Origin of the sequence: Magnetospirillum sp. WYHS-4 (assembly GCA_039908345.1) — a bacterium.
Classification (GTDB): Bacteria; Pseudomonadota; Alphaproteobacteria; order Rhodospirillales; family GLO-3; genus JAMOBD01.
In genome coordinates this window covers 1-56,502 of sequence record JAMOBD010000002.1, presented here as the reverse complement: position 1 = coordinate 56,502, position 56,502 = coordinate 1, and the positions used below count along the sequence as shown (strand labels likewise).

The 56,502-nt window shown below is 64.4% G+C and carries 51 protein-coding genes, 2 tRNA genes and 1 riboswitch (1 of these 54 only partly in view); of the genes, 31 read left to right on the top strand and 22 right to left on the bottom strand.

The features are described 5' to 3' along the window. On the bottom strand, window positions 1-82 hold the start of the coding sequence (locus tag H7841_01510) for a hypothetical protein (GenBank protein MEO5335559.1). It extends 377 nt beyond the left edge of the window; the window shows 82 of its 459 coding nt (coding positions 1-82); its start codon is at window positions 80-82; its stop codon lies beyond the left edge, outside the window. Between the two features lie 86 nt (window positions 83-168). Between H7841_01510 and H7841_01505 the strand changes: the two genes are divergently transcribed. Further along, window positions 169-633: a CYTH domain-containing protein gene (locus H7841_01505; GenBank protein ID MEO5335558.1), complete on the top strand. Its 465-nt coding sequence runs from the start codon at window positions 169-171 to the stop codon at window positions 631-633. 104 nt (window positions 634-737) lie between these two features. Further along, complete coding sequence (locus tag H7841_01500) at window positions 738-4,349, top strand: N-6 DNA methylase (protein ID MEO5335557.1); 3,612 nt, start codon at window positions 738-740, stop codon at window positions 4,347-4,349. On the opposite strand, the gene H7841_01495 is transcribed toward H7841_01500, so the two are convergent. Then, window positions 4,346-4,732, bottom strand: coding sequence for a helix-turn-helix domain-containing protein (locus H7841_01495; protein ID MEO5335556.1), 387 nt, complete (start codon window positions 4,730-4,732; stop codon window positions 4,346-4,348). The genes H7841_01500 and H7841_01495 overlap by 4 nt on opposite strands. A gap of 348 nt (window positions 4,733-5,080) precedes the next feature. Here H7841_01495 and H7841_01490 point away from each other — a divergent pair, with 348 nt between their 5' ends. The 5 genes from H7841_01490 (at window position 5,081) to H7841_01470 (ending at window position 9,993) form a co-directional block, all read left to right on the top strand. Beyond that, window positions 5,081-6,613: an acyl-CoA carboxylase subunit beta gene (locus H7841_01490; protein ID MEO5335555.1), complete on the top strand. Its 1,533-nt coding sequence runs from the start codon at window positions 5,081-5,083 to the stop codon at window positions 6,611-6,613. Window positions 6,614-6,811: 198 nt separating this feature from the next. Further along, window positions 6,812-7,201: a hemerythrin domain-containing protein gene (locus H7841_01485; GenBank protein MEO5335554.1), complete on the top strand. Its 390-nt coding sequence runs from the start codon at window positions 6,812-6,814 to the stop codon at window positions 7,199-7,201. An 81-nt stretch (window positions 7,202-7,282) separates the two neighbouring features. Further along, window positions 7,283-9,268 (top strand): acetyl-CoA carboxylase biotin carboxylase subunit, encoded by a 1,986-nt coding sequence (accC, locus tag H7841_01480; protein ID MEO5335553.1) that lies wholly within the window; start codon window positions 7,283-7,285, stop codon window positions 9,266-9,268. Then, window positions 9,265-9,549 carry an acylphosphatase gene (locus H7841_01475; GenBank protein MEO5335552.1) on the top strand — a complete coding sequence of 95 codons (285 nt, stop codon included), beginning with the start codon at window positions 9,265-9,267 and terminating at the stop codon, window positions 9,547-9,549. Before accC ends, H7841_01475 begins: the two co-directional genes overlap by 4 nt. A 207-nt stretch (window positions 9,550-9,756) precedes the next feature. Beyond that, window positions 9,757-9,993 (top strand): hypothetical protein, encoded by a 237-nt coding sequence (locus H7841_01470; protein ID MEO5335551.1) that lies wholly within the window; start codon window positions 9,757-9,759, stop codon window positions 9,991-9,993. On the opposite strand, the gene H7841_01465 is transcribed toward H7841_01470, so the two are convergent. The 7 genes from H7841_01465 to H7841_01435 all read right to left on the bottom strand — a co-directional run bounded on the left by H7841_01465 (window position 9,962) and on the right by H7841_01435 (window position 15,654). Next, a complete protein-coding gene (locus H7841_01465; protein MEO5335550.1) occupies window positions 9,962-11,200 on the bottom strand; it encodes a hypothetical protein in 1,239 nt (412 codons plus the stop codon). The genes H7841_01470 and H7841_01465 overlap by 32 nt on opposite strands. A gap of 34 nt (window positions 11,201-11,234) precedes the next feature. Beyond that, window positions 11,235-12,338, bottom strand: a complete 1,104-nt coding sequence (locus H7841_01460; GenBank protein ID MEO5335549.1) for an NAD(P)/FAD-dependent oxidoreductase — start codon at window positions 12,336-12,338, stop codon at window positions 11,235-11,237. Further along, window positions 12,335-13,126 (bottom strand): twin-arginine translocase subunit TatC, encoded by a 792-nt coding sequence (gene tatC, locus H7841_01455; GenBank protein ID MEO5335548.1) that lies wholly within the window; start codon window positions 13,124-13,126, stop codon window positions 12,335-12,337. The genes H7841_01460 and tatC overlap by 4 nt, the downstream gene beginning before the upstream one ends. Window positions 13,127-13,180: 54 nt before the next feature. Further along, window positions 13,181-13,582, bottom strand: coding sequence for a Sec-independent protein translocase protein TatB (tatB, locus tag H7841_01450; GenBank protein MEO5335547.1), 402 nt, complete (start codon window positions 13,580-13,582; stop codon window positions 13,181-13,183). Window positions 13,583-13,626: 44 nt separating this feature from the next. After that, entirely contained in the window at window positions 13,627-13,914 is a 288-nt protein-coding gene (locus tag H7841_01445) for a twin-arginine translocase TatA/TatE family subunit (protein ID MEO5335546.1), read from the bottom strand. Window positions 13,915-13,990: 76 nt separating this feature from the next. Next, window positions 13,991-14,680, bottom strand: a complete 690-nt coding sequence (locus H7841_01440) for an RlmE family RNA methyltransferase (protein ID MEO5335545.1) — start codon at window positions 14,678-14,680, stop codon at window positions 13,991-13,993. Continuing rightward, window positions 14,677-15,654, bottom strand: a complete 978-nt coding sequence (locus H7841_01435; protein ID MEO5335544.1) for a Ppx/GppA family phosphatase — start codon at window positions 15,652-15,654, stop codon at window positions 14,677-14,679. The genes H7841_01440 and H7841_01435 overlap by 4 nt, the downstream gene beginning before the upstream one ends. Window positions 15,655-15,921: 267 nt before the next feature. Between H7841_01435 and H7841_01430 the strand changes: the two genes are divergently transcribed. After that, the gene (locus H7841_01430; protein MEO5335543.1) at window positions 15,922-16,449 is read left to right on the top strand and encodes a pentapeptide repeat-containing protein; all 528 of its coding nucleotides are present in this window, start codon (window positions 15,922-15,924) and stop codon (window positions 16,447-16,449) included. Window positions 16,450-16,455: 6 nt separating this feature from the next. Here the strand turns inward: H7841_01430 and H7841_01425 are convergent, their stop codons facing one another. Further along, window positions 16,456-17,079, bottom strand: coding sequence for a hypothetical protein (locus tag H7841_01425; protein ID MEO5335542.1), 624 nt, complete (start codon window positions 17,077-17,079; stop codon window positions 16,456-16,458). Window positions 17,080-17,114: 35 nt separating this feature from the next. Further along, window positions 17,115-17,732, bottom strand: coding sequence for a bifunctional phosphoserine phosphatase/homoserine phosphotransferase ThrH (thrH, locus tag H7841_01420; GenBank protein ID MEO5335541.1), 618 nt, complete (start codon window positions 17,730-17,732; stop codon window positions 17,115-17,117). A gap of 154 nt (window positions 17,733-17,886) precedes the next feature. Between thrH and H7841_01415 the strand changes: the two genes are divergently transcribed. The 6 genes from H7841_01415 to H7841_01390 all read left to right on the top strand — a co-directional run bounded on the left by H7841_01415 (window position 17,887) and on the right by H7841_01390 (window position 24,157). Beyond that, window positions 17,887-19,095, top strand: coding sequence for an iron-containing redox enzyme family protein (locus H7841_01415; GenBank protein MEO5335540.1), 1,209 nt, complete (start codon window positions 17,887-17,889; stop codon window positions 19,093-19,095). 99 nt (window positions 19,096-19,194) lie between these two features. Next, the gene (gene lepB / locus H7841_01410; GenBank protein ID MEO5335539.1) at window positions 19,195-19,929 is read left to right on the top strand and encodes a signal peptidase I; all 735 of its coding nucleotides are present in this window, start codon (window positions 19,195-19,197) and stop codon (window positions 19,927-19,929) included. 2 nt (window positions 19,930-19,931) lie between these two features. Then, complete coding sequence (rnc, locus tag H7841_01405; protein MEO5335538.1) at window positions 19,932-20,627, top strand: ribonuclease III; 696 nt, start codon at window positions 19,932-19,934, stop codon at window positions 20,625-20,627. Beyond that, a complete protein-coding gene (gene era / locus H7841_01400; protein ID MEO5335537.1) occupies window positions 20,624-21,523 on the top strand; it encodes a GTPase Era in 900 nt (299 codons plus the stop codon). Before rnc ends, era begins: the two co-directional genes overlap by 4 nt. Before the next feature lie 253 nt (window positions 21,524-21,776). Then, window positions 21,777-22,997 carry an MFS transporter gene (locus H7841_01395; GenBank protein ID MEO5335536.1) on the top strand — a complete coding sequence of 407 codons (1,221 nt, stop codon included), beginning with the start codon at window positions 21,777-21,779 and terminating at the stop codon, window positions 22,995-22,997. Next, on the top strand, window positions 22,994-24,157 hold the full coding sequence (locus H7841_01390; GenBank protein MEO5335535.1) for a diguanylate cyclase: 1,164 nt from the start codon (window positions 22,994-22,996) through the stop codon (window positions 24,155-24,157). The genes H7841_01395 and H7841_01390 overlap by 4 nt, the downstream gene beginning before the upstream one ends. Before the next feature lie 3 nt (window positions 24,158-24,160). Here the strand turns inward: H7841_01390 and bluB are convergent, their stop codons facing one another. After that, window positions 24,161-24,919 carry a 5,6-dimethylbenzimidazole synthase gene (bluB, locus tag H7841_01385; protein MEO5335534.1) on the bottom strand — a complete coding sequence of 253 codons (759 nt, stop codon included), beginning with the start codon at window positions 24,917-24,919 and terminating at the stop codon, window positions 24,161-24,163. Between the two features lie 44 nt (window positions 24,920-24,963). Next, window positions 24,964-25,146: riboswitch (cobalamin riboswitch) on the bottom strand. Window positions 25,147-25,278: 132 nt separating this feature from the next. Here bluB and H7841_01380 point away from each other — a divergent pair. Continuing rightward, window positions 25,279-26,436, top strand: coding sequence for a GGDEF domain-containing protein (locus tag H7841_01380; protein ID MEO5335533.1), 1,158 nt, complete (start codon window positions 25,279-25,281; stop codon window positions 26,434-26,436). 173 nt (window positions 26,437-26,609) lie between these two features. Here H7841_01380 and H7841_01375 read toward each other — a convergent pair whose 3' ends face one another. The 3 genes from H7841_01375 to H7841_01365 all read right to left on the bottom strand — a co-directional run bounded on the left by H7841_01375 (window position 26,610) and on the right by H7841_01365 (window position 29,636). Then, a complete protein-coding gene (locus H7841_01375) occupies window positions 26,610-27,302 on the bottom strand; it encodes a DUF2497 domain-containing protein (protein MEO5335532.1) in 693 nt (230 codons plus the stop codon). A 155-nt stretch (window positions 27,303-27,457) separates the two neighbouring features. Further along, window positions 27,458-28,852: a TolC family outer membrane protein gene (locus H7841_01370; protein MEO5335531.1), complete on the bottom strand. Its 1,395-nt coding sequence runs from the start codon at window positions 28,850-28,852 to the stop codon at window positions 27,458-27,460. A 136-nt stretch (window positions 28,853-28,988) separates the two neighbouring features. After that, window positions 28,989-29,636, bottom strand: a complete 648-nt coding sequence (locus H7841_01365) for a protein-L-isoaspartate O-methyltransferase (GenBank protein MEO5335530.1) — start codon at window positions 29,634-29,636, stop codon at window positions 28,989-28,991. Window positions 29,637-29,810: 174 nt separating this feature from the next. On the opposite strand from H7841_01365, the gene H7841_01360 reads away from it, so the two are divergent. Further along, a tRNA-Cys gene (locus tag H7841_01360) sits at window positions 29,811-29,884 on the top strand. A gap of 8 nt (window positions 29,885-29,892) precedes the next feature. After that, window positions 29,893-29,967, top strand: a tRNA-Asn gene (locus H7841_01355). A 62-nt stretch (window positions 29,968-30,029) separates the two neighbouring features. Here the strand turns inward: H7841_01355 and H7841_01350 are convergent. Beyond that, window positions 30,030-30,899: a Dam family site-specific DNA-(adenine-N6)-methyltransferase gene (locus H7841_01350; protein ID MEO5335529.1), complete on the bottom strand. Its 870-nt coding sequence runs from the start codon at window positions 30,897-30,899 to the stop codon at window positions 30,030-30,032. Continuing rightward, a complete protein-coding gene (locus H7841_01345; GenBank protein ID MEO5335528.1) occupies window positions 30,896-33,208 on the bottom strand; it encodes a DGQHR domain-containing protein in 2,313 nt (770 codons plus the stop codon). The genes H7841_01350 and H7841_01345 overlap by 4 nt, the downstream gene beginning before the upstream one ends. A gap of 197 nt (window positions 33,209-33,405) precedes the next feature. Between H7841_01345 and H7841_01340 the strand changes: the two genes are divergently transcribed. After that, window positions 33,406-34,155 (top strand): helix-turn-helix domain-containing protein, encoded by a 750-nt coding sequence (locus H7841_01340; protein ID MEO5335527.1) that lies wholly within the window; start codon window positions 33,406-33,408, stop codon window positions 34,153-34,155. Between the two features lie 24 nt (window positions 34,156-34,179). Here the strand turns inward: H7841_01340 and H7841_01335 are convergent, their stop codons facing one another. After that, window positions 34,180-34,383, bottom strand: coding sequence for a DUF2892 domain-containing protein (locus H7841_01335; protein ID MEO5335526.1), 204 nt, complete (start codon window positions 34,381-34,383; stop codon window positions 34,180-34,182). Between the two features lie 126 nt (window positions 34,384-34,509). Between H7841_01335 and H7841_01330 the strand changes: the two genes are divergently transcribed. Together H7841_01330 and H7841_01325 are read left to right on the top strand one after the other, a co-directional pair. Next, window positions 34,510-35,541 (top strand): efflux RND transporter periplasmic adaptor subunit, encoded by a 1,032-nt coding sequence (locus H7841_01330; protein MEO5335525.1) that lies wholly within the window; start codon window positions 34,510-34,512, stop codon window positions 35,539-35,541. 12 nt (window positions 35,542-35,553) lie between these two features. After that, the gene (locus H7841_01325) at window positions 35,554-38,781 is read left to right on the top strand and encodes an efflux RND transporter permease subunit (protein ID MEO5335524.1); all 3,228 of its coding nucleotides are present in this window, start codon (window positions 35,554-35,556) and stop codon (window positions 38,779-38,781) included. Between the two features lie 16 nt (window positions 38,782-38,797). Here H7841_01325 and H7841_01320 read toward each other — a convergent pair whose 3' ends face one another. Together H7841_01320 and H7841_01315 are read right to left on the bottom strand one after the other, a co-directional pair. Beyond that, a complete protein-coding gene (locus H7841_01320) occupies window positions 38,798-39,667 on the bottom strand; it encodes a J domain-containing protein (GenBank protein ID MEO5335523.1) in 870 nt (289 codons plus the stop codon). Window positions 39,668-39,706: 39 nt separating this feature from the next. Further along, window positions 39,707-40,183 (bottom strand): RT0821/Lpp0805 family surface protein, encoded by a 477-nt coding sequence (locus H7841_01315; GenBank protein MEO5335522.1) that lies wholly within the window; start codon window positions 40,181-40,183, stop codon window positions 39,707-39,709. Window positions 40,184-40,336: 153 nt separating this feature from the next. Between H7841_01315 and pdxH the strand changes: the two genes are divergently transcribed. The 3 genes from pdxH (at window position 40,337) to H7841_01300 (ending at window position 42,842) form a co-directional block, all read left to right on the top strand. Next, window positions 40,337-40,927, top strand: coding sequence for a pyridoxamine 5'-phosphate oxidase (gene pdxH / locus H7841_01310; GenBank protein MEO5335521.1), 591 nt, complete (start codon window positions 40,337-40,339; stop codon window positions 40,925-40,927). Beyond that, complete coding sequence (locus H7841_01305) at window positions 40,924-41,859, top strand: cation diffusion facilitator family transporter (GenBank protein ID MEO5335520.1); 936 nt, start codon at window positions 40,924-40,926, stop codon at window positions 41,857-41,859. The genes pdxH and H7841_01305 overlap by 4 nt, the downstream gene beginning before the upstream one ends. 68 nt (window positions 41,860-41,927) lie before the next feature. Next, window positions 41,928-42,842 carry a class I SAM-dependent methyltransferase gene (locus tag H7841_01300; GenBank protein MEO5335519.1) on the top strand — a complete coding sequence of 305 codons (915 nt, stop codon included), beginning with the start codon at window positions 41,928-41,930 and terminating at the stop codon, window positions 42,840-42,842. On the opposite strand, the gene H7841_01295 is transcribed toward H7841_01300, so the two are convergent. Then, entirely contained in the window at window positions 42,839-43,363 is a 525-nt protein-coding gene (locus H7841_01295) for an amino acid-binding protein (protein ID MEO5335518.1), read from the bottom strand. The two genes, H7841_01300 and H7841_01295, sit on opposite strands and share 4 nt — an antisense overlap. An 89-nt stretch (window positions 43,364-43,452) precedes the next feature. Here H7841_01295 and H7841_01290 point away from each other — a divergent pair, with 89 nt between their 5' ends. From H7841_01290 to H7841_01265, 6 genes are all read left to right on the top strand, one after another. After that, window positions 43,453-44,553 carry a hypothetical protein gene (locus tag H7841_01290; GenBank protein MEO5335517.1) on the top strand — a complete coding sequence of 367 codons (1,101 nt, stop codon included), beginning with the start codon at window positions 43,453-43,455 and terminating at the stop codon, window positions 44,551-44,553. Continuing rightward, entirely contained in the window at window positions 44,550-45,305 is a 756-nt protein-coding gene (locus H7841_01285) for a DUF2927 domain-containing protein (protein MEO5335516.1), read from the top strand. Before H7841_01290 ends, H7841_01285 begins: the two co-directional genes overlap by 4 nt. A 242-nt stretch (window positions 45,306-45,547) precedes the next feature. Continuing rightward, window positions 45,548-47,254: a peptidase domain-containing ABC transporter gene (locus H7841_01280; protein MEO5335515.1), complete on the top strand. Its 1,707-nt coding sequence runs from the start codon at window positions 45,548-45,550 to the stop codon at window positions 47,252-47,254. After that, window positions 47,251-47,442 carry a hypothetical protein gene (locus H7841_01275; GenBank protein ID MEO5335514.1) on the top strand — a complete coding sequence of 64 codons (192 nt, stop codon included), beginning with the start codon at window positions 47,251-47,253 and terminating at the stop codon, window positions 47,440-47,442. The genes H7841_01280 and H7841_01275 overlap by 4 nt, the downstream gene beginning before the upstream one ends. 5 nt (window positions 47,443-47,447) lie before the next feature. Beyond that, complete coding sequence (locus H7841_01270; protein ID MEO5335513.1) at window positions 47,448-49,727, top strand: ABC transporter transmembrane domain-containing protein; 2,280 nt, start codon at window positions 47,448-47,450, stop codon at window positions 49,725-49,727. Then, window positions 49,727-51,109 carry an HlyD family type I secretion periplasmic adaptor subunit gene (locus H7841_01265; protein MEO5335512.1) on the top strand — a complete coding sequence of 461 codons (1,383 nt, stop codon included), beginning with the start codon at window positions 49,727-49,729 and terminating at the stop codon, window positions 51,107-51,109. Before H7841_01270 ends, H7841_01265 begins: the two co-directional genes overlap by 1 nt. Before the next feature lie 296 nt (window positions 51,110-51,405). Here H7841_01265 and H7841_01260 read toward each other — a convergent pair whose 3' ends face one another. Beyond that, entirely contained in the window at window positions 51,406-53,481 is a 2,076-nt protein-coding gene (locus H7841_01260) for a molybdopterin oxidoreductase family protein (GenBank protein ID MEO5335511.1), read from the bottom strand. Between the two features lie 132 nt (window positions 53,482-53,613). Here H7841_01260 and H7841_01255 point away from each other — a divergent pair, with 132 nt between their 5' ends. Together H7841_01255 and H7841_01250 are read left to right on the top strand one after the other, a co-directional pair. After that, window positions 53,614-54,060, top strand: a complete 447-nt coding sequence (locus tag H7841_01255; GenBank protein ID MEO5335510.1) for a response regulator — start codon at window positions 53,614-53,616, stop codon at window positions 54,058-54,060. A gap of 9 nt (window positions 54,061-54,069) precedes the next feature. Beyond that, window positions 54,070-56,502: EAL domain-containing protein (locus H7841_01250; protein ID MEO5335509.1), on the top strand; the 2,433-nt coding region annotated here is incomplete at its 3' end.

Below are 56,502 nucleotides of genomic sequence, written 5' to 3'. Positions count from 1 at the left end.
GCCGGCCTTCGGCCGCCGCCCGCCAGTGCCCGAGGAGCCGGAGAACCAGCCTCCGTTCGACTCCACCTTCCGTCCCGCCCATGCCAGACCCCGATGATGTTCTCTCCCCCACTTTATCGGGGAATGGGGGTATGCTTCAATGGTGGGAAAACAATGGAATGCGGTGCTATGGGTGTCGAAATCGAACGCAAGTTCCTGGTCGCCAAGGAAAGCTGGCGCGGGCTGGACGGGGGTACGACCTACCGCCAGGGCTACCTGGCGGTCGACGCCGAACGCACGGTGCGGGTGCGCACGGCTGGCGAAAAGGGCTTCCTGACCATCAAGGGAACCGGAACCGGCTTGACCAGACCCGAATTCGAGTTCGCGATTCCGGTGGCGGAAGCCACGGCCCTTCTGGACGATCTTTGTCTGAAGCCTTTGATCGAAAAGGTACGCTACCGCATTCCCCACGCCGGCCTGATCTGGGAGGTGGACGAGTTCCAGGGAAACAACCGGGGCCTGATTCTGGCCGAAGTCGAACTCAGCCACGCGGAAGAGGCCATCGTCTTACCCGACTGGGTGGGCGAGGAAGTCACCGGCGATCCCCGTTATTACAATTCCTACTTGGTCGGTCGTCCCTTCACCGCCTGGTGAAGGCCGCACCCGGATAGATTTCTGAAACTTGTCCTGATACTCCAATGACAAAGACCTGTTTGACAGGCGCCCATCTCTACATGTAATGCGTATACGAGCGTTTCATGGAGGCCGCATCGGTGGGGGCGCTGGAGGCGTTTCTTCGGGAAGTTGGGGCGGTGCGGCGATCGGGTGCGGGGGTCGATGAGGCTTCCTACTATCCGGCGGTGCACCAGTTGCTGAGTACTGTGGGCCAACGCCTGGACCCGCCGGTCTTCTGCCTGTCGCAGCCGAAAAGCCGGGGGGCCGGACGGCCCGATTTCATGCTCTATTCCAGTCTGGCCGGGGCCAGCCTGGACGCCCCGCTGCCCGACCGGCCGCCCGATCGCGGCGTGGTCGAGGTGAAGGCCCCCCGCGAGTCGGTCGAACACCTGCGCCATTCCGAGCAGGCGCTCCGCTATTGGGAGGAATACGGGCTCACCCTGCTGACCAACCTCCGGCGCTGGCTGGTGATGGGCAAGGACGCCTTCGGGCGGCGCATCGCGCTGGAGGATTTCGAACTGTCGCCGTCCGGCGAGAACTTCTTCGATCTCTGCGCCGATCCCAAGGGGGCGCAGAAGCGCATCGGCGCGCGGTTCGAAGCCTTCCTGGCCCGGTTCATGCTGCTGGAGGCGCCGCTTTCCCGGCCGCGGGAGGTGGCCTGGCTGCTGGCTTCCTACGCCCGCGAGGCGCTCTGGCAGATGGAGGGGAACCCGGAGCCCCAGAACCTGGAACTGATCCGCCGCGCGCTGGAAGAAACCCTGGGCATGCGCTTCGAGGGCGAGAAGGGCCGGCATTTCTTCCATTCCACCTATGTGCAGACCCTGTTCTACGGGCTGTTCTCGTCGTGGGTGCTGTGGTGGCGGCGCTGGCGGCTGAAGGCGGAAGAGGGCGAGGCGGGCAAGATCGTGCCCGAACTGATCGCCGACGAATACCACTTCGTGCCGACCAGCTTCACCGCCGGTTCGGCCAGCTGGCAGATGGATCGCCTGCCCGCCCTGGGCGTGCTGTTCGAGCAGGCGAGAAGTCCGGGCAACCTGGGCCCCTTGCGGATGTTCGAGTTGCTGTCCTGCGCCGCCGGGGTGCTGCGCCGCATCGACCAGGACGCCTTCTTCAAGGTCTTCGACGAGGAACACGCGGTCCCCTATTTCTACGAACCGTTCCTGGAAGCCTTCGATCCCGGCCTGCGCAAGGACCTGGGGGTTTGGTACACGCCGCCCGAGGTCGTGGACTACATGGTGGCCCGCGTGGACAGGGCGTTGCGCGAAGACCTGGGGATCGCCGACGGGCTGGCGGACGAACGGGTCTACGTGCTGGACCCTTGCGCCGGGACGGGATCGTTCCTGATGGGGGTGCTCAGGCGCATCCGCGACGGGCTCAAGGCGAAGCACGGCGACGCCCTGATCCGGGCGGATCTGCAGAAGGCGGCGACGGAACGCCTGGTCGGCTTCGAAATCCTGCCGGCGCCCTACGTGGTGGCCTACCTGCAGAGCCTCCTGTTCCTGGAGGGCGAGGGGGTGTCGCTGGCCGGCTGGGAGGACCGGCAGAACGGCCAGCCGGCGCGGCTCGCGCTCTATCTGACCAACGCGCTGACGGGGTGGGAGGAGGCGGAGCGGGACAAATGGTCCCTGCCTTTTCCCGAGTTGCAGAACGAACGGGATGGGGCCCATCGGGTGAAGCGGGAGAAGCCGGTTCTGGTGGTGATCGGCAACCCGCCCTACAACGGCTTCGCCGGGGCGGCGATGGACGAGGAAATGGCCCTGGGCGAGGCCTACCGGACCACCCGCCGGGTGCGCCGGCCGGAAGGGCAGGGATTGAACGATCTTTACGTCCGCTTCTTCCGTATGGCCGAACGGCGCATCGTCGAGGCGACGGGCGAAGGGGTGGTCTGCCTGATTTCCAACTACTCCTGGCTGGACGGGCTGTCCTACACGGGGATGCGGGAACGCTTCCTGGAGGCGTTCGATTCCATCCGCATCGACTGCCTGAACGGCGACAAGTACCGCACCGGCAAGCTGACCCCCGACGGCCGGCCCGATCCCAGCATCTTTTCGACCGATCTCAACCGCGAAGGCATCCAGGTGGGCACGGCCATCGCGACGATGGTGCGGAAGAAACGCCCGGAAGGCGGGCCGTCCGGTTCGGCGGAAGTGCTGTTCCGCCATTTCTGGGGCAAGGACAAGCGCCGGGACCTGGCGTCCGGCGCCGAGCGCGACGGCCGGAGCCTCTACACCCCGGTGGCGCCGGTCCTCGAACTGGGCCTGCCCTTCCAGCCCACCGCCGCCGCCCCCGAATACTTCCGCTGGCCCCTGCTCACCGACCTCTTGCCGGTGTCGTTTCCAGGGGTGAAGACCAGTCGGGATCAGTTCCTGGTTGCCATCGACCGTTCCCAGTTGGAACGCCGCCTGAACCAGTACTTCGATCCGACCCTGACCCACGAGGAAGTGGCCCGCCTCCACCCGCAGGTCATGAAGGATACCGGGCGTTTCAAGGCCAGGGATACCAGGGACTTTCTTCTCCGGCGGGGGCGGGATGGCGGCGCCGTCGTCCGGTACGCCTACAGGCCTTTCGACAATCGCTGGCTCTACTGGGACCCCGACACCAAGCTGCTCGACGAGAAGCGAACCGAGTATTTTTCCAACCATCCGGGAACCGCCTGGCATGGCGGCGCCATCGTCCGCTATTGGTACCGGCCCTTCGACAGGCGCTGGCTCTACTGGGACCCCGACACCGACTTGCTGGACCGGAAGCGAAGCGAGTACGTCCGCCAACTGCGGGCCTCCAACCTTTGGCTTTGCAGTATCCAGCAGGCCCGGCGGGAGAAGCCCGCGCCTTTTGTGGCCCGCCATCTCGGGTCTCTGCATGTGATGGAGCGGGGCGGCAGCTATTTCCCTCTCTATCTGAGAGGCGACGAGGAAAAATCCTTGCTGGACGGTGAAGCGGCGCCCAACCTGTCGGCCATGGCGGCCCGCTATCTGGCCGATCTGGAAGCGAAACCGGAAGATCTGTTCCACCATATCGTGGCGGTCCTGCACGCGCCCGGTTACGAGGCGGAGAATTCCGACGGCGCCCGCCTCGACTGGCCCCGCATCCCCCTGCCTTCCTGCCGCGCCGGTCTGGAGGATTCGGCGGCGTTGGGGCGGGAGGTGGCGGCCTTGCTCGATCCGGAAGCGGCGCTGCCCGGCCTGGCCCGGCCGCCCCTGCGGGTCCTGGGCCTGGTGGCGGCGGCGGATGGGTCAGGGCGGTCCTTGGGGCCTGGCGATCTGGCGCTCCGCGCGCGCTGGGGGGTGGCCGGACAGGACGGAGTCTGCATGCCGGGTCCCGGCCGCAGCGTCGCCCGCCCCTGGTCCGCGGCCGAAAGGGAAGCCCTGGGTTCCGCCATCCTTCTGCTGGGCGAGACCTGCCGCGACGTCCACCTGAACGACATGGCCGTCTGGCAGGGTGTGCCCGAACCGGTTTGGTCCTACACCCTGGGCGGCTACCAGGTGGTCAAGAAGTGGCTGTCCTACCGCGAGGAGACCCTGCTGGGCCGGCCGCTCATCCCCGACGAGGCCCGAGAGGTGAGCGCCATGGTCCGGCGCATCGCCGCCCTTCTCCTGCTCGCCCCCCGCCTGGACGCCAACTATCGCTCCGCCCGGAGGGCGGGCGGCCAAAGGCAGAATGGAGAGCCGATTCCGTCTTCTCTGGATCGGCTCTAGTCCTTTCCCTTGGCGTGCAGGATGCGCACCAGGTCGAACAGCCGCTTCTGCACCTCCGGGCTGGCGATGCGGAAGTAGTTGTAGACCAGCTGGATACCCTCGCTGGAGGCCAGGGGATCGCCTTCCAGGACTTCCTGCGGCACGTCTTCGAGCCCCGGCCCGCGCGGGGCCTTGCTGTCCTTGAGGTAGTCGTCGATGCCTTCGAAAAAGAAGCTGACCTCGACTCCCAAGGCGCGGGCAACCTTGAACAGGTTGCTGGAGCCGATCCGGTTGGCTCCGTTCTCGTATTTCTGGATCTGCTGGAAGGTGACGCCGATGGCCTCCCCCAACTTTGTCTGGCTGATACGCAGTCCGACCCGGCGTTCGCGGATCCGGGTGCCCACGAAGCGATCGATGGGGTCGGGGGATTCTTTCCTTTTCCGCTTTGGCATTGTTGCTATCTTCCGTTGTTCCTTTGGCAGAAGCGACCCTAAACCAAAAAATTCTCCGACGCCAGAGTTCAGTACGCCGAAAGCGTGAGGATGGTCAAGGTGGACACGCGAATGGGGGCGGTGGCGTGTCGATGCCTTCGGTTGGCCAAGGAGCCGTGGCGGAATATGGACCTGCCGAATATTAGCAACCTCTGAATCAAGGGATTCCAAGGGTTCCGGGCCTATCTTCCCTCTGGCAGGGGCGGCGTCGGCATGCTATTTCCGAATCGACGCCTGTGCCACGCGGAGGGGGTAGCCTGCATGCACGACATCATTCGGCAACTGGACGAGAAGCGTACCCTGGCTCGGAAAGGCGGCGGCCAGAAATACATCGATGCCCAGCATGCCAAGGGCAAGCTGACGGCCCGCGAGCGTATCGAGGTCTTTCTCGATCCCGGCTCCTTCGAGGAATGGGACATGTTCGTCGAGCATCGCTGCCGCGACTTCGGCATGGAAAGCAAGAGCATTCCCGGCGATGGCGTGGTGACCGGCTACGGCACGGTCAACGGCCGGCTGGTCTTCGTCTTCAGCCAGGATTTCACCGTGCTGGGCGGTTCGCTGTCCGAGTCCCACGCCGAGAAGATCTGTAAGATCATGGACCAGGCGATGAAGGTCGGGGCCCCCGTGGTGGGGCTCAACGATTCCGGCGGTGCCCGCATCCAGGAAGGAGTCGCTTCGTTGGCCGGTTATGCCGAGGTGTTCCAGCGCAACGTCGTCGCTTCCGGCGTCATTCCGCAGATTTCCATCGTCATGGGGCCCTGCGCCGGCGGTGCGGTCTATTCCCCGGCCATGACCGACTTCATCTTCATGGTCGAAGACACCTCCTACATGTTCGTCACCGGCCCGGACGTGGTCAAGACCGTGACCCACGAGGAGGTGACCCACGAGCAACTGGGCGGCGCCATCACCCATACGACCAAGTCCGGCGTCGCCGACCGGGCGTTCGCCAACGACATCGAGGCGTTGCTTTATCTTCGCCGCTTCGTCGACTTCCTGCCCGCCAACAACCGCGAGAAGCCGCCCCTCCGGCCCACCGAGGACGCCGCCGACCGGGTGGAGATGTCGCTGGATACCTTGATTCCCGACAATCCCAACAAGCCTTACGACATGAAGGAACTGATCCTCAAGGTCGTGGACGAAGGCGACTTCTTCGAATTGATGCCCGGCTACGCCGGCAACATCGTCGTCGGATTCGGCCGCATGGAAGGCTCGACGGTGGGCATCGTCGCCAATCAGCCCATGGTGCTGGCCGGCTGCCTGGATATCGATTCCTCGACCAAGGCGGCGCGCTTCGTGCGCTTCTGCGACGCCTTCAACATCCCCATCGTCACCTTCGTCGACGTGCCCGGATTCCTGCCCGGCACCGCCCAGGAATACGGCGGCATCATCAAGCATGGCGCCAAGCTGCTTTATGCCTACGCGGAAGCCACCGTGCCCAAGGTCACCCTGATTACCCGCAAGGCCTACGGCGGCGCCTACGACGTGATGAGTTCCAAGCACCTGCGTGGCGACGTCAATTTCGCCTGGCCCTCGGCCGAAATCGCGGTGATGGGCCCCAAGGGCGCGGTGGAGATCATCTTCCGCGGCGACATCGGCGATCCCGCCAAGATCGCCGAGCGCACCGAGGAATATCGCCAGCGCTTCGCCAATCCCTTCATCGTCGGCCATCGCGGGTTCATCGACGACGTCGTCATGCCGCACAGCACGCGCCTGCGCATCTGCCGCAGCTTGCGCATGCTCAAAAACAAGGAACTGAAGAATCCGTGGAAGAAGCACGGGAACATCCCCCTGTGATACCGGCCAACACTCGAACGGATTCGTTGGCCGGTATCGAGCGGCCATTGAGGCCGCGGCCAAGCGAGCGGAGCGAGCGCCCGGCGAGGGCCAAGAATAAAGATACCCATCGGCCAAGTCATTGGCCGGTTGGCATGACAGGGGACAGGCGTATCGGCGAAGCGGTCGGGGAGGGACTTCCAATGGAGGGAGGGGCCTATGCGGATATCGGAACTCTCGGATAATCTGCTGACGGGCATCCCCGAAGTGGACCAGCAGCATTCCGATCTGTTCGATGCCCTGAACCTGCTTGGGGAATTGGCCGCCGAAGGCGGCGATGGTCCGACGGTCGCCATGGCGCTCGCCAACTTCCGCGACCACGTGGAACGGCACTTTCGCTGGGAGGAGGCTTTCATGCACGGCCAAGGTAGCGTCCGCTTGGACGCGCATCGGACCCTGCACGAAATCCTGCTCGCCCAGTTCGACGAGATGGTGGTCGAAGTCACGGGCCTGCGCAGCGCCTTCTTCGTTCAAGCCCTGCAGCGGCGCTTTTTGCCCTGGCTGGTCGAGCATATCGTCAACGTCGACAAGCGGATGGCCGATCATTGAGGCGGAAAAGGGCTGAAGGGTGGAAAAGGTGAACCACCAAGGCACCAAGACACACCGAGACACCAAGGGGGTAGCATGCCGCTGTTCAAGAAGATCCTGATCGCCAACCGAGGCGAAATCGCCTGCCGGGTTATCAAGACGGCTCGCAAGATGGGGATCAAGACGGTCGCCGTCTACTCGGAAGCCGACCGCCGCGCCTTGCATGTCGAGATGGCCGACGAGGCGGTGTTCATCGGCAAGGCGCCGTCCGCCGAAAGCTATCTGGTTATCGACAACATCGTCCGCGCCATCAAGGAGACCGGCGCCGATGCCGTCCATCCCGGCTACGGGTTCCTGTCCGAGAACACAAGCTTCGCCAAGCGCCTGAAAAAAGAGAAGGTGACCTTCATCGGTCCGCCCCCGGAGGCCATCACGGCCATGGGCGACAAGATCGAATCGAAAAAGCTGGCCATGAAGGCCGGCGTCAATACCATCCCCGGCCATACCGGCGTGGTGAAGGATGCCGACCATGCCGTGAAGATCGCCCAGGAGGTGGGCTATCCGGTGATGATAAAGGCGTCGGCGGGTGGCGGCGGCAAGGGCATGCGTATCGCCCGCAACGACAAGGAGGCCCGCGAGGGTTTCGCCTCCGCTTCCCGCGAGGCCAAGTCCAGCTTCGGCGACGACCGCGTGTTCATCGAGCGATATATCGAGGAACCGCGCCACATCGAGATCCAGGTGCTGGCCGACGGCCACGGCAACGTCCTTTATCTGGGCGAGCGGGAATGCTCCATCCAGCGGCGCCACCAGAAGGTCCTGGAGGAGGCCCCTTCGCCCTTCCTCGACGCCAAGACCCGCAAGGCCATGGGGGAACAGGCGGTGGCCCTGGCCCGCGCGGTCGGGTACCGTTCGGCGGGCACGGTGGAATTCATCGTCGACACCCAGCGGAACTTCTTCTTCCTGGAAATGAATACCCGCCTGCAGGTCGAGCATCCGGTGACGGAACTGGTGACCGGGCTCGATCTGGTGGAACAGATGATCCGGGTGGCGGCCGGCGAGGAACTGCCGCTGCGCCAGAAGGATGTCAAGCTGAAGGGCTGGGCCCTGGAGGCCCGCGTCTATGCGGAAGATCCCTTCCGCGGCTTCCTGCCCTCCACCGGGCGCTTGGTGCGCTACCGCCCGCCCGCCGAATCGGCCTCTGTGCGCGTCGATACCGGCGTTTGCGAAGGCGGCGAGATTTCCATGTTCTACGATCCGATGATCGCCAAGCTGTGCTCCTACGGCAGGGACCGCGACGAGGCGATCGCCAACATGCGCCATGCCCTGGACCAGTTCTTCATCACCGGGGTTTCCCACAACATCGGCTTTCTGGCCGCCCTGGTGACCCATCCGCGGTTCGAGGAAGGGCGCTTGTCGACGAACTTCATCGCCGAGGAGTATCCGGACGGGTTCCATGCCGCCGACGTGCCCCACGACAATCCCTTGATGCTGGTGGCGGTGGCCGCCGCCATGCATTACGCCTACCAGGAACGGGCAGCCCGCATCAGTGGCCAAGTGCCGGGATTCGAGCGCAAGGTCGCTGCCGATTGGAACGTCCGCATGGGCGGCGACAGCCATCCCGTGACCGTGGCGGCGGCGGCGGCGGGATTCCGGGTGAAGACGCACCGCCAGACTTTCGACATCGTCAGCGATTGGAAGGTGGGAGAACCCCTGTTCCACGCCACGGTCAACGGCGAGCCCGCCTGCCTGCAGGTGGATCGTCTGAACGTGGGCTACCGGTTGCGCCATCGCGGCACCCAGGCCGAAGCTCTGGTGATGAGCGCCGCCACGGCAGCGCTGCAAGGCCTGATGCCCAAGAAGTTGCCGCCCGATCTATCCCGCTTCCTGATGTCGCCCATGCCGGGCCTGCTGGTCTCGCTGGCGGTCAAGGAAGGCCAGGAAGTCAAGGCCGGCGACCCGCTCGCGGTCATCGAGGCGATGAAGATGGAAAACGTCCTGCGTGCCGAACGGGACGGAACCATCGGCATCCTGCACGCCAAGTCCGGCGACAGCTTGGCGGTGGATCAGAAGATCCTGGAGTTCAAGTGAACGGTGCGAAGTCCGTTCAGGTGCGCATCGAAGGCCGGGTCCAGGGCGTCTGGTATCGGGCATGGACTCGGGGCGAGGCGGTGAAGCGCGGCCTCGCCGGTTGGGTGCGTAACCGGGCCGACGGTTCGGTGGAAGCCCTGTTTTCCGGTCCGGCCGACGCCGTGGACGCCATGGTCAGGGACTGCTGGGATGGTCCGCCCGCCGCCCGCGTCGACCGCATTGCGGTAAATGCCAGCTCGCCGCCTTCCAGCCCCGGATTCCAACAACTTCCGACCCTGTAGCGGCAGCGGTAGTCGAGTGTATCTTGTGCGCTGCGAAATAATTATTTCAGTGCGTTTCGACGGAGTGGCATTTGTTTGACGAAAATACTTCATGTTGACTTTGGGTAACCGATTATTAAGAATGCGAGAGGGAGAATTAGCTTGGGAAATCCCACTTTTCCGGACCGGGAAGGCTGGTTGGATGGGGCCAAGCGAAGGAGAGTATTCATGTTGAGCACGCCTAACGAGGACACAGCGGTTTTCGAGGTTGCCGTCTATAACCGCGAGGTCCGCGCCTTGGTGAAGGAAAACCGTAGCCACAATCTGTTCGGTGACAACTGGGCGGACTTGCATGTGCAAGGCATCGCGGCGCGCAACGAGGCGGAGGCGCGGGCCCTGGTTCTCCAGCGCTACCGGCCCGAGGAAGGCTTCGTCATTGCGGAAGTGACCCGGCGGCCGGGCTGAGTACCATGGGGCCGCTAGGTTTTGGGGTGGGCTGCTGCTGCGGCGGCGATGCGGGCTTGGCTTCCTCCGGCTTGACGGCAATCTCTTCCTCCTCCTCTTCGTCCTCTTCCTTCTTTTGCGGCCCTTCGAAGAACTGGTAGGTGTCCAGGCCGTCCAGGACAATGCCGTCGAACCCTTGGGCGATCACGCCGTAGATGTAGGAATTGGGATCGCCACTGACGATCTTCTGCCATTCCGGCTTCCAGTATTCGATCCAATGGAGGTCCGGATTGCCGGTCACCGAAGCGCTGACGAAGCTCGGCGCACCTTCCTTCCACTCGGGCTTCCAGAAGTAGTCGTAGGCGGCCGCCATGCCGATGTTCACCTGGGCGAAGACCAGGCGGCGCGAGCCGAGCTTCTTGTATCGCAGGGTTTCCACGGCCTGTCGCGACAAGGGCGTCCGCCCATGGAAGACCGGTACGATCAACAGATCGTAGTTGGTTTCATGCATCTTGAGGGCGAACTGCGCCTCGGTGCCATGGGGAGTGGTGTCCACCAACCAGGCGAAATTGCGGACATCGCGGAACGACAGGATATGGTCCGCGTTTTCGTTGACCGGCGTCTTGGGCGAATGCGGCAGGAAATTGAGGTCCAGCCCGCGCGCTTGCGCAACGAAGGGGACGTAGCCCAGTTCCTGGCTCTGCCGATAGGCATCGTCCACATGCAGGGAATCGAGGGCATAGTCGACGGTCAGGATCTTGACGCCGGCCTTCTTCGCCTGCTGGAGCAAAGGCAAGGTCTTCTTGCGCCGGACGGGTGGCATGGGGGTGTCGAACTGGCGGTATCCATAATGGAAACCCTCCACCAGGATGCCGTCGAGGGCCATCGTGTAGGCGCGGGCCGGGGCCGGGCGGGGCTTGGATTCCTCGACCCCTTCCAGTTTGTTCAGCAGTTCCAGGCCGTTCTGGGCGACGATGGCGAAGTCCTTGCGCTGGGATCGCGCATAATGGGAGATCGCCAGGACGAAGCGGCGCATTTCCTCGCGGTGATCGAGGAACAGGCTGCTTTCCTTCGGCATGGGTGGAGGTTCGGGCTTGGGGGATGGCACGACCTTGCCTTGGGCGCGCGTCTGTCCCGGCCCCTGGGATGGAGGCTGCTGTGCCTGGACGCCGGCGGCCAATAGCAGAGCCGTCGCGGCGGTCAGGGAAAGAAGGGCGGACCGTATCATTCCGCCAGCATAGTGGCCCTTTCTGAATAAATGCTTATTCCAGAAGGCCGGTGACGTGGCGGGCGATGGCCAGGCAGGCGGTGAGGCCCGGCGACTCGATACCGAACAGGTTCACAAGGCCGGGAATGCCGTGGTCGGCCGGGCCTTCGATGCGAAAATCGGCAGCTGGTTCGCCAGGGGCCTGGATCTTGGGGCGGATACCGGCATAGCCGGGCCGCAAAGCGCCGTCGGGCAGGCCGGGCCAGTAGGTTCGCACCGCTTGGGCGAAGCCGGAGACGCGCGCCGGATCGACTTGATAATCCTCCGTCTCCACCCATTCGACGTCGGGCCCGAAGCGGGCCTGGCCGCCCAGGTCGAGGGTCAAGTGGATGCCCAGTCCCGCAGCCTCAGGCACCGGGTAGATCAGGTGGCGGAAAGGGCTGCGGCCCGACAGAGCGAAGTAATTGCCCTTGGCGAGATAACGTGGCGGAACTTGGGCGGACGACAGCCCTTCCAGACTTGCCGCCACGGCCTGCGCCCCCAGGCCCGCGGCATTGACCAGGACTCGGCAGGCCAAGTCCATGGGCGCCTCGCCACCCGTGCGGACGACGATACCCTCCGGACCGATCCGCCCGCCCAGCAAGGGGCTGCGAAAGGCGATCATGGCTCCTTGTGCCTCCGCTTCGCCCCTCAGGGCCAGCATTAAGCCGTGGCTGTCCAGGATGCCGGTGGACGGCGACAGCACGGCGGCAACCGCCCGCAGGTCGGGCTCCAAGGCCCGGACCTGGGCGGTGTCGAGGGACTGAAGGTCGTCCACTCCGTTGATCCGAGCCGTGGCAACGATCTTTTCCAGGGCAGGAATCTGGCGGGCATCGGTGGCGACCAGGAGCTTGCCGGGGCGGCGGTGGGCGACCCCGTGTTCCGCCATGAAGGCGTAAAGCAGGGGCTTGCCCTCAACGCAGAGGCGGGCCTTCAAGCTCCCGGGCGGATAGTAGAGTCCCGCATGGACAACCTCGCTGGAACGGGCGCTGATGCCGGTGCCGATGGCCTCGGCGGCTTCCAGCACCACCACTTCGCGGCCGGCCATGACCAGCGCGCGGGCTATCGCCAGTCCAACCACCCCCGCGCCGACGACGAGGCAATCCACGGCCTCGGTCATGGGGTGGCGGGGGGAGCTTCCTCGTCCATGTCCCCGTCGTCCTCGTCCGGTTCGTCGCCCCGCTCCTTCTCGACGAAGCGGGCGGCGAAGATGCTGATCTCGTAGAGGATCATCGTCGGGATGGCGAGGCTGACCTGGCTGATGACGTCGGGCGGGGTCAGGACGGCGGCCAGCACGAAGGCGCCGACGATGGCATAGCGGCGTTTCTCGGCCATGCCCTTGGACGTGACCAGCCCGACCCTGGCCAGCAGGGTCAGGATGACGGGCAACTCGAAACAGAGACCGAAGGCGAAGATCAGGTGCATGACCAAGGAGAGATACTGGTCGACCTTGGCTTCCAGCTGGATGGGCAAGTTACCTTCGCCACCTGGCGACTCGAAGCCCAGGAAGAACTTCCAAGCCATGGGAAAGACGACATAATAAGCTAGGGCGCCGCCCATGAAGAACAGCACCGGCGTCGCCACCAGGAAGGGCATGAAGGCCTTCTTTTCGTGCTTGTAGAGCCCCGGTGCGATGAACTTCCAGAGCTGCACCGCCATGAAGGGGAAAGCGAGAAAGAGGGCGAAGAAGAAGGCCACCTTGATATAGGTGAAGAAGGCCTCGTGCAGGGCCGTGTAGATCAGGCGCCGGTTGCCGCCCTGCTGGTTCATGATCTCGGCCAGGGGGTGGACCAGGAAATTGTAAAGATCGGCCGCGAAGTAGTAGCAGACGAGGAACATTCCGATCAGCGCCAGAGCCGACCACAGCAGGCGCTGGCGCAGTTCGAGCAGATGCTCGAGCAGCGGCATCTTCTGTTCCTCGACGACCTGTTCGTCCTTGAGGGTGGGCTCGACCACGGCGTCCTACCCGTCGGCCTTGGGGGCGGCGTTACCGGCCGGCGGCGGCAGGGGGCCGGCGGCTTCCTCGGTTGCGGCCGGCTTCGGGTCATCCATGCCGGCGGAGCCGTCCATCAGGCGCAGTTCACGGGCCAGTTCGCTGTCGGGGTCGAGGAACTTCTCGGCCTCCTTGGCGGGGTCGAAGGCCTGGACCTCTTCGACCTGCTTCTTGACCTGTTCCTTGATTTCTTCCAACTCGGCCTCGCGGATGACCTCGTTGACCCCGGTCTGGAACTCGCGCGCCAAGCCGCGCGCCTTGCGTACCCACTTGGCGCCGGTGCGCAGTGCGAGGGGCAGGTCCTTGGGGCCGACGACGACCAGCGCCACGACCCCAATGAGCATCAGTTCCTGCCAACCGACGTCGAACATGCCATCCTATCTCCTGGCTGGTTCCGCCAGGCCGGAGAGTGCCGTCAATGCTGCGGCGGCTGCTGCTGCGGGCCCGCCTGCGATGCGGACGGGGTCGGCTGCGGGGCCTGAGCCGGTTGGACCGGCGGCACCTGGGGGGCGGCGCTGGAGGCCAGGACTTGCGGCTGGTCGGCCCCTTCCTCGGCGGCTCCCTCTTCCTTCATACCCTTCTTGAAGGCCTTGAGGCCCTTGCCGAAGTCGCCCATCAGGCGGCTGATCTTCCCGCCGCCGCCGAAAAGCACCAGGACCACCACGAGGACGATGAGCCAATGCCAGATGCTGAAGCTTCCCATTCTTCGGTCTCACCTTCAGGGTTGGGTCTTGCGAAGGGGCGGATAATGGCAGAAAGCTGCGGCCATCGCAACGGGCTCACGCCAGCTTCCTGCCCTTGAATCCCATGGCGACCACGTAGACCTCCGCCGAGCCTTTCCGGCTGGCCGGCGGCTTGGCGTGGCGGACGGAATCGAACAGGCGCTTCATGTGGGCCAGGAGTTGGTGCTCGGTTCCGCCCTGAAAGACCTTGGCGACGAAGGCGCCACCCGGCGCCAGGGTCTCGACGGCGAATTCCAGGGCGGCTTCCACCAAGGCCATGATGCGCAGGTGGTCGGTGGCAGCGTGCCCGGTGGTGGGTGGCGACATGTCGGACAAGACCAGATCGGCCGGACCGCCCAAGGCTTCGTGCAGCAACGCCGGGGCGGCATCGTCGAGGAAATCGGCAAGCAGCACCCTGGCGCCGGGAACGGGCGGCATCTCGTCGATGTCGAGGGCGACCACCGGGGCGCCCTTGACTCGCTCCACCGTTACCTGGGTCCATCCGCCCGGCGCGGCCCCCAGGTCCACCACTCGAAGACCGGCCCTGAGGATATGGAAGCGGTCGTCCAGTTCGATCAGCTTGAAAGCGGCGCGCGACCGGTAGCCTTGCCGTTTGGCTTCGGCGACGTAAGGATCGTTGAGCTGGCGCTCCAGCCAGAGGGTGGACGAGATGGAACGCTTCTTGGCTGTGCGGACCCTTTCGGTCAGGCCGCGGCCGCCGGTCCCGGTGCCGGATTTTCGGGTCATGCGTCCCCCGGCCAGACGCCCCGCGGGCCGCGGCCCATCATGCGGAGCAGCAGTCCCTCGCGGATGCCGCGGTCGGCGACCCTGAGCGAGGCGACGGGCCAGTGGCGGCAGATGGCTTCCAGGATGGCGCAGCCGGCCACCACCAGATCGGCGCGGGCCTGGCCGATGCAGGGATGGCGGGCTCGTTCCGCGCAGCACTGGGTGGCCAAGCGGTGGCTGAGCGAGCGCACGGCCTCCACCTCCATGTCCAGGCCGTCGACCCGCGAACGGTCGTAGCGCGGCAGGTCCAGATAGAGTCCACCCAGGGTGGTCATGGTGCCGGATGTCCCCATCATTTGCACCCGGCCATCGCGCACCGCCGCCGAAATGCCGTGGCGGGCATCGAATTCTGCCAGGGCGATGGCAATGGATTCGACGATGGACTCGAACTGGTCGGGATGCAGGCGATCATGGCCATAGCGCTCGGTCAGGGACACGACGCCGAAGGGCAGGGACAGGAACCCCTGGGTGTGGAGGCAGCCGTCGGCCTGGCGGTCCAGCCAAGTGATTTCGGTGCTGCCGCCGCCGATGTCGAAGACCAGCGCGTTGGGCAGGGCTCGGTCCAGCAGCGCGACGCAGCCCATCAGGGTGAGGCTCGCTTCTTCTTCCGGCGTGATGGTTTCCAGGTTCAGGCCGGTTTCCTCGCGGACGCGGGCCAGGAAGTCCGGAGTGTTGGCGGCGCGGCGGCAGGCCTCGGTGGCGACGCAGCGAACCTGACGCACACGGCGCTCGCGCATGCGCTGGGCGCAGACGGCCAGGGCTTCGACGGCGCGGTCGATGGCGGCATCGCACAGGCGATCGCTGGAAACCAGCCCTTCGCCCAGACGGACGACACGCGAGAAGGAGCCGACCACCTTGAAACCCGACGAACGCGGCTGGGCGATCAGCATGCGGCAGTTGTTGGTTCCAAGATCGACAGCCGCGTAGACCGGCATCGCTTTTCCGTCATATTGCCGCGGCTCTGGGCCGGCCTCCTGACGCACGCGCTTCGTCTCCCTGGCGCAATCCCTATTTTGGCCACCATACCCGAGAGCCTGGGCATTCCGAAAGAGGTTCGTTGGGGCGTCCGCGGATTTGGGCAGGGGCGTTGTTCCATTCTTTCTATTGCTCCCGACGACCATCGTCCCCATAGTGATAATCAAGAATACCTTGGGGTGTTTCCAGGTATTTTATAATATTAGATAATAACAAAGGAGAGTATCATGCGGTTCATGTCAATCGCGGCGGCGGTGGTATTGACGGGCCTCGGGACGGAGGACGTCCAGGCATCTCCGGTGGGGTGCAAGCTGGAGCGGGAGGCGACCTGCATGTTTGCCAACTTGGCCGGCGTCGACGGCAGCGGCCGGGACCTCGACGAGGGGTCCTACCGGGCGGCGATCCTGGATCGGGCGAACCTGAAGGGGGCCAAGCTGCGTTTCACCGATCTCCAGGTCATCAGGGCTGACAGTGCCAATCTGGAGGGGGCGGATATGGAAGGGGCCCACATGTTCGCTAGCCTGCTCAACAACGCCAACCTGAAGGGAGCGAACCTGCCCAGGGTCAATCTGGTGCAGGCCAACCTGAGCGGGGCCGACCTTCGTGGCGCCAACCTTCAAGGGGCCATCCTGATGGCGGCCAACCTGAAGGGCGCGCGTCTGGACGAAGCGAACTTGGCGGGCGCCCATCTGGGCAACGCGATCTGGACCGATGGTCGCGTCTGCGCCGAAGGCTCGGTCGGGGAATGCCGCTGATGCCCCCTATTTCTTCTTCGGCTTGCTGTCCTTGGGCGGGGCGACCCGTTTGGCGAAGGTCTGCTGCAGCGCCTTGTGGATGAAGAAGATCGGGGCGCTGGCGTCCGTTGGGTCCTCGAAGCTGGCAACGATCTCGCTGGGGCCGTTGTCCCAGATGGTTGCCTTGGCGTGCTGGGTCACGGGAAAGCCGTAGCGGGACCTGAACAGGTCCACCACCCCGCCGTAGGCCGGCGTCGGGATCCAGAGATTGATCTGCACGAGCCGGTGCGGGGAGCCCTTGCCCTCGGAGAAGAAGAGCGCCCAGAAGGTTGCCGGAACATCGGCCAGATCGGCCTGGAGGGGACGCATCTTGCCGTCCGCCTCACGACCGAAGAAGGCGCAGCGAACGGCTCCGGCGGCAGCCATTTCGGGCGTGAGTGGGAAGACCTGGGGCATCTCGATTTGCGGGTCGGCCTTGTCCCCGGTGCAAAAGATCTTCTGGTCGGCGGTGGTGGGCGTCGCCTGTCGGAAGTCCTCCAGTGCCATGCCGAGGCGCAAGGGCCCGAAGGCATAGGGGGCGGGATCGGCCGCCATGGTGCCGCCGGAAGCCATTGCCAGGAACAAGCCGACGGCGGACGCGACTGCCTTCATGGGGAATACTCCTCGTTGTCGATCGATCAAGACCATCAGGAACGGCGCAACCGATCAGCCGTGGCATCGATGCGCCCACGCAGGCCAGGAAACGTGGTTTCGGCCGGAAACTGGGGGAATTCGCGGATGACGTTTTCCGGCGCGTGGAAAAGGATGCCGAAATCGGCTTCCGCCAGCATGGCGGTGTCGTTGTAGGAATCGCCCGCCGCGATGGTGAGGAAGTTCAGTTCCCTGAAGTGACGCACGGCCTCCCGCTTGTGGTTCTGCTGACGGATGCGGTAGCCGGTGACCCGGCCGACGCCGTCCACCTCCAGTTTGTGGCAGAAGAGGGTCGGCATGCCCAGCAACTCCATCAACGGCATGGCGAATTCGTAGAAGGTGTCGCTGAGGATCACCACCTGGTAGTCCTTCCTGAGGCCGTCCAGGAAATCACGGGCCCCGTCCATGGGGCCCATGCGGCGGATGACACCTTGGATGTCGGGGAGTTTCAGGCCGTGTTCGTCCAGGATCTTCAGGCGGCCTTGCATCAACTTGTCGTAGTCCGGTTCGTCGCGGGTGGTGCGACGCAGCTCGGGGATGCCGGTGTGCTCGGCGAAATTGATCCAGATTTCGGGGACGAGCACCCCTTCCATGTCCAGGCAGACGATTTCCACGGCATCTCTCCGACAAGTTCCCTGGGCATCGCGTAATGCAGCGGGCGGCCGTCGTCAACAGCGAAGAGGCTTGGGGACGGGAAAACGATTCGATGTCTACTATAGGGGTTAATGGCAGCTTTCGGGAATGCCGGGGCCGTCCTATGACGAAGACATGAACAAGCCCTATTCCGATCTTGTCGTCATCGAGAAGGGGCGGTCCGTTCTGCCGCCCGAGGTGCATCCGCTGCCCGACCTGCTGGACCTGAGCGCGGAGGAGGTCCTGGAGGCCTTCCGTGCCAGCCAGCGGAGCGACTTCATCCGGGTGGTGGCGGAGGCGGAGGCCGAGGGGGCGGACCTGCACCGGCTGTTCGGCGCGCTACGCGATCGTGTGCCCGCGGGCCATCCCTTTCGCGATGTCGCGCTGTTCCGCAAGGGGGCCCTGGGGGAGATGTTTCTCGACCTGCACGACCACGTGATGGCCCATCCGGTCTGGCGCCATCCCTTCTTTCTTCGGGTTTTCGAGGGACGCGTCGCCCCCAGCCAAGTCAGGGCCTTCGCCTGCCACTACTTCAATCAGATCAAGAACACCCGCCAGTGCGTGGCCTTGGCCATCGGGCGTTTCCATGGTCTCACTGCGATGCCTTTCGGCGAATTGAACGAGCGCCTGTCGGAGATCACCCAGGTCGCCCTGGCGCAACTGGTGGCCGACGAATACGGGGTGGGGGGCCATTCCCTGGACGACTATCCGCCGCTTTCCCGGCTGTTTTCCGCCCATACCCACATCGCCATGTACCGCCAGTTGTTCGAGGGCCTGGGGATTCCTCCCGCCGCCCAGGACGTGCCGATGTTGCCCGCGGTGGCCGACAACGTGCTGACCCAGCGCCTGGTGGCCGGGCATCCGGCCTTTTCGCCCCTGGAATCCCTGGCGTCGGTGGGACTGGGCATGGAGTGGGGGGTGCCGGAATTCTTCAGCCTGTTGCTGGGGGGCCTGATCCGGGTCGGCCGGCGCGAGAAGCTGCCGCTCAGCCGCCATCACGTGGAAGTCTTCAGCGCGCATGTGCGCTACGACGTGCTGCATGCGGTTTCGGTGATGCTGGTCACCAGCCTGCATATGCGGGGGGCGGCCGATATGGCGGCGGCGAAGGGAGCCTGCAACACTTTGATGGCCAGCCGCTACGGCATGATGACCGGCCTTTACGGCGAGGTCTTCGGCGATCCCTGCGCGAGCCTGGGCGACTTGGCCCTGGAAGGCCGCTACCGCTTGGCCGACCGGCGGATCGAGGCAGTTCTGATCGAGGCCCGGCAAGGCACCGCCCCCGACCGCGTGGTGGGCGGCGACGCCTACCGCAAAGACACAGGGATGCCCTTCGTTTTCGCGTGAAAGCGCCTTGACAGGGAGGGCCGGTGCTGGCTTGATCGGGCCGTCCCGCCCACGGGCGGGTTTCCAATCGAATCATTCCCCCGTCAGAGAACATCGCTCATGCCCAGGGAGACTGGAGGAGGCTTCGCCGAGACGGTCCGGACCATCCTTTGGGCCGGGGCCATCGCGCTGGCCATCCGCACCGTGGCCTACGAGCCCTTCAATATCCCCTCGGGCTCGATGATCCCGACCCTGCTGGTGGGCGACTATCTGTTCGTTTCCAAGTTCTCCTACGGCTACAGCAAGCATTCCCTGCCGGGCAGCCTGCCCCTGTTCTCCGGAAGAATCCTGTTTTCCGAGCCCGAGCGCGGCGACGTGGTAGTCTTCAAGAAGCCCAGCGACAACAGGACCGACTACATCAAGCGCATCGTCGGCCTGCCGGGCGATCGCCTCCAGATGATCGGCGGCATCCTGCATATCAACGGCCAGCCGGTGCAGCGCGAGCGCCTTGCCGACCATAGCGCCCGCGACCCCTACGGCAACATGTTGCGCACGGCGCGGTTCGTCGAAACCCTGCCTAACGGCCGCCGCCACCTGATCCTCGAGGTCAGCGATCAGGGGCCCATGGACAACACGCCCGTCTATCAGGTGCCCGAGGGCCATTACTTCGGTATGGGCGATAACCGCGATGCCTCCGCCGACAGTCGCTTTCTGGCCGAAGTCGGCTACATCCCGCGGGAGAATTTGATCGGCAAGGCGGTCTTCATGTTCTTCTCGGTGGATGGCAGCTTCTGGGAATTCTGGAAGTGGGGCAGCACCATCCGCTTCGGTCGCCTGTTTTCGGGTATCGAGTAGGTATGGGCGACCGGATCGCCACCCTGGAATCCATTCTCGGCCATCACTTCGCGCGGCGCGACCTGCTGGGGTTGGCGTTGCGCCATGCCAGCAGTCTGCGCAACCGCGACCGCCGCACCGACACCAACGAGCGCCTGGAATTCCTGGGCGACCGGGTGCTGGGCTTGGTGATCGCCGCCATGCTCTACGAGGGCTTCCCCGATGAGGAGGAAGGTGCCCTGGCCCGCCGCCATACGGCCCTGGTGCGCCGCGAGGCCCTGGCCCGGGTGGCGGAAACCATCGGCTTGGCCGAGCACCTCACCATGGCGCACGGCGAGGCGGAAACGGGCGGGCGCGATAAGCCGACCATTCTCGCCGATGGCTGCGAGGCGGTGCTCGGCGCCCTCTACTTGGATGGCGGGCTGGCGGCGGCGGAAGGATTCGTGCGTCGCTTCTGGGCTCCCTTGCTGGCCGAGGACCTGCGGCCGCCCAAGGATGCCAAGACGACGTTGCAGGAATGGGCCCAGGGCCGTGGTTTGCCGCTGCCGGCCTACCGCGAGATGGAACGTTCCGGTCCCGACCATGCGCCCCTGTTCGTCGTTGTGGTGGAAGTCGAGGGGATGCCGCCCACTCCGGGGAGCGGTCCGGCCAAGCGGGCCGCCGAACAGGCGGCCGCCGAAGCGTTGTTGCGAATCCTGGCCGAGGAGGGCAAGGCATGACCCGTTGCGGTTTCGTCGCCATTCTGGGGGCGCCCAACGTGGGCAAGTCCACCCTGATGAATCGCGTGGTGGGGGGGAAGGTCTCCATCGTTTCCCCCAAGGTTCAGACCACCCGCACCCGGGTGTTGGGGATCGTACTGGAAGGCGAGGCGCAGGTCGTCTTCGTCGATACACCCGGCATCTTCCGGCCCAAACGGCGTCTGGACCGCGCCATGGTCGCCGCCGCCTGGGGCGGGGCGGGGGACGCGGATGCGGTGCTGCTGCTGGTCGACGCCAAGGCGGGCCTGGATGACGATACGCGCGCCGTGGTCGAGCGCCTCAAGACCGAGGCCAAGGGCGGTCGTCCGGTGATCCTGGCGCTCAACAAGGTGGATCTGGTCAAGAAGCCGGTTCTGTTGGCCTTGGCGCAGAACCTGTCGGCCGAGGGGCTGTTCGAATCCATCTTCATGATTTCGGCCGAAACCGGCGATGGGGTGCCCGATCTGGTGGCCGAACTGGCCCGCCGCGTGCCGGAAGGCCCTTGGCTCTTTCCCGAGGACCAGGTTTCCGACATGCCACTGCGCATGCTGGCCGCGGAGATCACTCGCGAAAAGCTCTATCTGCGGCTGCGTCAGGAACTGCCCTACGCGGCGACCGTGGAAACCGAGGACTGGGAGGACAAGGCCGACGGCAGCATCGCCATCCGCCAAGTGATCTTCGTCGAACGGGACGGCCAGAAGGCTATCGTGCTGGGCAAGGGCGGCAGCCAGATCAAAGCCATCGGCGAGGCGGCTCGGCACGAACTCGAAGAGATCCTGGAACAGCGGGTGCATCTGTTCCTGTTCGTCAAGGTGCGCGAAGCCTGGGGCGACGATCCCGACCGCTACCGCCCCTGGGGTCTCGACTTCGACGCCTGACCCGACCCGACCGCGGCAGGGGACCAGGGCACGGATGCGGACACGGGAATGGTCCGATGTTCGCCAACTGTAGTCGCCCGCCGATTCTGGAAAACAGCGATTACGTTGCCAGAGTCCCTGCGAGCACTTTGAGCGCGGGACGATGGAACCTTGGCATGGTCTCCGGGCCGTACAACGGTCGCGTATAGGATGTTTGGCGTAGGGCTTGGCGCCAAGCTTGTAGGGCGCCCCGCAAGGTGGCAGAGTTCGGATCATGCAGACTCCATCGTCCTCTACCATCCCCGCGTCGTCCCGCCTGATTCTGGCATTTTCCTGCCTGGGGCACCTATATTCCCATCTGGGGGCGCCGATCTTCTTTGTGGTCGCTTTGGCCCTGGAAAGGGAATGGGGCCTCAGCCACGGCGAGACGGTGGGGCTGATCGTGGTGGGCAACCTGCTCTATGGCCTGGGCGCCCCCCTTGCCGGCTGGCTCAGCGACCGCTGGAGTGCCCCCGGCATGATGGCCGCCTTCTTCCTGGGCACCGGATTCGGCTTGTTTCTGGCGGGCTTGGCGGGCACGCCGGGCGAGGTCATGGCGGCACTGGCGGTGACGGGCCTGTTCGGGTCCATCTACCATCCGGTGGGAATCGCCTGGCTGATCAAGCATGCGGTCAACCGGGGGGCGGCGCTGGGTATCAACGGCATCTTCGGCGGCGTCGGGCCAGCCGTGGCGGCGCTGTCGGCCGGCTTGCTCACCGATCTGTTCGGCTGGCGGATGGCCTTTTTGGCGCCGTCGGTGGCGATGGTGGCCACCGGCGTCGTTTTCCTGGCAATGCTGCGCCGGGGGATCATTGTCGAGTCGGCGCAGGATCGCCGCACCGACCCGCCGGCTTCGCGGCGCGATCAGGTGCGGGCTTTCCTGGTCATGTCGCTGACCATGATCTGTACCGGCCTGATCTATCAGGCCACCCAGTCGGGCCTGCCCAAGATCTTCACCGAACGCCTGGTGACGGATGCCGGGGGCGTGCTCGGGGCATCGATGGGGGTGGCGCTGGTCTATCTGGTGGCGGGCGCGCTCCAGGTGCCGGCCGGCTGGCTGGCCGACCGCTATCCGCTGAAGACCATCTACATCGGGACCCTGCTGGCCCAGGTGCCCTTGCTGGTTCTGGCCGGGTCGATGGTGGGGCTGCCTCTGGTGGGGCTGGCCATGGCCATGGTTTCGGCCAACGTCGGGCTGCTGCCGGCCGAGAACGCCCTGATCGCCCGCTATTCTCCCAGCCGCTGGCGGGGCTTGGCCTTCGGGCTCAAGTTCGTCCTGGCCTTCGGGGTGGCCGGCCTAGGGGTGAAGATGGAAGGGATGCTCTACGACGCCACCGGCGGTTTTTCGGCGCTTTTCACGGTGCTGGCCGTCCTGGCCTCCTTGGCCTTCCTGTTCGCCCTATTGCTGCCCGGCGAGCGGCGCGAGGCGGTGGTGCTGGGGGTGGAACGGGCATGACGACTCTCCGGCACCTGACCGGCCATCTGCGCGATTTGGCCGCCCCGCTTCTGGTCGGCGACACCCTGCGCGACCTGATGTCGGGGGGCGGCCATTCCCCTTACCTGAAGCGGCATCGGGCTGCAGTGATCGTCGACCGGGTGCGGCTGGTGTCCGGCGCCTTCGCCATCCTCACGCCGCTGTGGATTTTGGTTGACGCCCTGGTTCTGCCTTGGCCGGCCTGGGGCGTATTGGCGGGGGTGCGCGTCTTTTCCAGCCTGCTTTTCGCGGTGCTCGCGATTCCTTGGGAGATCGACCGCACACCCCGTCTTGCCATGGTCATGCTGGCCGGCATGCTGGTCAATCCGCCGCTGTTCTACCTAGCCGCGCTGCCTTTGTTCGGAGGGGTGGCGCTCGGTCCTGTGGGGGAGGTGGTGGCGGCACTCTACGCCCTGCTGCCTTTCGTCATGGTGGCCGGCCTGGCGGTATTTCCCCTGACCATCGCCGAGGCGGTGGCCTTCGCACTGCCGGTGGTGATCCTTACCGCCGTGGGCGCCGCCTTCGCTATCGACTTCACATGGCCCGCCTACATCGGCAAGCTCTGGCTCCTGGCCCTGATTCTTGGGGTTGGTGGGGTGTCGGGGGTGGGCCAACTGCGCTACATGATCGCCCTGGTCAGCCGGGCGAGCCAGGATCCCTTGACCGGCGTCTTCACCCGGAGGTCGGGGGCCGAGATCATCGACCTGCAGTTTCGCATGGCGATGCGCCAGGATACCCCCTTCGCCGTCCTGTTCGTGGACCTCGATAACTTCAAGTCCGTGAACGACGTTTACGGCCATGAGGCGGGCGACGCGACGCTTCGCGTCCTGGTCGCGGGCCTCAAGAACAAGCTGCGGCGCGGTGATGTGATCGTGCGCTGGGGGGGCGAGGAGTTCGTCGTGGTTCTGGGGAACATCGACTGCCAGGGTGTGCGCTTGGTGCTGCGGCGCATGCTCGACGAATGGTTCGGCCTGCGGCCAGACGGCCTGCCGCTGACCGCCAGTCTGGGCATCGCCGAGCGGCAGGCCGACGGGATCAACGACTGGAACAAGCTGATCGAACTGGCCGACCAGCGCATGTACCAGGCCAAGAAGGCGGGCAAGGCCCGCGCCGTCGTCTGCGGCGGCGCGGAGATGACCTGACGCCTACACCCTCGTTTCCAGGAAAAGGCCTTCGGCCACTGCCTGCTGATCGCTTCGCAGGCGGTCGAGCAGCGGTGCGGTCGCGTCGCGCCGTCCCCAGCCGTCGAAATGGATCAAGTCGGCGAGCGGCAGGCGTGACCGCCAGCCCGCGCTGGCCAATTCCGGCTGGGCATGGAAGCCGCTGACCCTGCCCAGGCAGAGGTAGGCCACGGGAACTTCGCGGGGCGGAATGGCGAGTGCCTCCTGCAGGCCGTCCGCGTCCAGGATACTCACCCAGCCGACGCCCAGTCCCTCGGCGCGGGCCGCCAGCCAGAGGTTCTGCACGGCGCAGACGCTGCTGAACAGGTCCATGGCCGGGATATGGGTGCGCCCGATGACCACGGGGCCGGCACGGTCGCGGTCGCAGGTGATGCATAGGTTCAGCGGCGCTTCCATGATTCCCTCCAGCTTGAGGGAGCGGTAGGTCTGGCGCTTGTCCTCGGGAAACATCAAGGCGGCATCGGCGTTGGCCTTGAGGAACAGGTCATGGATATGACGCTTGGTTTCCGTCTCGCGGATCAGGATGAAGCTCCAGGGCTGCATGAAGCCGACCGATGGCGCGTGATGGGCGGCGGTGAGCAGGCGACCCAGGATTTCGTCGGGGATCGGGTCGGGCAGAAACTCGCTGCGCACGTCGCGGCGTTCCAGGATGGTGCGGTAGAGCGCGCGGCGGTCGGCGGCGGAGTATGGAGCAGCGGGCAGAACTTTGGTCTGGGTGTCCATCGGGGGTCCCCTTGCGATGGGTGCATCCGTTCCGCTGTCCGCGCGGATCGGACTTCCCTTCCGGCCGGTCTTCTGGCTTGGGATCGCCCCGCTCCGGACGCCTTCCCGGCCTTGTGGCCAGTGGCATGTCGCCGGAGAGTCCCCCTTACAGCGTTGGGCACGTCGCGGAATTTCACCGCGTTCCCGATTCTCCCGCTCGCGCGGGCACCGGAAGGTGGCCGGGTGATACCAGAAGCCGCGTTGGACGGCTATAGGAATTCGCGGTAATTCCCCCACTTGACGCAGGGGCTTCGTCGTTGTCGAATGCCACCAGATAGGAATTAGAGGAAAGTCCGGGGTTAGGGATGGGGGGGCTACGGATGCACCTCAAGCAGCTGGTGGGGTCGCTGGGCATTACTCGCAGCCAGATGGTCAGTCTGCTTTGGGCGCGCGAGCATTCGCCCTATCTGCAGCGCCACCGGGCCGCCATCGTCATCAGTCGCGTGCAGTTGGTATCCGCTGTCTTCGCGGTGTTGACGCCCTTGTGGATTCTTGTGGATGCCGTGGCCTTCGCTTGGCCAGCCTGGGGAATCCTGGGGGGTATCCGGCTGTTTTCCAGCGCTGTCTTTCTGGCGCTGGCGTGGCCCTGGGAATTCGAGAAGACCCAGCGCAACGCCTTCCTGATGTTGACCGCCATGCTGGTGAATCCTCCCCTTTTCTATCTGGTGTCGATTCCTCTGTTTCACGGCGTCCCGCTGGACGGATTGGCGGCCATCGTCGCCGCCTTGTATGCCTTGCTTCCTTTTGTCGCCATCGCCGGCCTCAGCGTCTTTCCGCTGACCATCCTGGAGGCGCTGCTCTATGCGTCGCCGGTCATGGTCCTGGCTGCGGTTGGGGCGGCATTCGCCGGGACGGGCTTTTCCTGGCCGACCTACATCGGCAACATGTGGCTGCTGGGACTGATCTTCGGTGTCGGCGCCTTGGCCGGGGCCGGCCAACTCAACTACATGATTGCCCTGGTCAGCCGGGCGAGCCAGGATCCCTTGACCGGCGTTTTTACCCGGCGATCGGGCGGCGAGATCATCGATCTGCAATACCGGGTTGCCGAAAGGCACGACTCCCCCTTCGCCATTGCGTTTTTCGACCTGGACAACTTCAAGTCCATCAACGATCGCTACGGACACGAGGAAGGGGACGCGGCCCTGCGCACCCTGGTCAACGCACTCCGGGCCAAGCTACGCCTGTCGGACATCATCGTTCGATGGGGGGGCGAGGAATTCGTCGTGGTGCTGACCAATACCGACGCCAACGGTGTGCGCTTGGTCCTGCGGCGCATTATGCAGGACTGGCTGGGCAATCGGCCCGACGGTGGCCTGCTGACCGCCAGCATCGGCGTCGCCGAACGCAAGGCGGACGGAATCGGCGACTGGCCCAAGCTGGTGGAACTGGCCGACCAGCGCATGTACCAGGCGAAAAAGGCGGGAAAAGCCCGATCCATCTCTTGTTGTGGCGAGGAAATCTTGCCGGGCAGCGGGTGATCCGCCGACGCGTCGTTCCGACCGGAGCGGGAGGCATCATTCCAACCGGCCAATGACTTGACCGGCTGGTATATTCTTTCTTGTCCCTTGCCGGGCGCCGCCTTTGGCGGCTTGGCCGCGGCCGCAATGGCCGCTCGATACCGGCCAACGATCATTTCGAGGGGGAGCCGGTATTATTCCTCCAGGCGCTCCGCCCGGTTAATCATGCGGTCGATTTCCTTCTTCACCAACCGCTCGATGAGATAGGGCAGGTTGCGGTCCAGCCATTCCTTGAGCATGGGCCGCAGCATCTCGCGGACGATCCCCTCGAGGGTGACGCCTTCCTTGCCGGCATTGATGGCAAGGTCGCGCTGATTCAGGATCGCCTTGGCCAAGTCCGACAACACGTCGGTCGACCGCTTGGCGGTGGTTTCCGACATGATGTGGGGCATCGCCATGGGCTCGGGCGCGGCTACCATGGCTGCCGTCAATTCCAGGATATCCTCTGGCTCCACCGGCATGACGAAGGCCGGCGGCGGAGGAGGCGGCGGAGGCGGAGGCGGAGGCGGCGGCGGAGGCGGCGGAGGCGGAGGCGGAGGCGGAGGAGGCACGAATACCGGCTCTGGCTCTGGCTCCATCAGCTCAATGAGCGGCTCGGGCTCAGGTTCCGGAAGTGGCTCAGGCTCCGGCTCAGGTTCCGGCTGAATTTCAGCCGCCATCTGCGCCATGGCCGCAGCCATGTCGAGTTCTTCCTCTTCCGGTTCCGGCGGCGGAGGCGGTGGAGGAGGCGGCGGCGGCGGCGGAGGCGGTGGAGGAGGAGGAGCCTTCGGCTCCTCTTCGGTGTCTTCGGCCAGAATACGGCGGATGGAGGCGAGAATATCCTCCATCGAGGGCTCTTGCCCTCCATCTGCTTCGCCGTTGGTTTGTCCCGCCTTGTCGATCATCGATTCCGTGGCTGGCCGGCCGCCCCCCAGGTGGGCTGTCGCGATACGGTACAACAGATCGCCCGTGCCGCAAACGCCTGATCCAGTCTTCCCCCCTACTATTTGACCGGTTTGTCGCTGATGTCGCCGGAACTCGATCCGCCGAACCACTTATCCCTGACTTCGTTGTAATGGGCCAGCGGATTGTAGATGGCGGCACGCAGGTTGAGCTTTTCTGCCGTCAATTGCCCCATGGCGGCCTTGAGGTCGAAGATGGCCACCAGTTCGTCACGCTGGGCCTTCACCAAGTTGACCTTGGCATCCAGGACTTCCTGTTCGGCGTCCAGAACATCAAGAACGGTGCGCGAACCGACGGCAGCTTCCTTTTCCACGCCTTCCAGTGCAATCTCGGAGGCCCGGATCTGGGCGCCATAGGAATCGACGCGGGCCCTGGCCGACTCAAGCTGTTCCCAAGCGCGGACGGCCTTTTCCCGCGCGTCGCGACGTTCCTTGTCGGTCTTGTGGCGATCCTGAGCGGCGAGTTGCTTGGCTTCGCGCAGGCGGGAATAAACGGACCCCTTCTCGTAGAGGGGAACCGTGAGGGTCAGCTTGCCTTCCAGGGTGTTGATGCGATTGTCTTCGGCCGAAGAGTCGTAGTCCTTGCTGGCCTTGGCCGACAAATCGAGACTGGGCATCAGTTCGCCCCGCACCACGTCGACATACTTGTCGGAGGCGGCCGAATCGAGTTCCGCTGCCTGGACCAGGGGATAGGCAACCGTCGCGACCTTGAGTGCCTCGTCCTTGCTGACGGGAAGATCGGTCGGCATGCCGGGGCGAGCCAACTTTCCGGCTGCCTCGCCGACATAGTTGGCGTAGGTCGCCCGCGAGGCTTCCAAATTGTTTTCCGCCTGGATGCGATCCGCCTGCGCCTTGGCGACACGGGCTTCCGCCTGATGGACGTCGGTGCGGGTAATCTCGCCGACCCGGAAGCGGTCGCGCGCGGCTTCGAGTTGGCGGCGCAGCACCTGTTCGTTACCGCGATTGAGTTCCAATGTGGCCTGCTCGCGCACCACATCCAGGTAAGACGTCGCCGCCTTGCTCAGGATGTCCTGTTCGGTGGAAGCCAGCCGGGCCCGTTCCGCCAGCACCTTCAGTTCGGCACGATCCGTCTCGTTGAGGGTGCGGAAGCCGCGAAAAAGGGATTGGGTCAGGCTGGCGCCGACCGACTTCGGGTCCCGATGCTGGCCGTAGGCGGTGGTTCCCGCGGTGGCGGCGTAGTTGTAATAGGCTTGGCTGGCGACGCTGCCATCGACGGAAATCTTGGGACGCCAGTTGGCCAACGCTTGCGGCACGCCTTCATCCGTGGACCTCACCTTGGCGCGCTGGGCCTGCAAGGTGGGATTGTTGGCGTAGGCCGAAACGAGTGCTTCCTCCAGGGATTGCGCCCAGGCCCATCCCGGCCCCAGCAGAGCCACGGACGCAACGCCGCCGATCAATGCCCCCCGCCAACCCATCAAGATGCTCGCTCCTTCCCGTCCGCCAACCGTCATGTCCTTCAAAATACTGTATCCAGCGATTTCGAAAGATACATAATATGGAATCACTTTGTAAATACGATCTTTGGGACCGAATTCCAGTTTTTACCCGTCATCAGAAGACGAAAGCCGCTTTCTGCGCGAATCCAGGCAAGGGCGGGGCGCCCAATTCGAATAACTCGCGCCGGGCGAAGGTCGACCCATGGCGCGATAGCAGGATTCCCTTGCCGACTCCCTGCTGTTGGATAGCCACCAGGCGCCCGCCTTCCGCCAACTGTTCCTGGATCGCGCGCGGAATATCGGCAACAGCCCCGCCCATCACGATGACGTCGTAAGGTGCCTGGCGGGGGTAGCCGGATTCCAGAGGGCCTTCGGCCACCACTATCGACGCGGCGTGTTGATCGGCCAAGATGCGGCCGGCAAGAGCCGCCAGTGCCGGGTCCGATTCCAAGGCGACCACGGCATTGGCGATACGGGCGATGACGGCCGCGCCGTAGCCGGTGCCGCATCCTACTTCAAGCACTACGTCGGTTTCGCGGATTCCTGCCGCCTGGAGAAGGCGGGCCAAGGCCAAGGGTTCCATCAGGAAGCGGCCGTGTCCCAAAGGAAGGGCCTCATCGCGGTAGGCCAGAGCCTTGGCCGACTCGGGGGCGAAGGCCTCGCGCGGTACGGCGGCCATGGCGGCGAGGATCAGCGGATCGTTCACCCGGTTGGTGCGGAGCTGGCTTTCCACCATGTAGCGGCGGGCGGCGGCGTAGTCCATGGCGTCCTCCGGAATGGGCCTAGAAAAACCGTGCTCATTCTAGGCGGCGGCGCGGGGAACACAATCACGTTTGCAAGCGGGCGAAAAAAGAGCGCCGGGAGCCGGATTCATATTCTTGACCAGGGAGGACTCTGCGACTAATGTCCGGTCCCGCCGCGGCTAACCGGGGCGCGTGGCGCGGTGGCAGAGTGGTTATGCAGAGGACTGCAAATCCTTGTACGTCGGTTCGATTCCGGCCCGCGCCTCCAGCTTCTGATCCGGCGTAGCTCAACGGTAGAGCATGCGACTGTTAATCGCAGGGTTGTAGGTTCGAATCCTACCGCCGGAGCCAAAACGAAGAGCCCGCCAGGGAAACCGGCGGGCTCTTTTCTGCTGTAGGAATGTCGGTTCTCGTCATGAATGAGCATTCACTGCCATAACCGAGGGCGAGGTTTCAGGCAGCTGATGCCAACACCGCACGACAAGTTCCTCTACCCGAGATCGGCACGTGGCATCCGCTGCTAAAACGCTAGCACGGGTTAGCGGCTGCTGAACGCCAAGGTCCGCATATAGTTCACGGATGGACTGATGGTTTGCGTTTAGCACCATAACCAGCGCACCACGCTCGGTCGCTCTAGCAATGGCGTCGCGCAGGCGCACTTGGTCGGCCCACGAGAATATCTTGTCGTTGTATTTGATGAAACCGTTAAGGTTGTGTTTAACGGTGTATGGCGGGTCAACGAACACGAAGTCTCCATCGCCAGAGATGTCGATAGTGTTCTCAAAGTCGGACTGCCAGATATCTGCGCGCTTCAGTGCGTTTGAGACGGCATCAAAGTTATCCGTATCGAGAACGACCTTAGTCTTGGTGCCAATAGGTACATTGAACTCGTTCTTAAGGTTAACCCGATAGAGGCCGTTCCAACAGGTGCGATTGAGATAGATGAACCACGCGGCTAGTTCCGTTGGATTAATGGGTTTTGCGGAGCGAGTGTTGTAGTAGTGCTCCCTGCTATGTTGGCGGTGATGAAGTTCCAGCAACTCGCGAACCTTTCTTGGCTCATCACGTACGGCGCGGTAAGTGATTACGAGTTCAGCATTCAAATCAGTGAGCAATGCGCGATCCGGCTTCACGGAGAAGAAGAGGGCTGCGCTCCCCGCAAACGGTTCAATGTACCTTCCGGAAAACTTCGGCAAGAGGCCCGGGTGGTGCTCACAGAACCACCTTTTCCCACCGGCCCACTTCAGGAAGGGTATGACGATTCCGGACGGCTGTGAGATCATGCCTGTGCCCCCGCACGTGCACGCAACTCTCCGTCAAGCCAACGAAGAAACGTTACGTCCTCCGGCTTGTAGTTCCGGTTTCCTGCAGGATGTGCACTCACACGCCGAGCGGTGTTCAACTCCACGAGCCAGCGGAGGTTCTTTGCGTGCCCCTTGTCGCCCGGCATCTCGATGTCAAATACTTCCTTGAAGATCGGCCAGTTATTCTTGTGCTCAATTATTTCTTTGAACTCGAGAAGATCAAAATAGACATCGATATCGTTATCTTCTCCTTTCTTTTTAGCCTCTAGCTGTCGAGCGTAGGCCTTTATCATTATCTGGTCGTTGGCAACAGAAGATTCAAGATACTTGTCCCCATGCGCCTTCCTGAGGATGGAAATGGCGACGTCATGGATTAGTTTCTGAAGTCGCTTCACGGCGTCGTCGGCAAACTTCGTGTCATCTTCACTCGCTTTCCGCCGCCATTCAGAGAAACCGCTTGGCTCAAAGTCCTTCGTTTCTGACGCAACTGACTCGCATAGCTTATAGTAGTGCTCGACCGCGCCGCCAGAACCGAATTTCGGCTTGAAGCGGTTGCCGTATTCTTCGTCAGTCGCGTTGGCAATGTAGTCGAGAACAGGCTGAAGGTATGGCCTGAGCTGATCGACCAGTTCCATGCCCTCAAGCTGCAAGGGATTTTGCTTGGTTTTTTCCTGTACGTAGTTGATCAGTGCGCTGAGTAGCCGAATGTGCCCACCCACCGAGATGTTTGAGCACAAGTATCCCTGCTTGCCCTTCTGCCACCGATCAGGGTGTGCTTCGTAAAGCAGGCCAAAGTACCCATTCAGAGCGTCTGCCGCTTTGTCCAGGGTTGCCTTGTCATCCTCACCGCAAAGCGGACCATGCTTGTACTGCTTTCCTCTGAGGATCTCAGATCCGAGAAGGTCGGTGGCCAGGAGCCCGATCTTAAACTCCGGAACGGTGAGCGGCACCTCATCGGTTTGCTTGATACCGGGAGTGGCTACGCGCTGATAGAACGGACTGGAGTTGTCACTGTTCACAAGTGCGACCAAGCGGGAAGCTATGGCTCCAATTCTCTCTTTGGGGATATCCGAGCCCCACTTGAGCTCGCCCTCCAGCTCATCGAGCAAGTTCTTGGGTACGCGCTTCTGTTCGTGGTTGATTGTCACGAACAGGTTGGCCTCCTTCGCCTCAGGCAACTTCTCGAAGGCCACGACAATCAGGTGTTCCTTCTTGCGTTGCTCCTCTAGCTCGCTGAAGGCATACAAACGATGCTGGCCGTCAACTATCCATGCCGACTTGTACTTGTTCGGGAGATAAAGCATTCCGAACTGTACGGGCCAATCTCCAGGGTTCGCCATAGGGTCGAAGCGCATACGATCCTTGAAGTTCATGAGGATGCTGTTGGGAAAGAAACCGCCGCCTCCAAGATACCGTGAGATCTGTTTAAGCCTATTCTTGAGTATAAGGCGTTGGTACGTGGGTGCGCCATCCGGGTCATTGAGCGCTCGATGGTTCACGAAGGCGATCTTGAGCAACTGCTCCGGGGTAGCAACAAATGCATAAAACTTATTGCCGCCTAGAGTGCCGCGAATGGCGGGAGTAGTCCTGTTTTCCATCTCAGGAACGGGTACGCCGCCGAGATACTCAGCAAGGAACTGTGGCCTTGCTGCCGAGCCCAGGTGGTCAATGATTTGGCTGAAGTAGCGGTACTCACTTTCGCGCATAACATGGATACGGTTCTGACGCGCCCTTTCGATGTCCGGCTTTGACCAGATCACATTCTCCGTCACGAAGAACCAAAGAATCTTCGGCTTGAACCCCGCTCCGTAATGCCGCTTGATGGTGGTGGCAATTGGGCCTTTGAGTGCAATGAACTGATCCAGATCCTTGTTGAGGTTCCGGCGCTTTGGGGTCTCGCAAGACTTGCACTCGGCCACAATGACTGTCTCGTCATCCTTCGCAAACACGTCAATCTGCTTGTAGATTGGCGGCTCTCCAGACTTAGAGACGAGTATGTTGTAGCTTCTGCCCGAATTAAGCTCATTGTATCCAAGGCGATACATTGAACACCAGAAGCGGTTCTCCAGTCTTTCATCGATTGGCTTGCGACGCTTCACCTTGGCATGCTTGGCATCTTGTTTTTGCAGGTGCCAACCTTTCTCAAGGTATCCCTCAATTTCGCCAATGGGGATGCGCTTCTCCTGGAACTCCTTGCGCCGCTCGTTGAATTCACTCTTGAGCGTGTGCGCGTCACTCGGTGGCGGGGTTAGGAATTCCTGTTTGGTCTTGTTGTTTGAGATATGCATCCTACGCCCCCCCCCTCCATGTCTTTCGATCAATATTACAAGGCCAGTGTTTGGATCGCAACCGTCGATAATGACCTGTGTCGCTAACAGATGATATGACCGCCGTAGGTAACACGTGATCTGTCCGGTTTAAGTCGGCCGTCCAAGGAAGGGGGCCGGCGATGAGACGGACGGAGGTGTTGCAAGGGATACGGCGAATGAAGTTCGCGGAGATTTACGGCCGCGTGGAGCGGCGGGAGTTGCGTCAGGCGGAGGCGGCGGAGGTTCTGGGGATGAGCGAGCGGACGTTCCGGCGCTGGCGGGACCGGTACGAGGCGGAGGGGGCGGAAGGCCTTCTTGACGGCCGGCTGGGCAAGATATCGGCCCGTCGAGTTCCGGTGGACCGGGTGATGGGGATGCTGGAGTTGTACGACACGCGGTATTGGGATTTCACAGTCAAGCATTTCCACGAGAAGCTGGTGGCGGAGCACGGATTTCCGCACAGCTACAACTGGACGCGGCTGGCGCTCCAGGCCCAGGGCCGCAAGGCCAAGGCTTCCCGGCGCGGGGCGCACCGGCGCAAGCGGGAGCGGCGCGCCCTGCCCGGCATGATGCTGCACCAGGACGGCTCGACGCACGAGTGGGTGCCGGGGCAGGTCAGCGACTTCACCCAGGCCAAGCCCCTGATCGTCGATCTTCCCGCTGGATACGTTCTCGGCGACAAGGGCTACGATTCCGCCGATTTCCGCGACGCCATCCGAGCCCAGGAGGCCGTTCCGGTCATCCCGCCCAGAAAGACCTCGCCCCAGGTTCCCTGCGACTACGCCCTCTATTGCGAGCGCAACCTCGTCGAGCGGTTCTTACTCAAAATCAAGCACTTCCGACGCATCGCTACCCGCTACGAACAGACCCCAAGGGCCTTCCTGTCCATCCTCTCCCTGGTCAGTGCCTTTATCTGGACCCGCTGAATGTCAACGCGCTCTAGCGGGCGGTCAGCAGAACGCCGGGCCTTCCTTGAAGCCCAGCTTCTTGAGGATCTTGGCCAGCGGGCAGAAGCCGGTGAAGGCGGCCTGGAAGAGGTTCAGGCCCACGAAGGCCGTGAAGCCTAGCCAGTAGACATGGTGCAACTGCGACAGCGCGACGCTGAGCAGGATGGCGATGCCGGCGAAGGCCATCACCAAACGATCGATGGACATCCGTTTCTCCTGTCCTATCATCAATTCACGGGTTTTTGAGCAGGTCCCCCTGGGCAAACCGGGCGAGACCTATTACATTAGTCTAGCCTAATTTAGCGCACCCTAATGTTCCGTCAAGGGGCCATCATGAAGAACCTGCCTTACCATCTCAAGCTGCTGATCCTCAAGGTCGCGGTGGCCGTTCTCGTCCTGGTGGGCGGGGCGGTGTTCGCCGTAGCCCGGGTGAAGGCGGCCGACGAATGGCCGGTCGCCAGGCGCACGGTCCAGGACCTGAAGGCCGTGATGGCGACGGTGGAAAGCGTGGACATGGTGGCGGCGCGCAGCCGGATCGAGGGGGTGCTGTCCGAGTTGCTGATCGACGAGGGCAGCCAAGTGGAGGCCGGGCAGCCGCTGGCGCGGGTCATCGACGCCAAGCTGAAGCTGCGCATGGATGCTTTGGAGGCCCGGGGTACCTCCCTGGAATCCGAACGCCACCTAGCCGAGACGGCCCTGGCGCGGGCGCGTGAGTTGAAGGCCTCGGGTACCATTCCGCAGGCCCGCCTGGACGAGGCGCAGAGCAAGTTCGAGGTGACGACCCGCAACCTCGCCGCGCTACGCGCCGAGCGCAAGGTCATCGAGGAACAGAAGGACGAAGGCGCCATCCTCGCACCGGCGCCCGGCCGGGTGATCCGGGTGCCCGTCTCGCGGAATTCCGTGGTCATGCCGGGCGAAACCGTGGCAACCATCGCCGCCAACACCTACATCCTGCGCGTCCAGTTGCCGGAACGCCATGCCCGCTTCGTCAAGATGGGAGATACCGTCCTGGTGGGCGAACGCGGCCTGGGCGCCACCGCCGCCGACGGGGGGGAGCCCCGCAAGTCCGGCCTGGTGCGGCAGGTCTATCCGGAAATCCGCCAGGGCCGCGTGGTGGCCGACGTGACCGTTCCCGACCTGGGCGACTTCTTCGTCGGCGAGCGGGTGCAGGTCTTCGTGTCCGCCGGGGAACGCGAAGCCATCCTGGTGCCGCCCGCCTATGTCTTCCAGCGCTACGGCGTCAGCTTCGTGCGCCTGAAGGACGGCCGCGAGGCGGTGGTCCAGCCCGGCCGCATGCTGGACGGCGGCCTTGAAATCCTTTCCGGCCTGAAGGACGGCGACGTCCTGGCAGCCGGGACCCGGTAGGGGCGGGACGCCATGACACTGGGTCTTTCCGGGTCCATCGCCCGCGCCACGCTCCGCTCGCCCTTGACGCCGCTGTTCCTGTTGACGGCGATCACGATCGGCATCCTGGCCCTGTTGGCCCTGCCGCGCGAGGAGGAACCCCAGATCAGCGTGCCCATGGTCGATATCCTGGTGCGCGCCGACGGCCTGAAGGCGGCCGATGTCATCGAACTGGTCACCGAGCCTTTGGAAGACATCGTCAAGGGCATCGGCGAGGTGGAGCACGTCTATTCCCAGTCCGAGGACGACCGCGTCCTGGTCACCGCCCGTTTCCAGGTGGGCACGCGCCAGGAACGGGCCATGGTCCGGGTGCACGAGAAGATCCGCGCCAACCTGAACCGGCTGCCCATGGGCATCCCGGAACCCTTGATCGTCGGGCGCGGCATCGACGACGTGCCCATCGTCACCCTGACGCTCAAGCCGCAGGCCGGCCACGCGGACCGCTGGACCGACAACGGCCTCTATCATGTGGCGGAGGAACTGCTGCACGAGATGGTCAAGGTCAAGGACGTCGGCCTGACCTTCATCGTCGGCGGCCGCCACGACCAGATCCGCGTCGAGCCGGACCCGGAACGCCTGTCCCTTTACGGCGTCACCCTGAACCAGGTGGTCGAGAAGGTGAGGAACGCCAACCGCTCCTTCCTGGTCGGCAACCTGCGCGACGGCGGCCGCAGCCTGCCCGTGCTGGCCGGGCAGACTCTGCAAGGCATGCCCGACATCGGCCTGCTGCTGATTACCGCCCGCGACGGCCGGCCGGTCTATCTGCGCGACGTGGCGACCGTTGTGGTGGGGGCGGAGCCGGGCGAGGACCGGGTCTGGCATCTGGGCAAGGACGAAGGGCCGGTGCCCGCCGTTACGCTCGCCATCGCCAAGCGCCAGGGCGCCAACGCGGTGCTGGTGGCCAAGGAGGCTCTTCAGCGCCTGGCCTCCGTCCAGGGCCACCTGGTGCCGCCGGGCGTCGAAGTGCTGGTCACCCGCAACTACGGCGACACGGCCAAGGAGAAATCGGACGAACTGCTGTTCCACCTGCTTCTGGCCACCCTGTCCATCGTCGCCCTCGTCACCCTGGCGCTCAGTTGGCGCGAGGGGCTGGTAGTGCTGGTGGTGGTGCCGACGACCATCCTGCTGACCCTGTTCGCCGCCTGGCTGATGGGCTACACGCTGAACCGGGTAAGCCTGTTCGCGCTCATCTTCTCCATCGGCATCCTGGTCGACGACGCCATCGTGGTGGTGGAGAACATCGTCCGGCGCTGGAAGGAAGGCGGCAACGTCCGCCTGTTCGATTCCACGGTGGAAGCGGTGGCCGAGGTCGGCAATCCGACCATCGTCGCGACGCTCACCATCGTCGCCGCCCTGCTGCCCATGATGTTCGTTTCCGGCCTGATGGGGCCCTACATGAGCCCCATTCCGGCCAACGCATCGGCGGCCATGCTGTTTTCCTTCTTCGTGGCGGTGATCCTGGCGCCCTGGCTGCTCTGCCGCATCGGCTGCCGGGGCCGCGACCTGCCCGGCGTCGACGGCCGCAAGCCGCAGCCGGAAGGCCATCACGAGATCGGCGCGCTGGGGCGCTTCTATCTGAAGGTGGCCGGGCCCCTGCTGGTGGGGCGGGGCCGGGCGCTGGCGTTTCTGCTGGCGGTGGCCGGCCTGACCCTGGTCTCGCTGCTGCCCTTCGCCAGCAAGCACGTGACGGTGAAGCTGCTGCCCTTCGACAACAAGTCGGAACTCCAGGTGGTGGCCGACCTGCCGGAAGGTTCCAGCCTGGAAGACACCGAACGGGTCCTGATGGCCGCCGCCGGCCGCCTGCGCGGCCTGCCCGAACTGGTGCACATGCAGGCTTACGCGGGGACGGCCTCGCCCTTCAACTTCAGCGGCCTGATCCGCCATACCTACCTGCGCGACAAGCCCTGGATGGGCGACTTGCAGCTCAACCTGACGCCCAAGGACCGCCGCGACCGCAAGAGCCACGCGGTGGCCCTGGAAGTCCGTCGCCTGTTGGCCGGGTTGGATCTGCCGGAAGGCACCGTCCTGAAGGTGGTCGAGGTGCCGCCCGGACCGCCGGTGCTGGCGACCCTGCTGGCCGAGATCTACGGCCCCGACGAGGAGGTACGCCGCGTCGCCGCCCGCAAGGTGAAGGACGCCTTCCGCAAGGTCGATTTCGTGGTCGACGTGGACGACTTCATGGGCCAGCCGGCGGAACGCCTGCGCCTGGAAATCGACCAGGAGAACATGGAATTCCACGGGGTGCAGGAACAGGCGCTCTACGATACCCTGCAAGCCCTGCTGGGCGGGGTGTCGGTGGGCTATTCGCACCGGGGCGGCGGAGTGAACCCGGTCGAGATCGCCGTCCGCCTGCCCAAGGAAGGCCTGGCCCTGGGCGAACGCCTGCTCGCCACCCCCGTTCCCGCCCCCGGCGAGGCGGGCGATTCGGGGCGGGTGGTGGAACTGGGCGACGTGGTGCGCCTGAAGCGCGAAAGAGCCTCCTATCCCCTGTTCCGCCACAACGGCCGCGCCGCCGAGGTGGTGACCGCCGAACTGGCCGGTCGCTTCGAGGCGCCGCTCTACGGCATGCTGGCGGTGGGCGAGGTCCTGAAGACCCTGGACTGGGGACCGGGCGGGCCGCCGGAAATCCGCTTCGCCGGCCAGCCCTTGGACGAATCGAAGGTCACCTTGCTGTGGGACGGCGAATGGGAGGTCACCTACGTCACATTCCGCGACATGGGGATCGCGTTCGCCTTCGCCCTGCTGGGCATCTACTTCCTGGTGGTCGGGCAGTTCGGCAGCTTCCGCCTGCCGCTGGTCATCCTGACGCCGGTTCCCCTGACCCTGATCGGCATCGTGTTCGGCCACTGGCTGCTGGGGGCGCCCTTCACCGCAACCTCGATGATCGGCTTCATCGCCTTGGCCGGCATCATCGTGCGCAATTCGATCCTGCTGGTCGACTTCGTCCGCCATCCCGAAAACCATGGCCGGCCGCTGCGCGAGGTCCTGCTGGAAGCTGGAGCCATCCGCTTCAAGCCGATTTTCCTTACGGCGCTGGCCGCCGTGATCGGCGCCGCCTTCATCTTGGCCGACCCCATCTTCCAGGGCCTGGCGATTTCCATGGTCTTCGGCCTGGCTTCGTCGACGGCGCTTACCCTGCTGGTGATTCCGGCGCTCTACGTGGTCTTCCGCGACGACGGGGGGCCGCTGCCGGGGAAATAGAACGGCGGAACCCGGTCTATTCCGCCGTCACCTTGCGCGGGCGGACTTCGTAAGGGTGTTTTGCCGACCACTTCTTGACGAAGGCCACGAGGTCGTCGTCGGGCTTGGCGGGCAGCACCACCTGGAGAGTAACGTAATGGTCGCCGCGGCCCTCGCCGCCCGCGTGCTCCAGTCCCTTGCCCTTGAGCCGCAGCATGGTTCCGGTGTTCGAGCCGGCCGGGATGCCTACCACCACCGGGCCGTCGACGGTCGCTACTTCCGCCTTGGTACCCAGCAGGGCCTCGGCCAGAGTGACCGGCAGGTTGCTGTGAAGGTCGTCGTCCTTGCGGGTGAACTGGGGATGGAGGGCGACGGAAATCTCGATCAGGGCGTCGCCGGGTTCCGCCCCGCCAAGCCCCGGCATGCCCTGGCCCTTGAGACGCAACATCTGCCCGTCGCGGGTGCCGGGCGGGACGCGCACCTCCAGATGCTTGCCGGTGGTCATGCCGACCCGCTTGACGGTTCCGCGGGCGGCTTCCAGGAAATCGATCTTCAACTGGTAATCGACATTGGCGCCGCGCACCTTGATGCCCGCCTTATCGCGGGCCGAACGCTGGCGGAAGAAGTCGTCGAAGGGCCGCTTGGCCTTGGTGCCGGCGCCGGGTGGAGCGCGCCGCGCCTTGCGGTTGCCGTTGGCGTCGACATCGCCGCGGTCGTAAGCGGCCCGTGTCTGGGGATCGGACAGCAGGTCGTAGGCGGCCGTAATGTCCTTGAACCGGCTTTCCGCCCAGGGATTGTCGGGGTCCGTGTCGGGATGCAGCTCGCGGGCGAGCTGGCGGAAGGTCTTCTTGATTTCTTCTTGGCTGGCGTTGCGGGCAACGCCAAGAACCTCATAGGGGTCTCGCATAGGCGAGACCCCCTGGGATTCCGGACTCGTGCAAGGCCATTACTGGACGATCCGCCAAGTGCCGTCGGCCTGCCGGCAGGCCCGTCCCATGGCCTTTTCCGTGCGGCCGTCGACGGTGACGCTGTTCTCGAACTCGCGGCAGTCCTCGCCCTGGGCCGTTTGGTAGGTGCGGGTGGGCGTGATGGTGCCGGAATTGCCCGAGTCGGGGTTGCGCCAAGCCGAGGCGACGCCGCTCGGGGTGGATTCCAAGGCCTGACTGCTGGTCTTTTGCATGATCGCCTTGTCGGCGTTGTCCAGCGACTTGCCGATTTCGCTTCCCAGGAAGGCGCCGGCCAGGGTGCCGATGGCGATTCCGACCATCTGGCCCTTGCCGCCGCCGACCTGCGAGCCGGCCAGCGCACCGAGACCGGCACCAGCCAATGTGCCCATGGTCTGCTTGGGGTTGTCCTGCATGCTCTGGCAGCCGGCGAGGAAAAAGCCCGCCAGGGCGAGGGCTACGATAGGCTTGCGCATCATGACGACTGAATCTCCGGTTGCGTGGTTCTTGACATTCGGCCGGGACGAACCTTCCTTACCTTACACCAGGAAGCACGGATGGCCCAAGAGGACGTTCGTTCCGTCTGGAAACTCTCGATCCTGATTTAGCCCCCCCATTATGGCAGAAAAGTGATGACTGTCACCGATCCCGCGAACCCCATTTCCCGTTTCCGGGAATGGCTGGCCGAGGCCGGGAAGGCCGAACCCAACGATCCCAACGCCATGGCCTTGGCGACCGCCGACGAACAGGGCCGGCCCAGCGTCCGCATGGTGCTGCTGAAGGACGTCGACGACCGCGGTTTCACCTTTTACACCAACCTGGAAAGCCGCAAAGGTGGGCAATTGGCCGTCAATCCCCAGGCGGCACTCTGCTTCCATTGGAAGAGCCTGCGCCGCCAAGTGCGGGTCGAAGGCCCTGTGGAAAGGGTGGAAGATACGGAAGCCGACACCTATTTCGCTTCCCGCCAGCGCCTGAGCCAGATCGGGGCCTGGGCCTCCAAGCAGTCGCGGCCCCTGGAAGGCCGGTTCGAATTGGAACGACGGGTCGCCGAATTCACCGCCAGATTCGGCTTCGGCCCGGTCCCCCGGCCACCCTTCTGGTCTGGCTTTCGCATCGTCCCCGAACTTATCGAGTTCTGGGAAGACAAGCCGTTCCGCCTGCATGACCGGGTGGTGTATACTCGGGGCCAATCCGGCTGGACCGCGGAGTCGCTGTTTCCATGAGAAGCGCCGAACCCCAGAACGTCGCGCCGCCCGCCCCCGATGCGGGCCAGGCACGGCTCATGCGGGCCGCCACCTACGCCTCGGTCGGGGTCGCGACAACGCTGATCGCCGCCAAATTCTCCGCCTGGATGATGACCGATTCGGTGGCCCTTCTGTCCACCCTGATCGATTCCTTCCTCGACGTCGCCGCCTCCCTGGTCAATCTGATGGCCGTGCACCATTCCCTGCAGCCGGCCGACCGAGACCACCGCTTCGGCCACGGAAAGGCCGAACCTTTGGCCGGCCTCGGGCAGGCGGCGTTCATAGGCGGATCGGGAGTATTCCTGCTGTTGCAGGCTGGCGAGCGGCTGGCCCATCCGCGGGCGGTGGATAATACCACGGTGGGCTTGGCGGTCATGGGCCTGTCCATCCTGCTGACCCTTGTCCTGGTCCTGTTCCAGAAATCGGTGGTCAAGCGGACCGGTTCGGTGGCCGTGGCGGCCGACTCGCTGCACTATCAGACCGACCTGCTGGTCAATGCCAGCGTGGCCGTATCCCTGGTCCTGGTGGCCCAGTTTGGATGGGGAGTGGCCGATCCGCTTTTCGCCCTGGCCATCGTCGCTTACATCCTGCATGGCGCATGGAAGATCGGGCGGGATTCCCTGGACCACCTGATGGACAGGGAGATGCCGGAAGCCGATCGCCTTAATATCCGCGAACTGGTGGTCGGCCATCCCGGCGTCATCGGCATGCACGACCTGCGCACCCGGCTGGCAGGGATGCGGGCCTTCGTGCAATTGCACCTGGAAATGCCCGGCCACCTGACCCTGGCCGAGGCGCACGAGATCGCCGAGCAGGTCATGTACAAGATCGAAGCCGCCTATCCGAACGCCGAGGTGCTCATCCACGAGGACCCGCAAGGCGTCCAGGAACGGCGCGTCGTATTCCGGTAAGCGGCCTGTCGGCCAGGCGGTCCCCGAGAGCGCTCGCCAAGCGAGGCATATCCCGCTAGTCTGGGGGCATGACCGACGTCTCTTGCATCGTCTGCGGATCGCGCCGCTGGCGCCTTCGCCATCGCGGAATGCACGACCTGGAATACGGCTTGGCGCTGCCCGCCCTCGACATCGTGGAATGTCCGGACTGCGGGCTTCTGCGCCTCGATCCCATGCCCGCCCCGGAGACCCTGCTGACCTTCTACACCCCGGACTATGCCAATACCCGCCTGGCGACCGAAAGGTCGCTGCGCAGCCGCTTGGCGGGGCTTTACGACCGGCGCCTGATCCGCCGCTTCGCCCAACTCGCGGGACCGGCGGCGGCGGTGCTGGACGTGGGGTGCTCGGCCGGGCACTTGGTCGCCAAGATGCAGGCGGCCATGCCCGGCTGGACGGTGACCGGGGTCGAGACCGATGCTTCCGCCGTGGCGGCCGGACGTGCGCTGGGCCGCAACATCGTCCTGGGCGGCCTGGACGAGGCGCCGCTTCGGGCCGGGTCCTTCGATCTGGTCGTGCTCAATCACGTGGTCGAGCACGTGGCCGACCCGCGGGCTCTCCTCGCGAGGGTCCTCGAACTGCTCAAGCCCGGCGGGCACGCCTACATCGAGATGCCCAACACCGCCTGCCTCGATTTCCGGCTGCTCGGGCGCTGGTGGGGCGGCATCCATTTTCCCCGGCACACCTACCTGTTTTCCGGTGCCAATGCAGCCATCCTGCTGGAAGGCGTCGGGTTCGCCGGCATCGCCATCGAGAATACGCCACAGATTTTCGGCTGGGCCATGGGTTGGCAGAACTGGTTGGCCGACAAGGCCGGCCTGTCCGTGAAGGGCGGCCGGTCGGCGATCTATCCCGCCCTGATGCTGGCGGCGCTGCCGCTGGTCCTCCTGCAGGATCGCCTGGGTGCCACCGCTTCGATGGCGGCGGTGGCGCACAAGCCCGTTTAGACGGCTTCCCAGTGGCAGTCGAGGCGCAGCTCGCCAGCCGTGTTGGCGATGGTGGCCAGGCAGCGCTGGGTGGCATCGGGCGGTATGTTGACCGCCATGTTGACCACATATTGGCCGCCGCCGGGGCCTGGAATCTTCTCGGCATGCAGACGAACGATGTTGGCGTGAAACTGCACGAAGACCTCGCAGAGCCGCGCCACCAAACCGGGGCGGTCGCCACCGCTCACCGCGATGCGATGCGTCACTTGGCCGGCCGGGCCATGCACGGGGGCCAGATCGAAATGGCGCACCGAGACCTGGGCGCCGTCCAGTTCCGGCAGGGTCTTGAGTTCGGCTTCCACCGCCCCCGGCGCGACCGAGGCCGGAAAGTCGCAGAGCGAGGTGAACTCCGCCCCTTCGCCAAGCACCGAGAAGGTGGTATCTCCAAGATTGCCGCCCAGGTCGAAAATCCGTCCGGCGATCTCCGCCACTAGCCCTACCCGGTCCTGGCAGGAGATCGAAATCCATGCGGTATTGGTCATCGTCCTGGCCTGCCCTGGTTGATCGCGCGGCCGACTATAGCAGAATTCTGGTTTCGTGCTATGGTCCGATCCCCGAAAGCGGGGGCGGCATGCGGCAACTGTTGCGCAACAGCGTTGGCCTGGCGATGGCGGCGGTCCTGTGGGCCGCGTCGGCGTTTGCGGATAATCCGTGGGATACCTACCCGTCGGTACCGCCGAAGGTGTCCGAGCGTCTCCACAAAGGGCCGTACCATCACCCCCACGGACTCTATTTCCTGATGCCCGACCGACAGTCGCGGATTTCGGAGAGCGGGCCGCGGGCGGATACGGTGATCCGCTCGAAGCGGAACTATATTCTCAACATCCAAACCAACGACGCCAGTCCGGGCGTCCCTCTTCCGGCCATGATCGTTCGCCTGGAGCGGGAGTTCCTGGGGCCGGGCAAGCCCTGGGAACGCAAGCTACGCGAGTCCGACGCCGCCGTGGCAGGGTTGCCGGCCCGAGGGGCCACCTACGAGGGGCCGGGGGCGCGGATCAAGGTCTTGATCGTCCGGGGCGCCCGCACCGATTTCGTCATCATGTTCCTGGCGATGCCCCACATATTCGACAGCCTGCTGCCCGCCCTAGACGATATCCTGGCGACCTTCCAGCCGGCTCCGGAGGAAATGGCGGCCGGCCCGGGAAAGCGGCCCGGCCCCGCTGTGGGTGTGGGCCCCGCCACCCAGAGCTTCCGCGACGAGACGCTGGGCTACAAACTGGATTTTCCGCGCGATTGGGCGGTCAGCCGGCCCACCTCCTATTCGGTCGCGCTGGGAGGACGGGAAGGGGCCCGCGACGAGGCGGTCGGCATCACGATCCAGAACGTGCGCCCCCCCGCCGCCGCGACCCCCGCCGAGGCCGCCGAGGCCGTGTACGGCGGCCTCAAGCAGCAGTTGGAACAGCCGGCACTGTCCACCATCTACCTGGGGGAGGGAGCCTGGGTCTACGACAAGGCCGGCGTACGCATCGAAGGCCTGCAGTTCCTTGTCGAATATCTGAACCAGGGCCAACGCCACCGCCAGACGACCATCGTGCTGCCGCGTCCCGACGGACCGGTGGCGCACATCCTGTCCTACCAGGCGCCGCAGAAGGAATTCCAGACCTACTGGCCAATGGCCGAGGCGGCGTTCAAGTCCTGGATACTGCTCAACGGCAAGGGAGCCAAGCCATGATCCGCCGTCTTCTTTCGGTCTTCCTGCTGGTCTTCATGGCCGGTGCCGCGCAGGCCGATCCGGCGGGCGGCAAGCCTGGCGTCGACGAGATCCTGCGCTATTTCGACACCATCGTCTTCGGGGCGGAGGTCGACAAGTCCCTGGCCGCCAAGGTGGTTGCCAAATGGCCGACCGACCGCGAGATTTCGGTCGGGCTGCGGGGGAGGTACACCGACGACCATGTCCGGATGTTCGTCAAGCATCTGCGCGAAATCGCCAATCTGACGCGCCTGAAGTTCGACGTCTTCGGCGGCGCTGCCCAAAAGGACCGGCAAGCCGACATCGACCTGGTCTTCGTCAAGCGCGACGAGATGGACAAGATTCAGCTTCCCAACGTCGATCCGGCCCTGGTAGGCCGCATGGCGGCATCCGGGGGATGCTATTTCCTGTCCTTCCGCAAGCCGCCGGAGACCTTCGTCAAGGCGGTGATCGTGGCCAACGTCGAACGCAACCCCGATCACCTGGACGCCTGCCTTCTGGAGGAATTCACGCAGGCTCTGGGTCTGCCTAACGACAGCGACGATCTGCGGCCTTCCGTGTTCAGCGACAAGGACCGCCTCCGGGCGCTCTCGCGGCCCGACCGTATCCTGCTGCGGACCCTTTACGATCCTCGCTTGCCTGCCGGTACGCCGCGGGCGCGGGCGCTGGAAATGGCCCGACCGATCGTCGCCGAGCTTGACCTGCAGATGCCCCTCGATTCGCCCGGACGTTGACCGAGGGTCTGGCTCCGCGTACCCTGATGTCCCATTTCCGACGGAAATCTTCGGTTTTCCATCGTTCTTGGTGGGTTGCCCGGTGGGGCCGGCAAGCGCTAACTGTTTCTTAAAGGCCGGGGCGGTACTTAGGAATGGGGGGAGATGTGTCCGCGTGTGCGGACGCAGGTTCGCCTGGACCTGAAAGTGACCGCGGAAGCAGGTTTGGCATGGCCAAGGGTAGCGCTACCGGATCGAGTCCTATGCAGCTGCGGACGCTGGCCGTCATGCCTGGCGGTATGATGGATATGGTGCTTTCCACCTTTTTCATCAATATCCTCTCTCTGGCCATGCCCTTGGTCCTGCTACAGATTTACGACCGCATCGTTCCCAACAATGCGGCCGGGACCCTGTCTTTGCTGATCATCGGCGTGGGAAGCGCCTTGATCCTGGAGGGCATCCTGCGGGTCGCGCGGTCCTTCGTCAGCGCCTGGATGGGCGCGCGCTTCGATCACTTGGCGGGGTGCAGTGCCGTCGACCGGCTGCTCAACGCCAATCTGGTGGAGTACGAACGTCAGGGCTCCGGCGCCCATCTGGAGCGCCTGCAGGCCTTGACCACCTTGCGGGAGTTCTATTCCGGCCAGGCGATCCTCAACCTCTTGGATCTACCCTTCGCCGTGCTGTTCATCGGAGTCATGGCCTACCTGGCCGGTTGGCTGGCCTGGGTGCCCATCGTCATCGGCCTGGCCTTCCTGCTGTCTGCCCTTATGGTCGGCAAGAAGCTGCGCGCGGCCCTGGAGGGGCGTTCGACCGCCGACGACCGCCGCTTCAACTTCATCATCGAGGTCCTGGGCAATATCCATACCCTGAAGAGCATGGCGATGGAGGAGCAGATGCTCCGCCGCTACGAACGCCTTCAGGAAGGCTGTGCCACCTGGAACCATGACGTCGCCCTGCAGAGCGCCCGTGCCCTGTCCGTCGGGTCCCTCTTCTCCCAGTTGACCCAATTCGCGGTGGTGGGCTTCGGGTCGACCCTGGTGATCGACGGGAGCCTGACCGTGGGAGGCTTGGCGGCCTGCACCATGCTGGCTGGCCGGGCGATGTCCCCGCTGCAGAAGGCGGTCGGCATGTGGACGCGCTATCAAACCATCCGCTTGGCGCGCGAGCGCGTCCATGGCCTGTTCGAGATCAAGCCGGAATCCCAGCGCGGCCTGCCCGAATTCCCGCAGCTGTCGGGCGATATCGAATTGCGCAACGTGACCTTCAACTACGGCAAGACCCGCGACGGCGACATGATGCCCGATATCGTCAAGAACGTATCCTTGCGCATCCGGCAAGGCGAGGCGATCGGCATCTCGGGCGGTAACGTCAGCGGCAAGACGACGCTATTGTACCTGCTTATGGGGGCTCTGAAGCCGGTGGAAGGCCAAGTCCTGATCGATGGCCTCGATCTTTCCGAGTTCGATCCGGTAAGCGTGCGTTCCCAGATCGGCTACCTTCCGCAGGAGGCGGCGCTGTTCAACGGTACGCTCCTGGAGAACATCACCATGTTCCGTCCGGATCGCGAGGAAGGCGCTCTGGAGATCGCCCGCTACCTGGGGCTGGACAACGTGGTCTCGCACATGCCCTATGGCTACGACACCAAGGTCGGAGAAGGCGGCAGCGACTCGTTGCCGCGCGGTATCAAGCAGCGCATCGCCATTGCCCGCGCCTTGGTCGACCGTCCACGTCTGGTTCTGTTCGACGAAGCCAATACGGCCATGGACGGCGCGGGCGATACCATGCTGCGCAACCTCCTGGAACAGCTCAAGGGCCGGGTGACCCTTGTCCTGGTAAGCTGCCGCCCGTCCCTGCTCAAGCTGGCCGATCAGGTTTACGACCTCCAGGCCGGGGTTCTCGTGCCGCGTGTACCGCAGGAACCGCCGGCGGCGCCGGTTGGCGGTCCCATCATCGAGGTCAGACCGTCATGAGAATGGATCTGTTGAAGATCGAGGCCATCGACATTCCGGCCGGTGCAGGCGGGAGCGGTGGCGACCTGCCGGCCGCGGCCGCCGCCGAAATCGGTGGAATCATGGCGGCCGGCCGGGTCGTCATGCTGCCCGATAGACTGAAGAAGCCGCGCTTCCCCATGGGTGGCGGCGAGTCGAGAAAAGGGTAGGGGGCATGTCGTCGCTCTTGTCCAAGATCGAGGCCGACGAAGCGGCGCCACAGTCCGGCGGCGCCCAGCCGTCTTACGGTCAGGGGCTTGGCGGTTCGGCGCCTCTGCCCGCCGCGGCGTCGCCACTTCCGCCGACGCCTGCGGTGGCGACCGGTGGCCGGGTTGCGGTTGGGCTGTCGCATCTCAAGGTCGCCACCGATCTGGCGGCTTGCGTTGCGCCGCTGCTGGAAGCGTTGAATTGGCGGGGTGATCCGCGCCACGTGGCCGAGTCCGTGCCGCATTTCATCGACTCACTGGATATCACCTCCTTTCGAAACATCCTCGCCCATCTGCATTTCGAGAGCCGGCCCCTCGACATCTCCCTGGGGCGGATCGACCCGCGCAACATGCCGTGCCTGTTCCTGCCCCGTGACGGCGAGGCCTTGGTGCTGCTGGGACTGGAGAAGGACGGGATTCGGGTCTTCGATGGAGGAAAGGCGCAGTTCGATGTGGTGCCCCGCCGTTCGCTGCCGGGCACGGCCTACTTCTTCACCCGCATCGACGAGGAGGACCTCGTCCACCAGACACGAACCGGATGGTTCAAAAGCGTCACCGACCGCTTCGTCCCATTGGTATACCAAGCGTTCGGCCTGACCTTCATCCTGAATCTCCTGGCTCTGGTGACGCCGTTGTTCATCATGGCCGTTTACGACAAGGTGATCGCCACCGGTTCCATGGGAACGCTGGCCTACCTTTCCATCGGTGTCGGCATCGCCATCGCCTGCGACATGGTGTTGCGGGGCTTGCGGGCCAAGATACTGGCCTTCGTCGGGGCCCGGCTCGATACATTGGTCGGCAGCTCGGTGTTCCAGAAGATACTCTTCCTGCCGCCCGCCTTCACCGAACGCGCCGCCATCGGCGCCCAGGTGGCGCGCATCAAGGATTTCGAAAACGTGCGCGAATTCTTCACCGGGCCCATGGCGTTGGTGTTCTTCGAAGCTCCCTTCGTCATCATCTTCATCGCGGTGATCGCCTCGCTGGGCGGGTCCGTCGCCGTGGTGCCGGTGATCATGGTGGTGTTGTTCGTGATCTGCGGCGCGGTCATGGCACCGTTCGTGCGCCAAGCCGTGTCGAAAGGGGCGCGCTATGGATCGCGCAAGCAGGAGTTCTCGATCGAGGCCCTGAACAGCATGCGCGCGATCAAGTACTGCGGGGCCGAGCGGATCTGGTTGGCGCGCTACCGCGACCTATCGGCCAAGGCGTCCCTTGCCGGCTACCGTACCGCCGAGATATCGGCCATCAACAACACCATTTCCCATGTCCTGATGATCAGTGCCGGAACCTCGACGGTAGCCTACGGTGTCTTCAAGGTTTTCGATGCCAGCATGACCATGGGCGGGCTGGTGGCATCGATGATGCTGGTCTGGCGGGTCCTGGCCCCGCTACAGACCGGGTTCCTTACCTTGACCCGGCTGACCCAGGTGCGATCCAGTATCAACCAGATCAATAACCTGATGAACCTGAAAGCGGAACGCCAAACGGGCGCCGAAGTGCGCCCGGTACGCCGCATCCGGGGGCGGGTGACCTTCAGCCGCGTGTCCCTTCGCTACTCGCCGGAAAGCGATCCGGCGCTGGTTGGCGTCAGCTTCGATGTGGAACCCGGTCAAGTGGTCTGCGTCGTGGGCGGCAACGGCTCGGGTAAGTCGACCATCCTCAAGCTTCTGATCGGAATGTATGGTGCCCAGGCGGGCGGAATTCGCCTGGACGACATGGACATCCGCCAGATGGACCCCATCGAGTTGCGCTATACATTGGCCTATGCTCCGCAGGTTCCCCAGTTCTTCTATGGTACTATCGCCCAGAACATGCGATTGGCGGTACCCACCGCCACCGATGCCGATCTGCATTGGGCGGCGGATCAGGCGGGCGTTCTGCAGGACATCCTGGCCATGGAGCAAGGCTCCGGGAAGTGGAAGCGCAGCGGGTTCGAAGTGCGCATCGGCGACACCGGGCAATCCCAGATGCCCGCCAGCTTCATGCAGCGCCTCAACTTGGCGCGGGCCTACCTGAAGCGGTCGCCGGTCATGCTGTTCGACGAGCCCGGCAACAACCTCGATTTCGACAGCGACAAGCTTTTCATGCGCCGGGTGGAGGAAATGAAGGGGCAGACCACGTCTTTCATCGTCACCCACCGTCCCAGCCACTTGAAGATCGCCGACTTGATCATCTGGTTGGACGGCGGCCACCTGCGCGCCTTCGGCCCGGCGGCCGAGGTGCGCGCTCAAATGCCGAAGGATTTCCTGTGATGCCGTTGGGTCAAGATATCGTCAAGGTGGATGCGCCGCCGCCACTTGCCCCCGTCAAGCGCGGCGACCGGCAGAGCCGGTTCCTCGCCCAGTCGGTGCTGCTGGAGGAAGGCGGGTCGTCGGGCCTGATCCGGGTCGCGACCCTCACCATCTCGACGGTGGTGGCGGCCTTTCTGGGATGGGCGGCGATCACCGAAGTCGAGGAAGTCGCGGTCGCCCAGGGCGAGGTTGTTCCCAGCGGCCAGATCCAGTCCGTCCAGCACCTGGAGGGCGGAATAATCAAGGAGATCATCGTCCAGGATGGCGATCTGGTGGAGCGCGACCAGCCGATGCTGCGCATGGATCCCCAGGCCGCCTATTCGGAGCACGAGCAGATGCGCGCCCGCGCGATCGGGCTGGGGCTGAAAGCCGAACGCCTGCGATCGGTCGGCGCGGGCGTGAAGCCCGACTTCTCCAAGATTCCGGAAGCTCAGAAATATCCCAGCCTGATCCTGGACCAGCAGTCCATCTACGAAAGCCAGATCGCGTCGCGCGACAACCGGCGCGAGGTCCTGCTGAAGCAACTCGAACAGAAAAAGTCCGATATTTCCTTGCTGAGGGACCGGGAGGCCACCCTTCGCCAAGGCGTGTCGTTGTTGCAGGAGGAATTCCGGCTGCGGGATAGCCTGCTGAAACAGGGGCTTACCACCAAAGTACTGTACCTCGACATCAAGCGCGAGTTGAACGTCCAGCAGGGCGAGTTGTCCAAGCTGCAGTCCGAGCGGTCGCGGGCATTCGAATCCCTTAACGAGGCCACCCAGAAGCTCCTCGAACTCGATACGACCTTGCGTGAAACGGCGATGGTCGAAATGGGAACGGTGACTGCGGAACTTGCCCAGGTCAACGAATCCCTCGCCAAGCTCGACGACCGGGTTCGGCGCCTGGAGGTCCGGGCACCGGTGCGTGGGGTGGTCAAGGGCATGAAGACCCACACGGTCGGCGGTGTCATTCCGCCGGGCGGCGTGGCGTTGGAAATCGTGCCCTTGGAAAAGGAGTTGATCGTCGAAGCCAAGATTTCCACCCGGGACGTCGGCCATGTACGGGTGGGCCAGCCGGTGAAGGTCAAGGTGACGACCTACGACTACGCGCGCTACGGCGGCATTACCGGGGAGCTGAAGGATATCTCGGCTTCAACCTTTCTCGACGAGAAGGATAAGAACCAGCCCTATTACCGGGGCGTAGTGTCCCTGGACAGGAACTACGTCGGCTTCGACCCCGAACGCAATCGGGTTCTCCCCGGCATGACGGTTCAGGCCGACATTACCACCGGCAAGAAGACCCTGCTGCAGTATTTGCTGAAGCCGGTATATAGCTCGATCAGCGAGTCGTTCCGCGAGCGGTGAAGGCGCCACGGGTGGAAGAGACCGCGCTGCGCGACACCATCCAGCGCCTGGCGCTGGCACACCGGGCCTGCGGCTATTGGCAGATCGCCGCGCAGTTGCGCCGCGACGGCTGGGCGGCCAACGGCAAGCAGGCTCACCAGGAGCCCTCGCTCTACACTTTGCTACATATCCCGTCGGTCGCTCTCTTCGAGAAAATTCCCCGCCCAGGCGAGTGCGGCCAGCAGGACGGCCGGGATCGGAACGAAACGCAAAGCCATGCCATGCCCCTCCGTCCTCACCCGCTTGCCCGGCGAAGATCAAGGGTTCCGTTCCACCTCGACCAGATTGGAATTGAACGACGAACCGCCACCCATGTCGGCCGGCGTGTCGGATGTCGTGTGGTTGGGCGAGCCCTTGGCGTAAAGACGGTCCCACCATTGGCCGGGACTGGCCACTACGCCCGGTCGCGTGAATTCGGAAACCCGGGCCTTGAGGATGCATTCGCCGCGTCCGTTGAACACTCTGACCCGGTCGCCGTCCCGAATGCCGCGCGGTTCGGCGTCCGCCGGGTGGATATGGAGCCGTGGCTCCTTCTCGTCCGGCGCGAATCCGGGCGCGAATCCCTGGCTCGAATTGTGGATGGAATGGGCCGACGGCGTCAGGAAGGCCAGGGGATGGCTGGCGAACAGGTCGGGCGAGCCTTCCCGGCTTTCGTGGGGAGGCCGCCAGTGGGGCAGGGGGTCCAAGCCGAGGGATTCCAGGCTTGACGACCAAAGTTCCACCTTGCCGCTGGCCGTCGGGAACCATCCCTTGGCGACACAGGACGCCGCGTCGTCGTAGGACACCGGTGCCCAGCCCTTATCCAGCAGCGCCTCCCGGTCCAGGCCACCGAAGGCGGGCAGGCCGAGGATTTCCTCGATGGCGTCCCATTCGTCCTGGCGGAAGCAGGGATCGTCGAAGTCCATCGCCGCAGCCAGGGCATTGAACACCGCTTGGTTCGAACGCGCCTCCCCCACCGGTGCGATGGCCGGGCGGGTGAGCAGCAGGCTCGGCTGGTAGTAGGAAAACAGCAGGTCGGCCTGTTCGAACTGGGTGGTGCAAGGCAGCACGATATCGGCGAAGCGCGCCGTGTCGGTCGGGTAGATGTCGTGCACCACGGTGAACAGGTCCTCGCGGGCCAAGCCCCGGCGCAGCCGATTCTGGTCGTAGAGAACGGTCGCCGGATTGCCCATGCAGACGTAGAGGCTGCGGCTGCGGCCGTCTTCCAGCATGCGACCCAGGTGGATCATGTTGTAGCCCGCCGCCGGATTGGGGCGCAGCTCGTCGCCGGTCAAGGGGTGGAAGTCGGCGGGGAAGACCGTGCTGGTCGGAAAATAGAGGCCACCGCCCTTGTGGGCCAGCGCCCCGGTCAGCGCCGGCAGGCAGGCCAGGGTGCGCAACGCCATGCCGCCGTTGCTGTGGCGCTGGCAGCCTGGCCCGACGAAGACGAAGGATCGGGGATGGGCGGCGTAGAGACGGGCGAAGGCGCGGATCTCCTCGGCCGGGATATCCGCAATGGTCGCCACCTTCTCGGGCGGATAGTCGGCCAGACGTTCGCGGAAGGCCTCGAAACCGTGGGTGAAACGGGTAACGAAGTTCTGGTCGTGGCGTCCCTCGGCCACGATGACGTTCATCATGGCGAGCGCCAGGGCGCCATCGGTGCCGGGACGGGGGCGCAGGAACAGGTCGGCCTTTTCGGCCCCTGCCACCGCCAGGGGATTGACCACGGCGAAGCGGGCGCCCCGGCGCGCCGCCTGCCGGAAGAAGGGATGCTGGTGGATATGGGTCGAAGCGGCGTTCAGGCCCCAGGCGACGACCAGATCGATGCCTTCCAGGGCCGTCGGGTCGGCGCCCACGTTGGTGCCCATGGTATGTTTGTAGCCGGTTCGGCCGGCCCGGGTGCAGATGGTGCGAATCGGCTGCAGGGTTCCCAGGCGGTTGAAGAACCGCTTGCCGGAAATCTCGCCGTGCACCAGCCCCTCGGTGCCCGATCCGAAGAAGGGCAGGATGGCGAGCGGCCCGTCCTTGGCGATGATGGCTTTCCAGCGCGCGGCGATCTCGGCGATGGCGGCTTCCCAGGAAAGCGGCTCGAATTCGCCGCTTCCCTTGGGACCGCAGCGGCGCAAGGGTGTGGCGAGGCGCTCGCCGCCGTAGACCCGCTGCGGAGCGGGGGATAGCTTGCGGCAAAGGAACCCCTGCGTCACCGGATGGTCGGGGTCTCCTTCCACCTTGACCAGCCGCCCGCTTCGCACATGGGCCAGCACGCCGCAGGTGTCGGCGCAATCGTGCGGACAGACGCAACGCACAAGGCCGTCGGTGGGCGGGCGCAGATCGGGGCGGCGGGACGCAGGCAAAGCTTTTCTCCTTCCGCCAAGGCTTAGAACGCCTGAAGGGGGATTTCAACATGCCTGGCAGGCGGGCTAAAGCTGGACTTGGGGGCCGCGACCCGATAGAACCGATGGACGCATTCCAAGGATGGTCAAGGCATGCTGCGCAGCCAAGGCAGGCCCATCGAAATTCTGGTCATCGAAGACGATCCCGCGAATGCGCGGATGATCGCCGAGGCGCTTGGCAAGAGCGGCATTCCCCATACGGTCCATACGGTTCATTGCGAGCGCGACGGTTTGGCTTTCCTGCGCCAGGAGGGGGAGTTCAAGGGGCGTCCGCGCCCCGATCTGGTGATTCTCGATATTGCCATGCCCGAGTGCTCGCAAAGCTGCGACGTATTGTCCGAAATCAAGAACGACTCCCTGAACCACCGCTTGCCGGTGGTGGTGCTGGGCACTCTCGATTCCGACGCGGCGGTGATGGAGACCTATCTCAAGAACGCCAACGCCTACATTGCCAAGCCTTCCGATGCCGACCAGTTCGCCAAGGCCCTGGAGACGTTGGGGGCCTTCTGGCTTCGGGTCGTCACCGTGGTGCCCCGGTAAAGGCCGGCCATGCTGCACAAGCCGGCAATCAGGCTCTTGATGGTGGAAGACAATCCCGGCGACGCGCGCCTGATTCAGGTGATGCTGCAGGACGTGGGCGGTTTCCAAGTGACCTGGGCGGAGACCCTGGCGGCGGCGCTGGACCATGTCCGGGACAAGCCTACCGACGCCGTGCTGCTTGACCTGTCTCTGCCCGATTCTCATGGCATGGACACGGTGCGTGCCGTGCGCAAGGCGGCGCCCGGCCTGCCCATCGTCATCTTCACCGGCCTCGACGACGAGGAGGTGGGCCTCTGCGCCGTCCAGGAAGGCTGCCAGGACTACCTGGTCAAGGGCCAGGGCGACGAGAACCTGATCCGGCGGACCATCTATTATGCCATCGAGCGCAAGGCCACCGAGCAGGCGTTGCGCGAAAGCGAGGACCGCTACCGCGGTCTGGTCGAACTGTCCCCCGACGCCATCCTGGCGCACCGCGACGGGATTGTCGTCTTCGCCAACCGGCAGGCGGTAAGGCTTCTGGCGGCGGCGAAGGCGAACGATCTGGTGGGAAGGCCCGTGGCGGGCTTGATCCATCCCGAGTCCGCCTTCGCGGTGGATGGCACCAGTCCCCTGACAGACCCTCCCGATGCGATTGGCGAGGCCTCCTACCGCGAGGAGGCCCTGCAGCGCTACGATGGCGTGATGGTCCCGGTCGAGGTCGGCGGTAGCCCCATCGTCTTCGAGGGGCGGCCGGCGGTGCAACTGGTCATCCGCGATATCACCGAGCGCAAGCAGGCGGAAGAAGGCCTGCGCCTGGCTGCGACGGTCTTCCAGACCACCAACGAAGCCATCATGGTGTCGGATGCCCACAACAACATCAAGGCGGTGAACCCGGCCTTCACCCGCGTAACCGGCTACATGCCCGACGACGTGGTGGGAAAGACTCCCAACATGCTCAGCTCGGGCCGGCACGACGCCGAGTTCTACCGGCAGATGTGGCACCACATCAACGACGTCGGCCACTGGGAGGGCGAGATCTGGAATCGCCGCAAGACCGGCGAGGTCTTTCCCGAGTGGCTGTCGATCACGGCGATCCGCGACGGCGACGGCAAGGTCCTGGAATACGCCGCGGTCTTCAGCGACATCACCAAGCGCAAGCAGGACGAGGAACGCATCCGCTATCAGGCCAATTACGACGCGCTCACCGGCCTGCCCAACCGTACTTTGTTCCTTGACCGCTTGAGCCGCGCGGTCATCACCGGGCGCCGCGAAGGCACCATGGTGGGCCTGCTGTTCATCGATCTGGACCGCTTCAAGGTGGTCAACGACACCCTGGGCCATGCCTTCGGCGACATGTTGTTGGAGAAGGCGGCCAAACGCCTGCTGGGCTGTGTGCGCGAGGCCGATACCGTGGCCCGCCTGGGTGGCGACGAATTCACCGTCATTCTGCGCGAAATCCATCGTGGGTCGGACGCCGCCGTGGTGGCCGAACAGATCGTCGAAAGCATCGGCAAGCCCTTCCAGTTGGACGGCAACGAAGCCTTCATCGGCGCCAGCATCGGCATAACCATCTATCCCAATGATGCGCCCGACCCGGCGACCATGCTGCGCAACGCCGACATGGCCATGTACAAGGCCAAGGAATCGGGGCGCAACGGATACCGGTTCTTCACTCCCGAGATGGACGAGCAGGCGCTGACCCGCATGACGCTGGAACACGACCTTCGCCATGCCCTGCACCGGAACGAATTCGAAATCCACTACCAGCCGATCATCGACACGGAGACCGAGAAGCTGTCCGGTGCCGAGGCCCTGGTGCGCTGGCGCCATCCCGAACGTGGCCTGATCATGCCGGCGGACTTCATCCAGGTGGCGGAAGACACCGGCGTGATCCTGGAGATTGGCGACTGGATCATGCGGGATGCCTTCAAGCAGGTGCGTGCTTGGCGGGACGAGGGACTGCCGCTGTTCAAGCTATCGGTCAACCTGTCCAGTATCCAGGTCAAGCGCGGTCTGACCGCGATGCGCACGGTCGCCATCCTGCAGGAATCCGGCCTGCCCCCCGATGCGGTGACCTTCGAGATCACCGAACGCCTCATCATGGGCGACACCCGGGAGTCGGTGGACTGGCTGCATCAGGTGGAGGCGGCGGGGCTGGGGCTGTCGGTGGACGATTTCGGCACCGGCTATTCCTCGCTCAGCTACCTGCGCAAGTTCCCCTTGGATACGGTGAAGATCGACAAGTCCTTCGTCAGCGACGTGACCACCGATCCCGACGATGCCCGTCTGGCGGCGGCGGTGATTGCGCTCGCCCACAGCCTGGATCTCAAGGTGGTGGGCGAGGGCGTCGAGACCCTGGAGCAACTGGCCTTCCTGCGCACCCACGGCTGCGATTACGTCCAGGGCTACCTGTTCGGCCGCCCCATGGACGCCGCCACCTTCCGCCAGTTCCTGCTGTCGATC

Bases quoted from the DNA above. Each gene is read 5' to 3' on its own strand.
- H7841_01505 (MEO5335558.1), top strand. From the start codon at position 169: ATGGGTGTCGAAATCGAACGCAAGTTCCTGGTCGCCAAGGAAAGCTGG.
- H7841_01500 (MEO5335557.1), top strand. From the start codon at position 738: ATGGAGGCCGCATCGGTGGGGGCGCTGGAGGCGTTTCTTCGGGAAGTT.
- H7841_01490 (MEO5335555.1), top strand. From the start codon at position 5,081: ATGCACGACATCATTCGGCAACTGGACGAGAAGCGTACCCTGGCTCGG.
- H7841_01485 (MEO5335554.1), top strand. From the start codon at position 6,812: ATGCGGATATCGGAACTCTCGGATAATCTGCTGACGGGCATCCCCGAA.
- H7841_01470 (MEO5335551.1), top strand. From the start codon at position 9,757: ATGTTGAGCACGCCTAACGAGGACACAGCGGTTTTCGAGGTTGCCGTC.
- H7841_01465 (MEO5335550.1), bottom strand. From the start codon at position 11,200: ATGATACGGTCCGCCCTTCTTTCCCTGACCGCCGCGACGGCTCTGCTA.
- H7841_01460 (MEO5335549.1), bottom strand. From the start codon at position 12,338: ATGACCGAGGCCGTGGATTGCCTCGTCGTCGGCGCGGGGGTGGTTGGA.
- tatC (MEO5335548.1), bottom strand. From the start codon at position 13,126: ATGCCGCTGCTCGAGCATCTGCTCGAACTGCGCCAGCGCCTGCTGTGG.
- tatB (MEO5335547.1), bottom strand. From the start codon at position 13,582: ATGTTCGACGTCGGTTGGCAGGAACTGATGCTCATTGGGGTCGTGGCG.
- H7841_01445 (MEO5335546.1), bottom strand. From the start codon at position 13,914: ATGGGAAGCTTCAGCATCTGGCATTGGCTCATCGTCCTCGTGGTGGTC.
- H7841_01440 (MEO5335545.1), bottom strand. From the start codon at position 14,680: ATGACCCGAAAATCCGGCACCGGGACCGGCGGCCGCGGCCTGACCGAA.
- H7841_01435 (MEO5335544.1), bottom strand. From the start codon at position 15,654: ATGCCGGTCTACGCGGCTGTCGATCTTGGAACCAACAACTGCCGCATG.
- H7841_01430 (MEO5335543.1), top strand. From the start codon at position 15,922: ATGCGGTTCATGTCAATCGCGGCGGCGGTGGTATTGACGGGCCTCGGG.
- H7841_01425 (MEO5335542.1), bottom strand. From the start codon at position 17,079: ATGAAGGCAGTCGCGTCCGCCGTCGGCTTGTTCCTGGCAATGGCTTCC.
- H7841_01415 (MEO5335540.1), top strand. From the start codon at position 17,887: ATGAACAAGCCCTATTCCGATCTTGTCGTCATCGAGAAGGGGCGGTCC.
- lepB (MEO5335539.1), top strand. From the start codon at position 19,195: ATGCCCAGGGAGACTGGAGGAGGCTTCGCCGAGACGGTCCGGACCATC.
- rnc (MEO5335538.1), top strand. From the start codon at position 19,932: ATGGGCGACCGGATCGCCACCCTGGAATCCATTCTCGGCCATCACTTC.
- era (MEO5335537.1), top strand. From the start codon at position 20,624: ATGACCCGTTGCGGTTTCGTCGCCATTCTGGGGGCGCCCAACGTGGGC.
- H7841_01395 (MEO5335536.1), top strand. From the start codon at position 21,777: ATGCAGACTCCATCGTCCTCTACCATCCCCGCGTCGTCCCGCCTGATT.
- H7841_01390 (MEO5335535.1), top strand. From the start codon at position 22,994: ATGACGACTCTCCGGCACCTGACCGGCCATCTGCGCGATTTGGCCGCC.
- bluB (MEO5335534.1), bottom strand. From the start codon at position 24,919: ATGGACACCCAGACCAAAGTTCTGCCCGCTGCTCCATACTCCGCCGCC.
- H7841_01380 (MEO5335533.1), top strand. From the start codon at position 25,279: ATGCACCTCAAGCAGCTGGTGGGGTCGCTGGGCATTACTCGCAGCCAG.
- H7841_01375 (MEO5335532.1), bottom strand. From the start codon at position 27,302: ATGGAGGATATTCTCGCCTCCATCCGCCGTATTCTGGCCGAAGACACC.
- H7841_01370 (MEO5335531.1), bottom strand. From the start codon at position 28,852: ATGGGTTGGCGGGGGGCATTGATCGGCGGCGTTGCGTCCGTGGCTCTG.
- H7841_01365 (MEO5335530.1), bottom strand. From the start codon at position 29,636: ATGGACTACGCCGCCGCCCGCCGCTACATGGTGGAAAGCCAGCTCCGC.
- H7841_01350 (MEO5335529.1), bottom strand. From the start codon at position 30,899: ATGATCTCACAGCCGTCCGGAATCGTCATACCCTTCCTGAAGTGGGCC.
- H7841_01345 (MEO5335528.1), bottom strand. From the start codon at position 33,208: ATGCATATCTCAAACAACAAGACCAAACAGGAATTCCTAACCCCGCCA.
- H7841_01340 (MEO5335527.1), top strand. From the start codon at position 33,406: ATGAAGTTCGCGGAGATTTACGGCCGCGTGGAGCGGCGGGAGTTGCGT.
- H7841_01335 (MEO5335526.1), bottom strand. From the start codon at position 34,383: ATGTCCATCGATCGTTTGGTGATGGCCTTCGCCGGCATCGCCATCCTG.
- H7841_01330 (MEO5335525.1), top strand. From the start codon at position 34,510: ATGAAGAACCTGCCTTACCATCTCAAGCTGCTGATCCTCAAGGTCGCG.
- H7841_01325 (MEO5335524.1), top strand. From the start codon at position 35,554: ATGACACTGGGTCTTTCCGGGTCCATCGCCCGCGCCACGCTCCGCTCG.
- H7841_01320 (MEO5335523.1), bottom strand. From the start codon at position 39,667: ATGCGAGACCCCTATGAGGTTCTTGGCGTTGCCCGCAACGCCAGCCAA.
- H7841_01315 (MEO5335522.1), bottom strand. From the start codon at position 40,183: ATGATGCGCAAGCCTATCGTAGCCCTCGCCCTGGCGGGCTTTTTCCTC.
- pdxH (MEO5335521.1), top strand. From the start codon at position 40,337: ATGACTGTCACCGATCCCGCGAACCCCATTTCCCGTTTCCGGGAATGG.
- H7841_01305 (MEO5335520.1), top strand. From the start codon at position 40,924: ATGAGAAGCGCCGAACCCCAGAACGTCGCGCCGCCCGCCCCCGATGCG.
- H7841_01300 (MEO5335519.1), top strand. From the start codon at position 41,928: ATGACCGACGTCTCTTGCATCGTCTGCGGATCGCGCCGCTGGCGCCTT.
- H7841_01295 (MEO5335518.1), bottom strand. From the start codon at position 43,363: ATGACCAATACCGCATGGATTTCGATCTCCTGCCAGGACCGGGTAGGG.
- H7841_01290 (MEO5335517.1), top strand. From the start codon at position 43,453: ATGCGGCAACTGTTGCGCAACAGCGTTGGCCTGGCGATGGCGGCGGTC.
- H7841_01285 (MEO5335516.1), top strand. From the start codon at position 44,550: ATGATCCGCCGTCTTCTTTCGGTCTTCCTGCTGGTCTTCATGGCCGGT.
- H7841_01280 (MEO5335515.1), top strand. From the start codon at position 45,548: ATGCAGCTGCGGACGCTGGCCGTCATGCCTGGCGGTATGATGGATATG.
- H7841_01275 (MEO5335514.1), top strand. From the start codon at position 47,251: ATGAGAATGGATCTGTTGAAGATCGAGGCCATCGACATTCCGGCCGGT.
- H7841_01270 (MEO5335513.1), top strand. From the start codon at position 47,448: ATGTCGTCGCTCTTGTCCAAGATCGAGGCCGACGAAGCGGCGCCACAG.
- H7841_01265 (MEO5335512.1), top strand. From the start codon at position 49,727: ATGCCGTTGGGTCAAGATATCGTCAAGGTGGATGCGCCGCCGCCACTT.
- H7841_01255 (MEO5335510.1), top strand. From the start codon at position 53,614: ATGCTGCGCAGCCAAGGCAGGCCCATCGAAATTCTGGTCATCGAAGAC.